Here is a 49348-nt window from a genome sequence, read left to right as displayed (position 1 = left end):
CGTGCCTGCCGCGCCCGCCGCCGTCCCTGCCGTTTCCGCAGCTGTTTCCGCTGCCATGCCTGCCCCCATGTCTGTCATTGACGTTAGCGGTCCCGGTCCTCGAACACGTCGGGAATTCCGTCCCGATCCCGGTCGAGCTTTTCCTCGGCCTCGATGGCGCGGTAGCGTCGGTTGCGCAGCCGCAGCACTACCGTGGCCAGCAGCGCCGAGGTGAGGGACGCCGAGAGGATCGCCACCTTGGCATGGTCGTTGGACGGGCTTCCGGCGTCGAAGCTGAGGTCGTTCACCAGCAGGGAGACGGTGAAGCCCACCCCGGCGAGGATCCCGACCCCCAGGACGTCCCACCAGCTGAGCCCGGGATCGAGGCTCGCCTTCGTGGTTTTCGTGACCGCCCAGGTGGTGAGCAGGATCCCCGCAGGCTTTCCCAGCACCAGGGCCGCGAGGATGCCGAGAGTCACCGGGTCGCCGAGCGCCGAGACGAAGCCCTCGGCACCGCCCACCGCAACGCCTGCCGAGAAGAAGGCGAACAGAGGGATCGCCACTCCGGTGGACAGCGGCCGGAACCGGTGTTCGAAGATCTCGGCCAGGCCCGGTTTCCCCGGCCGGGGCGGCTGCACGATGCCGTTCTTCCGGCGCAGCACCGGCACCAGGAAACCCAGCAGGACGCCGGCCACCGTGGCATGGACACCGGAGGCGTGCATCAGGGCCCAGGCGGCGATGCCCAGGGGCAGCAGGATCAGCCAGGCCGCCGGGAGGCGCCGGCCGAAGAACTTCGGGTTGCGCTGGGCCAGGAATCCGAAGAGGCCGAGCGGCAGCAGCATCCACAGCAGGTACTCGACGTGCACGTCGGTCGAGTAGAAGAAAGCGATGATGGCGATCGCGATGAGGTCGTCCACCACGGCGAGGGTGAGCAGGAAGATCCGCAGGGCGCCGGGCAGGTGGGAACTGATCACCGCGAGCACGGCAAGGGCGAACGCGATGTCCGTCGCCGTCGGGATCGCCCAGCCGCGCAGGGTCTCGGGGGAGGAGAGATTGACCGCGGTGTAGATCAGAGCCGGCACGACGACGCCGCCGGCGGCCGCCGCCACGGGGACGATGGCCCTGCTGGGCCGGCGCAGGTCGCCGGCAACGAACTCCCGTTTCAGCTCCAGGCCGGTGAGGAAGAAGAAGATGGCGAGGAGCCCGTCTGCCGCCCACTCACCGACGGTCAGCTTCAGGTGCCACGGCTCGTAGCCGAACTCGAAGTCGCGCAGCGCGAAGTAGCTTCCGGCGAAGGGCGAGTTGGCCCAGATGAGGGCGGCGACGGTGACCACGAGCAGGATGATCCCGCCGACCGTCTCCTTGCGGAGGATCTCGTGGATGCGCAGCCACTCGGGATAGCTTGAGCGCTGCAGCACGCGGTTCGCCGCAGTGCTTCCGCTGTGTTCGCTGCTCATATGCTGCTCCTCTGGCGTTGACGCTGCCGGGATGCGGTTCTCCGCTGTCCGGACGGTCGTCGAAGGCTGAAAGGTGGAAGCCGGCCCGGACCGGGCCGGCGCGACGGCACCGGCGGGCCTAGCCGGCCAGCGCCCGGACCCCGATGATCGCCGTGGCCAGGCCGAGGATCATCGAGGTCGAAATGAGCATGAAGTGAACCGTCAGGAAGCGCGTCGGCGCTCCCTTCTCATCCCGGGCGCGCGGATCCTTGAAGATGCGGCGGAGGAACGGCGGCCAGACGATGAGGGTCCAGACCCCGGCGAGGATCAGGACGAGGGCAAGTGGTGCAGGCAGGGACACGGGGAAGTCTTTCGGGGCGGGGGTGCGGAGAGTTAGTGGGTTTCCAGCCAGCGCTGGGCTTCGGCGGCCTGGATGTTCAGTGCCTTGCCGATCATGGGTTCGGCTGCGCCGGCGATCTTTCCGCCGAGGAAGGGGATCGACGAACTGACAGCGCCCTGCAGGTCGACGCGGGTCTTCTCTCCGTCGGCGACCAGGCGCTGGATGGCAGTGACGCTCAGCGGAACGCCTGCCACAGCCATCTCGACCCGCGCCTCACGGGAACCGTCGGGCGCCGGAGCGGCCCAGCGCTCGGTCTGGGTGACCGTCAGCGTCTCTCCAACGAATTTGCGTGCCATGTCCGGCAGCCGCGTCGTGGGCATGGTCCGCACGGCGGTGAGGGTGAAGGGGCCGGTGATTTCGCCGTCGACGGTGAGCGATTCGAGCGCTCCACCGACATGGCGGCTCATGTGCTGAAGGAATCCTTCGTCGGTGAAGACACGGGTCACGGCCGCGGCGTCGTAGGGCAGAGTGGTCGAGGCGTTCAGTGCCATGGTTCCTCCGGGGTTGTAGTTCGGGGTTGTGAGCCGGGGGTGTAGCTCGCTTGTGCCATCCTACGTGCCCGCCGTTGGTCGAACCTGTCCCGGGAAGCGCTGGGACCGGCCGGAGAAGCCGGTAAACTGGGGAACTGTACCCGGGATCCGCAGTGGATTCCGGCCTTTTGTGCTGTCCTGCGGCTCCAACCGGCCGCGGCCGGCGCCCGATCCCCAGCGGCGGCCGGCGGCACTCGAGGACGTCCAGCGCCGGACGATCACCATCCAACGCGTCACCGATGTGAGGAACCAGATACCCATGAGCCTCAATGGACTGCGGGCCGCACTGGCCGAGGACCCGTCCTACGCGCGGGTGCGGGCAAACGCCGTGCGCCCGGTGGGCCAGCGCAGCACCGACCTCCAGATCGGCGCCCCGGCCGGAATGCGCGCGGCGCTGCTCGCCGAACTGGTCGACGGCCTGCGCCGGGACGACGACGCCGGATCCGGCTCGGCCGTGCCGGTGGTCCTCGCGGTCACCGCCACCGGCAGGGAAACCGAGGACCTCGCGGCCGCGCTGCGCAGCTACCTTCCGGCGGCCGAGGTCGAAGAGTTCCCCAGCTGGGAGACCCTCCCGCACGAACGCCTCTCCCCGCGCTCCGACACCGTCGGGCGCCGGCTCTCCGTCCTGCGCCGCCTCGCCCACCCCGAAGGCTCCCCGGTGCGCGTCATTGCGGCGCCGATCCGCGCCGTCGTGCAGCCGCTCGTGGCGGGCCTGGGCGAGCTGCAGCCGGTCTCGGTCAAGGTCGGCGACGAGGTGGCCTTCACCGAGGTGGTGAAGTCCCTTGCCGACGCCGCCTACGCCCGGGTCGACATGGTCACCCACCGCGGGGAGTTCGCGGTGCGCGGCGGCATCATCGACGTGTTCCCGCCCACCGAGGACCGCCCGGTGCGCGTCGAGTTCTTCGGCGACGAGATCGACTCGATGCGCTGGTTCGCCGTGGCCGACCAGCGCTCCCTGAACTCCGATGAGCACCCCACGGTGCTGTACGCGCCGCCGTGCCGGGAAATCCTCATCACCCCCTCGGTGATGTCCCGTGCGGCGAAGCTGCTGCCCGAGCTGCCCGCCGCGGCCGGCATGCTCGAGAAGATCGCCGGCGGGATCGCCGTGGAAGGGATGGAGTCACTGGCTCCGGTGCTCGTTGACGCCATGGTGCCCTTCGTCGGTGAGCTTCCGGCCGGCTCGATCACCGTCGTGATCGAACCCGAGAAGGTCCGCACCCGCGCCCACGACCTGGCCGCGACCAACGAGGAGTTCCTCGCCGCGGCCTGGTCCACTGCCTCCGACGGCGGAGCCGCCCCGCTCGACCTCAGCGGCGGGCTCGGCACCGACCTGCAGGCCGCGAGCTTCCGCTCCCTCACCGAGACGCGCGCCACGGCCCTCGGGCACGACGTCGCCTGGTGGGGCATCACCTCCCTCGGCGCCGGGGAGGACCTCCTCGCCGACGTCGACAGTTTCTCCCTTCACGCCCGCGAACCGCGCGGCTACCAGGGCGACGTCGCGGAGATGATGGACTTCATCGGCGGGCGGGTGCGCGACTCCTGGCGCGTCGTCGTCGCCACCGAGGGCCCCGGCCCGGCCAAGCGCCTCGCCGAACTGTTCTCCGACTCGAACATCCCGGCCCGGCGGGTCGACTCCCTGGAGTCCGAGCCGCAGCCGGGCATCATCGAGATCACCACGGCGCGGGCCGGGCGCGGGTTCGTCCTCGACGGGCTGAAGCTGGGGCTGCTCACCGAGGCGGATCTGCTCGGGCGCACCAGCGCCCAGGGCACCCGGGACATGCGCAAGATGCCCTCGCGCCGGCGCAACGCCGTCGACCCCCTGCAGCTCAAAGAGGGCGACTTCGTGGTGCACGAGCAGCACGGCGTGGCGCGCTTCGTCGAACTGATGCAGCGCTCCACCGGCGCCGGGCCCACCCGGACCACCCGGGAGTACCTCGTCCTCGAGTACGCCCCCTCCAAGCGCGGCGCCCCCGGGGACCGGCTCTTCGTGCCCACCGACCAGCTCGACCAGGTCACCCGCTACGTCGGCGGGGACACCCCGGCGCTGAGCAAGATGGGCGGCTCGGACTGGGCCAAGACCAAGAGCTCCGCCCGGAAGGCCGTCAAGGAGATCGCCGGGGAACTGATCCGGCTGTACTCGGCGCGGATGGCCTCGCGCGGGCACTCCTTCGCCCCGGACACGCCCTGGCAGCGCGAGCTCGAGGAGGCCTTCCCCTACGTGGAGACCCCCGACCAGCTCACCACGATCAACGAGGTCAAGGCCGACATGGAGCGCGAGGTCCCGATGGACCGCCTTGTCTCCGGCGACGTCGGCTACGGCAAGACCGAAATCGCAGTCCGTGCCGCCTTCAAGGCCGTCCAGGACGGCAAGCAGGTCGCCGTGCTGGTGCCGACGACGCTGCTGGTGCAGCAGCACTTCGAGACCTTCTCCGAGCGCTTCTCCGGCTTCCCGGTCACGGTCCGGCCGATGTCCCGCTTCCAGACCGCCAAGGAGACCCGGGAGACCGCCGAGGGGCTGGCCTCCGGGGCCGTCGACGTCGTCATCGGCACGCACCGGCTGCTCTCCAAGGAGGTCGCGTTCCGCGATCTCGGGCTGGTGATCGTCGACGAGGAGCAGCGCTTCGGCGTCGAGCACAAGGAGGCGCTGAAGAAGATGCGCACCAATGTCGACGTGCTCGCCATGAGCGCCACCCCGATCCCGCGGACCCTCGAGATGTCGCTGACGGGCATCCGGGAGACCTCCACGCTGGCCACCCCGCCGGAGGAGCGGCACCCCGTGCTCACCTACGTCGGGCCGTACACGGACAAGCAGGCCTCCGCGGCGATCCGGCGGGAGCTCATGCGCGAGGGCCAGGTGTTCTTCGTCCACAACCGGGTCTCCTCCATCGACCGCACCGCCGCGCAGCTGCGCGAACTGGTGCCGGAGGCGCGGGTCGCCGTGGCGCACGGGCAGATGAGCGAGTCTCGCCTCGAGCAGATCATCGTCGACTTCTGGGAGAAGCGCTTCGACGTGCTGGTGTGCACCACCATCGTCGAGTCCGGCCTGGACATCTCCAACGCCAACACCCTGATCGTGGACCGCGCCGACAACTACGGGCTGTCGCAGCTGCACCAGCTGCGCGGGCGCGTCGGCCGCGGCCGGGAACGGGCCTACGCCTACTTCCTCTACCCCACGGAGAAGCCGCTGGGCGAGGTGGCCCTTGAACGCCTCAAGGCCGTGGCCTCCCACAACGAGCTTGGCGCGGGCATGCAGCTGGCCCTGAAGGACCTCGAGATCCGCGGGGCGGGCAACATGCTCGGCGGGGAGCAGTCGGGCCACATCCAGGGCGTCGGCTTCGACCTGTACATCCGGCTGGTCGGCGAGGCGGTGGCCAGCTTCAGGGGCGAGGCCGAGGAGAAGGCCGCCGAAATGAAGATCGAGCTGCCGGTCAATGCGCACCTGCCGCACGACTACGTGCCGGGGGAGCGGCTGCGCCTTGAGGCGTACCGCAAGCTCGCCGGAGCGGCGACGAACGAGGCCATCGACGGCGTCGTCGAGGAGCTCACCGACCGCTACGGTGAGCTGCCGCCGCCGGTGGCGAACCTCATCGCCGTCGCCCGCTTCCGCGTCTCGGCCCGGGCGGCCGGACTGACCGACGTCGCGCTGCAGGGCAACTTCATCAAGTTCGCGCCGGCCGAGCTGCCGGAGTCGAAGCAGATGCGCCTGAACCGCATGTACCCGGGTGCCTCGGTCAAGCCGGCGCTGAACGCGGTGCTCGTGCCGAAGCCGAAGACCGCCCGGATCGGCGGGCGGGACCTCGTCGACGCCGAGATCCTCGAGTGGGCCCAGAACGTCGTCGACGCAGTGTTCGCGGCCTAGGGGAGCGCTCTCCGGGGCGGCCAGCGCGCCTCGAAGCGACCGGCGCGGCCCCTCGCGACCAGCGGGCCACAAAACGACCGACGGACCCGGGATATGCGGCGCGTTCGTCGTTTTCGGGTGCGTCGGTCGTGAAGTGGTGCGGGGACGTGCGCGTCCCGGACGCAGCAGAGGCCGCCCCGGAACGGGGCGGCCTCTGAGAATACTGCGGGTGACCGGAGGCCCGGTCGGGGGCGGACCCTAGGAGTCGACGGCCGCCGAGCGCTTCTTGGCCTTGGTGCGGTTGCCGGCGGCGAGGTCGGCGCCGGTGTCCGAGCGGCCGATCACTCCCTGCGGGATGAAGAACGCAATGAAGGCCAGGCCGATGCACACGGCGAAGGGCCAGGCGTTCTCTCCGTCGGAGAAGCTGATGGCCCACAGGCCGAGGAGGAACAGCACGAACATGATCGTGAAGACCAGGATATTTTCGCCGAGGTGGCCGACGCCGGCGTGGGCCGGCTGCTTGGACTCGGGGCGGCCTGCGCGGTCGCTGTCCGCCTGCTCGCGCTGCGCCTGCTGACGGTCGGACGGGGCGCTGCCCGGATCTACCGAATGTGACATTAGTACTCCTTCGAGAGGGAAATCGTGCTGGTCGCGCTGTCCGTCAGTACCCTGAGGCGCCCTGTTCACCCTTAAGGATAGCGACTCCGGAGCTGGCGCCGATCCGGGTTGCGCCGGCGTCGATCATGGCGCGGGCGTCGGCCAGGGTGCGCACCCCGCCGGAGGCCTTCACACCGATGTCCGGGCCGACGGTGCGGCGCATCAGGGCGATGTCCTCGACGGTGGCGCCGCCGCCGTTGAACCCGGTGGAGGTCTTCACGAAGTCGGCGCCGGCCTCGACCGAGGCCCTGCAGGCGAGGACCTTCTGGTCGTCGTTCAGCTGCGAGGTCTCGAGAATGACCTTCAGGATCGCCCCGCCCTCGTGGACGGCCTCGGCCACGGCGCGGATGTCGAGCACCAGCGCCTCGTAGTTCCCGGCACGGGCCGCGGCCAGGTCGATCACCATGTCGACCTCATCGGCGCCGTCGGCCACGGCGCCCCGGGCCTCGACGACCTTCACCTCGGTGGGGGTGGCGCCGAAGGGGAAGCCGATGACCGAGCAGGTCAGCACGCCGCTGTCCTTGACGGCCGTGTGCACGGTGCTGACCCAGATCGGGTTCACGCAGACCGACTTGAAGGAGTGTTCGACGGCCTCCGCGCAGACCGCGAGGATCTGCTCGCGGCTGGCTTCGGGCTTCAGGAGGGTGTGGTCGATATAGGAGGCAAGAGAGACGTCGCTAGGCATAGGGCTATCTTTTCACGAGATGGGGAACGGGCGGCACGGCCGGAGCCGGGGAGGCGGTGTCAGAGCCCGAGGGCGGCGCCGACGTCGGCCCGGACCGCTTCGAGGCGTGCGCGGGCGGTGGCCTTTGCCTCGGCGAGCCCCTCGGCGGAGGCGACCGGCTCGATCACCTCGAGGTAGCACTTGAGCTTGGGCTCGGTGCCGCTGGGGCGGATGATCACCCGCGTCGAATCGCCGGTGAGGTAGAGCAGGCCGTCGGTCGGCGGCAGGTTCTCCGAGCCCTGGGACAGGTCGACGGCGGTGGCCACGGGCGAACCGGCGAACGACTGCGGCGGGTTCGAGCGCAGCCGGGCCATCATCTCGCCCAGCAGCGGGAGACTCGCGACCCGGACGGAGAGCTGGTCCGCGGCGTGGAGGCCGTGGGCGAGGAACGCGTCATCGAGCAGGTCGAACAGCGTGCGGCCCGCGGCCTTGGTGGCCGCGGCGAGCTCGGCGAGCAGGAGCCCGGCGGAGATGCCGTCCTTGTCGCGGACCGTCGTGGGTGCGACGCAGTAGCCGAGGGCCTCCTCGTAGCCGTAGCTGAGGCCGGGCACCCGGGCGATCCATTTGAAGCCGGTGAGGGTCTGGACGTGGGAAATGCCCGCCGCAGCCGCTACCCGGCCCAGCAGGCGGGAGGAGACGATCGAGTTGGCGAACACCGCGCCGCCCGTCGAACCCCCGGCCGTGGCACGGGCGGCCAGGTGGGCGCCGAGGAGGGTTCCGACCTCGTCGCCGCGCAGCATCCGCCAGGCGCCGGTGGCGGGATCCTTGGCGGCCAGCGCGACGCGGTCGGCGTCGGGGTCATTGGCGATCACCAGATCCGCGTCGGTCTCCTGCGCCGTCTCCAGGGCGAGGTCGAGGGCTCCCGGCTCCTCCGGGTTGGGGAAGGCGACGGTGGGGAAGTCGGGGTCCGGTTCGGCCTGGCGCTCCACCATCGTCACCTGGCCGAATCCGGCGGCCTCCAGCACCGCACGCGCCGTGCGCCCACCCACCCCGTGCAGAGGGGTGAGGACGATGTTCAGGTCCCGGTCCGTGAACGCCGGGTCGGCGAGGGCCGCCACGGCGGTGACGTAGTCCTTTTCGATGCTTTCGGGCAGGACGGTCCACCCGTCCGCGGCCAGTGGAACGGAATCGATGCTGCCGACCGCCGCGATGTGCGCGGCGATCCCGGCGTCGTGGGGTGCGACGATCTGCACCCCGCGGGCCTCCGGGGCGACCGCGCGGCCTCCGAGGTAGACCTTGTACCCGTTGTCCTGCGGCGGGTTGTGGCTGGCGGTCACCATGATGCCCACCTCGCACTCGAGGGCGCGCACGGCGTAGGCGAGGACCGGGGTGGGAAGCTCCGAGGGCATCAGGAAGGTTTCAAGGCCCGCCGCGGCGAAGATGGCTGCGGTCTCCTCGGCGAAGACGCGCGAGTTGTGGCGTGCGTCGAAACCGATGACGGCGCGCGGCACGTAGGCACCGCCGTCCCCATCCCCAGCCGAGGCCAGGTCGAGGGCGTGCGCCGCGACACCGGCGGCGGCGCGCCGGACCACGACCCGGTTCATGCGGTTCGGCCCGGCGCCGAGTGCGGCCCGCAGCCCGGCGGTGCCGAACAGCAGCGGCCCGGAGAACCGGTCGCGCAGCTCGGCTTCTGCCGCGGCATCGCCCTGCCGTACGGCGTCGAGAAGGGCCTCGAGTTCGGCGGCGGTCTGCGGATCCGGGTCGGCCTGCGCCCAGGCCGTGGCCGAGGACAGAAGGAGCTGCTGTTCGGAGGAAGTCATGGGGGAGAACCTGCCTGGGTGCGTCGGGGCGGAGGGTGCTTAGAGCTTGGCGACGATGTCGGCAAGCAGGCGGGAGATGCGCGGTCCGGCGGCCTGCCCTGCCTCGAGGACTTCGGCGTGGCTCAGCGGGACCGGGCTGATACCGGCGGCGAGGTTGGTGACCAGGGACAGCCCGAAGACCTCCATGCCTGCGTGGCGGGCGGCGATCGCTTCGAGGGCGGTGGACATGCCCACGAGGTCGGCGCCGATCCGCCTGGCGTACTGCACCTCGGCCGGGGTTTCGTAGTGCGGGCCGGTGAACTGGGCGTAGACGCCCGAGTCGAGGGTCGGGTCGACCTCAAGGGCGATCTTCCGGATCCGGGCCGAGTACAGGTCGGTGAGGTCGACGAACGTCGCTCCCTCGAGCGGGGACGTCGCAGTGAGGTTGATGTGGTCGCTGATGAGCACCGGGGTGCCCGGCGTCCACCGCTCCTGCAGTCCGCCGCACCCGTTGGTCAGCACCAGGGTCTTCGCGCCGGTGGCCGCCGCGGTGCGGACTCCGTGGACGACGGCGCGGACGCCCTTGCCCTCGTAGAAGTGGGTGCGCGCGCCAAGGACCAGGGCGCGCTTTCCTGTCGGGGTCAGCACCGAGCTGATGGTGCCCACGTGTCCGACGACGGCTGGTGCCGAGAAGCCGGGGATGTCGGAGGCGTCGACGGTCGCCGTCGTCTCCCCGATCAGGCCGGCGGCGCCGCCCCACCCGGAGCCCAGGACGAGGGCGGTGTCGTGCCGCTCCACCCCGGTCTTTTCGGCGATGTAGTCGGCGGCACTGCGGGCAAGGTCAAAAGGATCATTCGTCACCGCACAAACCTACCGCGTGGACTGGGGCCGTTCCAGCGGGCCGCCCCCGGCGGGCCAGGTGCCGCGGGTCGGCCCGGTGTGCGGAGGCGGTGAAGGCAGTTCCCGGGCCGGAAGGCGTCCTGCGGACCCGAAAGCGACGAATGGACCCGTTTTATCCGGTCCGCCCGTCGCTTTGTGGCTCGGTGGTCGCTCTGGGGCGGGCTCGCCGTCCGACGGCGCGGCGGACGCCGGGCTGCACAGCGGTGCCGGACGGACATCTCACCGTCCGATGCTCACCGGCCAAGCCCGCCAAATCGTTTGGGCCGCCGCCCGGGATGGGGGACAATAAGGTGCTGTGACCAATCAACTTGATTTCAGCTCCCTGCGTATTGCCATCCTCGGCGGCGGCCCGGGCGGATACGAGGCGGCGATGGTCGCTTCCTCCCTCGGCGCCAACGTCACGATCGTCGAACGGCAGGGGCTGGGCGGCTCGGCGGTGCTGACCGATGTGGTCCCCTCGAAGACCCTCATCGCCACCGCGGACACCATGACCCGCTTCACCGATGCGCACAGCCTCGGGGTGAACTTCACCGACACCTCTGTCGCGGCCGACCTTCACAAGGTCAACCAGCGGCTCCTGAAGCTCGCGGCGGGTCAGTCAGCCGACATCCGGGCCACCCTTGAGCGCAAGGGCGTGAAGGTCATCATCGGCACGGGGAAGCTCCTTGACAACCACCGCATCGAGGTTGTCTCCGAGGGGAAGACCTCGGTGATCGAGGCCGACGCCTTGCTGATCGCCGTCGGATCCCACCCCCGCGAGCTCTCCACCGCAGTGCCGGACGGGGAGCGGATCTTCAACTGGACCCAGGTCTATAACCTCACGGAGATCCCCGAGCACCTGATCGTCGTCGGTTCCGGCGTCACGGGCGCGGAGTTCGCCTCCGCCTACAACGGGCTGGGCTCCAAGGTCACGCTCGTCTCCAGCCGTGACCAGGTGCTTCCCGGTGAGGACGCCGACGCCGCCGCCGTCCTCGAGGACGTCTTCCTCAACCGGGGCATGACCGTTCTCTCGAAGACCCGCGCCGACAAGGTCAAGCGCACCTCGGCCGGCGTCGAGGTCCACCTCTCCGACGGCAAGGTCATCGAGGGCAGCCACTGCCTCATGGCCGTGGGCGCGGTGCCGAACACCGCCGACATCGGCCTTGAAGAGGCCGGGGTGGCCCTGACCGAGTCGGGCCACATCGTCGTGGACGGAGTCTCGCGCACGACGGCGCCGAACGTGTACGCCGCCGGTGACTGCACCGGGGTGTTCGCCCTCGCCTCGGTCGCCGCCATGCAGGGCCGGATCGCCATCGCGCACCTGCTGGGGGACACCGTCACCCCGCTCAAGCTCAAGCAGGTCGCCTCGAACATCTTCACCACGCCGGAGATTGCCACGGTCGGTGTCACCGAGGCCGACATCGCCTCGGGCAAGTACCAGGGCGACGTCGTCAAGCTGTCCCTCCACACCAACGCGCGGGCGAAGATGATGAACGTCAAGGACGGCTTCGTGAAGGTCATCTCCCGCGCCGGCTCGGGCACGGTGATCGGCGGGGTCGTCGTCGGTCCACGCGCCTCCGAGCTGATTTTCCCGCTGGCGATCGCGGTGACCAAGAAGCTCCACGTCGACGACGTCGCCAACACCTTCACCGTGTATCCCTCGCTGACCGGATCGATCTCCGAGGCCGCCCGCCGGCTCCACGTGCGCCTGTAGGGCCGCGGGGGAGGACGCCGCAGCCGGACTGCCTAGAGATCGGCACCGGAGTCCGTGTCCACGGGTTGGACACACTTCTCCACTGGGTGGACGCAAGTGGTCCAATATGTGGATTCACTGAACGGATTGGCCACCGGGATCGTTTAGGAGCCCCGGCCGGTCTGAAGCCCCGCAAGAGAAAGCCGATCTCATGTCCTCTTCGTCACCCGCTGCACTGGGCGGGGCCACCAAGCCGCTGAATCCGCGCGGCCGCGTCATCTTCGCCAGCCTCATCGGCACCACCATCGAGTTCTACGACTTCTACATCTACGCCACGGCGTCGGTGTTGGTCTTCCCGGCCCTGTTCTTCCCCAACGCCACCCCGGCGAACCAGCTCCTGAGCTCCTTCGCCGTCTTCGGCGTCGCGTTCGTCGCCCGCCCGCTCGGCTCGATCATCTTCGGTCACTACGGTGACAAGATCGGCCGCAAGGCCACGCTGGTGGCCTCCCTGCTCACCATGGGTATCGCGACCTTCCTGATCGGGCTGCTTCCGACGGCGGAAAACGCCGGCTGGATCATCCTCGCCCCGCTGCTGCTCGTCGTGCTGCGCTTCTTCCAGGGCCTCGCCCTCGGCGGCGAGTGGAGCGGTGCGGCCCTGCTGGCCACCGAGAACGCCCCTCAGGGCAAGCGTGCCGTCTTCGGCACCTTCCCGCAGCTTGGCGCCCCGATCGGCTTCATCCTCGCGAACATCCTCTTCGTCGTGCTCAACACCACCCTGACGGACGAGCAGTTCCTGAGCTGGGGCTGGCGCGTTCCGTTCCTGCTCAGCGCCGTCCTGGTGATCGTCGGGCTGTACGTGCGGCTGAAGCTCATCGAGAGCCTTTCCTTCCAGAAGGTCCGGGACGAGGGCAAGGTCGTCAAGCTTCCCCTCGGCGAGGTCTTCCGCCGGCACTGGCGGCCGCTGGTGCTGGGCACCTTCATCATGTTCGCCACGTACGTGCTGTTCTACCTGATGACCTCCTTCACCCTGACCTACGGGACCAGCCCGGCCACGGTCGAGCAGGCTCGGGCCGGCGCCGAGGCCGCGGGCAAGGAGTTCGACGCGACGGGCTTCGTGCCGGGACTCGGGATCGACCGCGGCGACTTCCTGTGGATGCTCATCCTCGGTGTCGTGTTCTTCGGGATCTTCACGCTCGTCTCCGGTCCGCTGGCGGAACGGTTCGGACGCCGCAGGATGCTCCTGGCGGTGACCGCGGGCATCGCCGTCTTCGGCTTCACCTGGGTTCCCCTCTTCGGTGCCGGCAGCACCGGTGCCATGGCGCTGCTGATCATCGGGTTCATCCTCATGGGCCTGACCTTCGGGCCGATGGCCGCCGTCCTGCCTGAACTCTTTCCGGCGAACGTGCGCTACACCGGGTCCGCCGTGGCCTACAACCTCTCAAGCGTGATCGGTGCGGCGCCGGCGTCCTTCGTGGCCATTGCGCTGTGGAAGGTCGCCGACGGTAGCACCTTCCTGGTGGGGCTCTACCTCAGCATTGCGGCGGTCCTGACCTTCGTCGCCCTGTGGATCTCCCGCGAAACCCGCGACCGGGACTACGAGAACCACATCGCCTGATCCTTATCCGAATCAACGAGCCGGCGCGGTTCCCCTCGGGGGGCGCGCCGGCGTCGTTTAACCCCCGGTGGGCCGTTTTTCGGGTGGTTTCCGAGTTTCAGCAGGTGCCGCGCGGGCGCCGGGTTGCCCGTACAATCAACTAAAGGAAGCTTACTTACGATTACTGGATGCGGGAGCGATGACGGTTTCTACACTTGCGGGCGGGCGCTACGCGCTCGGCCGGCGCGTGGGTGCCGGCGGGATGGCCGAGGTGTACCTGGGCCGGGATACCCGACTCGAACGTGACGTTGCCATCAAGGTGTTCCGACCCGGCACCGCCGACGGAATCGAACGCGGATCCGTCGAGGCGAGGCTCCTCGCAGGGCTCGACCACCCCGGGCTGGTCCGGGTGCTCGACATGGACACCGAACACGCCTCCGGCGACGGCGCCTACCTCGTGATGGAGTACATTCCGGGCCCCGACCTTGGAGCTATGCTCCGCAGCGGCCCGCTGACCCCCGCCGGAGCCCGCCACGTGGGCCTCGACCTCTCGCGGGCGCTGCACCATATCCATCACCGCGGCGTCATCCACCGGGACATCAAACCGTCGAATATCCTCACCCGCGACGCCGAGCCCGGAAGCGGTGTCTTCACCTATCTGCTGACCGACTTCGGCATCGCCCGGTTCTTCGACGGGAGCGGTATGACAGCCACCGGGCAGGTCATCGGCAGCGCCGCCTACTTCAGCCCCGAGCAGGCCCGCGGCGAGATGGTGGGAACGCCCACCGACATCTACTCCCTGGGCCTGGTCCTGATCGAGTGCCTGACCGGCGAACGGGCCTTCCCCGGGACCGGGGTCGAAAGCGCCCTGGCCCGGTTGCACCGCAGCCCTTCCATCCCGGCAAGCGCCGGCGCCGGAATGGGCGAGCTTCTGGCCGCCATGACCCTCGACGATCCCGCTGCCCGTCCCGACGCCCGTGCCGTCGCGACGGCGCTGGCCGAGCTCGACGGCGGCGCGCCGGCTGCCGCCGTGCAGGCTGCCCTGGTGCCCCTGGACCCTCCCCAGGCGATGCCCGCGGCGGGCGGTCCGGCCCCTGGCCCGGGCGCGGCGCCCAGCGAGGGGGCTGACACTCCGACGGCGCCGGTATCGCAGGTGGATGCGCCCACGGCTGCCGTGCCGGTAGCGGCGGCCCACACTGTGGCCCTGCCCGCGGCAGCACCCACGGCGGCGCCAGCCCCGACGACGCCGGCACCTGCGGCAGCACCCACGACGGCGGCACCTACGGCGGTATCGACCGCGGCAGCCGCTCCGACGAGTCCCCTCCCCGCCGGTGCCGCAACCGCCCCGCCCATCGCAGGGGATCCCGTCCGGGGCCCGGAGACCGCAGAGGTTCCCGCACCGGTGGGTGCCTCTCCGGTCCTCGATCCGGACCGGCCTTCTCCCTCCGGCGGGGACCGCGGAATCCGGCGCAGGCGCGTACCGGGCTGGCTGATCGCCGTCGCGGTGCTGCTGGCGGCGCTGGGAGTGCTTGCCGCGGTGGTGCTGAACCGGCCCGCCGGATCGGGCGCCGACCCCGAACCCCTGCCGTCGGTGCCGGGAACCACCGGCGAACGGCTTGAGGAACTCTACGAAAGCGTGAACCCATGATGCTGAGAATCCGGCGGGTCCTGTCCCGCCCGGTCCTGGTGGCCGCCGTCGCCGGGTCGCTGGCCCTGGCCGGCTGCGGGGCGCCCGGCTCGCTGGACGCGGAGGCCGCCCGGCAGCTTTCGGCCTCGGTGCGCGAAATCGCCGGCCTCGCCGCCGCGGGGAACACGCAGGCCGCCCTGGACCGCGCCGACGCCCTGCGGCAGGAGGTTGAGGCGTCGGCCGCCGATGGCGCGATGTCCGAGGACCGCGCGGCGCTGATCTCGGCGAGGATCGACGCCGTCGTCGCCTCCCTCCAGGAGGCCGGCGAGGAGCCGACCCCTTCGGCGTCGACAACGCCCCCGGCCGGCCCTGCCCCTGCGCCGGCGACCTCCGCCGCTCCGCCCGCGCCGGTGGTTCCGGCTCCCGTCGAGCCGGCGCCGGTCGAGCCCGCGCCGGTTGAACCCTCGCCAATTGAACCCTCGCCGGTCGAACCCTCCCCGGCCGCGCCGGAACCGGAGGCACCTGAGCCTGCGGAGCCCGCGCCCGAGGAACCGAAGCCCGAGGAGCCCGCGCCCGAGGAACCGAAGCCCGAGGAACCGAAGGAGGATCCGGGCAAGGACGACGAAAAGGACGAGGGCGCAGGCAAAGGCAACGACGACCCCGGCAAGGGGAAGTCGGAGGAGAAGAAGGACGGCTGACCGCCCTCCGTCTAGGAGCGGATGGCGGCGATGACCGACCCGGCCGACACCGTGTCCCCAGGGGCGGCGGAGAGGCCGGACAGGGTGCCCGACTTGTGGGCAGTGAGCGGCTGTTCCATCTTCATCGCCTCGAGGACCACGACGAGGTCGCCCTCGGCCACCTTGTCGCCGTCGGAGGCGGCAACCTTGACGATGGTGCCCTGCATGGGTGAGGTCAGGTCGTCGCCGTTGGCGACGGCCGCACCCGCCCGGGGGCGCTGGGACTTCTTGGGCTTGCCCGCTGCCGCGGGCGGCCGGCCGTTGCCCGCGCCCAGCCCCGCCGGGAGGACGACCTCGAGGCGGCGTCCGCCAACCTCGACCGTGACCCGCTGCCGGGATTCCTCGGGAGCCGGGTCGGCCCCGGTGGGAACCCACGGCTCGATCCGGTTGTCGAACTCGGTCTCGATCCACCGGGTGTGGACCGCGAAGGGTCCCTCGGCGGGGGCGAAAGCCGGATCGGCCACCACCGCGGCGTGGAAGGGAAGCACGGTGGGCATCCCGCCGACCTCCATCTCGGCGATGGCGCGCCGGGCCCGCTGCAGGGCCTGCTCCCGGGTGGCGCCGGTGACGATGAGCTTGGCCAGCATCGAGTCGAAGTTTCCTCCGATCACCTCGCCCTGCTCCACGCCGGAGTCGACGCGGACGCCGGGGCCGGTGGGCAGCTTCAGCGTCTCAACGGTGCCGGGGGAGGGAAGGAAGCCCCGGCCGGCGTCCTCGCCGTTGATGCGGAACTCGAAGGAGTGGCCGCGCACCTCGGGGTCCCCGTAGCCGAGTGCTTCACCGCGGGCGATGCGGAACTGTTCGCGCACCAGGTCGATGCCGGTGACCTCTTCGGAGACCGGGTGCTCAACCTGCAGCCGGGTGTTGACCTCGAGGAAGGAGATGGTGCCGTCCTTGCCGACGAGGAACTCGCAGGTGCCGGCGCCCTGGTAGTCGGCCTCGCGCAGGATCGCCTTGGAGGCCTCGTAGAGGCGCTGGTTCTGGTCCGGCGTCAGGAACGGCGCCGGGGCCTCCTCGACCAGCTTCTGGTTGCGGCGCTGCAGCGAGCAGTCTCGGGTGGAGACGACGACGACGTTGCCGTGCGCATCGGCCAGGCACTGGGTCTCGACGTGGCGGGGGGCATCGAGGAAGCGCTCGACGAAGCACTCGCCGCGCCCGAAGGCGGCGGTCGCCTCGCGGACCGCCGAATCGTAGAGCTCGGGGATTTCCTCGCGCTCACGGACCACCTTGATGCCGCGGCCACCGCCGCCGAAGGCGGCCTTGATGGCGATGGGCAGGCCGAATTCATCGGCGAAGTCGAGCACCTCCTGGACGGAGGCGACGGGGTCCTTCGTGCCGGGGACCAGCGGGGCACCGACCTTGTCCGCGATGTGGCGGGCCTGCACCTTGTCGCCGAGCTTGGAGATGGCGTCCGGGGACGGGCCGATCCAGGTCAGGCCGGCCTCCTGGACGCGCCGGGCGAAGTCGGCGTTCTCGGAGAGGAAGCCGTAGCCGGGGTGGATGGCGTCGGCGCCGCTGCGCCGGGCGGCGTCGAGGATGCGGTCCATCACCAGGTAGGACTCGGCCGCGGTGGTCCCGCCCAGGGCGAAGGCCTCATCGGCGAGGCGCACGTGGAGGGCCTCCCGGTCCGAATCCGCGTACACCGCGACCGAGGCGATGCCCTCGTCGCGTGCTGCCCGGATGACGCGGACGGCGATTTCGCCGCGGTTCGCGACGAGCACCTTCGTCACCGAGGTGGACACGGCGTCGGGGGTGGCGGCGGGCGGCAGGGGCGCGGGGACAGCGCCTGGCGGTGGTGTGCTCATGGGGTGGAATGCTCCTTCGGGTCTGATCGGAGCCTAGCGTCTAATTGTTGATTCCGCCCATAAACGGTGCCGTCGTTGCGTGTTGCGGGCCCTTCCTTTGTAGGGGTCCTACAAATCGCTCAGGCGCGGTCCGCGGATTCCCACAGGTCGGTCACCGGGACGCCCGCCGAGGCCAGCAGCGCGCGGAGCGTGGAGATGCTGAGCCCGACCACGGTGTGCGGATCGCCCTCGATCCGTTCGATGAAGGCACCGCCCAGCCCGTCGATGGTGAAGGAGCCGGCGCAGTGAAGGGGCTCCCCGCTGGCGACGTAGGCGTCCACCTCCTGCTCGGACATCACCCCGAAGTGGACGGTGGCGGAGTTGACCCCGCCGATGGTGGCGCCCGAACCGTTCTCCCGGTTGTCGACCAGCCAGTGACCGGTGTGAAGCACCCCCGAGGAGCCGCTCATACGCCGGATCCGGGCGCGGGCGACGTCGGGCTCGTAGGGCTTGCCGTGCGCCTCACCCTCGAATTCGAAGATGGAGTCGCACCCCACCACGAGGGCGTCCTCGGCCTCGGGCAGGGAGGCGACCGCTTCGGCCTTGGCCCGCGCGAGCAGCAGGGAGGTGTCGTAGGCGTCGAGCTCCCCGTACCCGGCCGCGACGGCGGCCTCGTCGACGTCCGAGACGAGGGTGGTGTGCCGGATGCCGGCCTCCCGAAGGAGTTTGGTGCGGGCGGGGGAGGCCGAGGCGAGGATCAGGCGCGGAGTCATTCCCCTACCCTATGCAGGCGGCGGGCCGGCCGGGAACCGGGGCGGGCGGCGGCCCGCCCCGGAGAGCTAGCTCAGCAGCGCCCGGCGGAGCGTGTCCAGCCCCACCGACCCGAGGTTGAGCGCCCGGGTGTGGAAGGCCCGCAGGTCGAAGGCTGCGCCCTCGCGTTCCTTGACCTCGTCGCGGATCTGCTCCCAGAGCCGCTGCCCCACCTTGTAGGAGGGCGCCTGCCCGGGCCAGCCCAGGTACCGGTTGAACTCGAAGTTCAGCTGGCCCTCGCTGATGGCGATGTTGCTGCGGAGGAATTCGTAGCCCTTCTCAGGGGTCCACGTTCCCGAGCCCCACCGCTGCGGCACCTCGAGTTCGAGGTGGACGCCGATGTCGAAGACCACGCGCGCCGCACGCATCCGCTGGGCGTCGAGCATCCCGAGCCGGTCGCCCGGATCGTTGAGGAAGCCGAGCTCCTGCATCAGGCGTTCGGCGTACAGCGCCCACCCCTCGCCCTGGCCGGAGACCCAGACGGCGTTGCGCCGCCAGGCGTTCAACAGCCGCCGCTGGTAGACCGCGGTGGCGACCTGGAGGTGGTGGCCCGGGACGCCCTCGTGGTAGACGGTCGTCGTCTCCTTCCAGGTGGTGAACGAGTCCTCACCCTCGGGCACTGACCACCACATGCGGCCGGGCCGGGAGAAATCGTCGCTGGGGCCGGTGTAGTAGATGCCGCCCTCGTGGGTGGGGGCGATCCGGCATTCGAGGGTGCGCATGATGTCGGGAATGTCGAAGTGCACGCCGGCCAGGGCCTGCACCGCGCCGTCGGACAGCTCCTGCATCCACTCGCGCAGCGCGTCGGTGCCGTGGAGCTGGCGGGCCGGATCGGCATCGAGGACCGAGATGGCCTCCTCGATGGAGGCACCGGGCCGGATCTCCGAGGCGACCGCCTCCTGTTCGGCGATGATGCGGTCGAGTTCCTCGACGCCCCACTGGTAGGTCTCCTCGAGGTCGACGGCGGACCCGAGGAACAGGCGCGACATCAGGGCGTAGCGTTCACGGCCGACGGCGTCCTTGGTGGGGGCACCGGGCAGCAGCTCCTCCTGCAGGAACGCGGCGAGCCCGCGGTAGGCCTGGCGGGCGGCCTCGGCTCCGCTGCGCAGCTCGGCGGCGAGCGGCCCGGTCACGGGCCCGTCGTCCGTGGCCGCGCCCGCGGCGAAGCTGTCGAAGAAGCCGCCGTCCTCGGCGTACCGGGTGACCTGCTCGATGACGATGCCGATCTGGCGGGCGGCAGCGACAAGGCCCAGCTCCCGTCCGCGGCGCAGGGAGGTGATGTAGCCCGAGAGGGCGGCCGGGACGTTCGACAGGCGGCCGGCGATGTGCGCCCAGTGCTCCTCGGTGGCCGTCGGCATGAGGTCGAAGATGGCCCGGACGTTCTGGGCGGGGCTTTCGAGGTTGTTGAGCTCCGAAAGGTTCGCCCCGGTCTCATGGATCTCCAGTTCAAGCCCGAGGCGTTCGCGCATCGCGTCGAGGGTCACGGCGTCGACGTCGTCGACCGGCTCGAGTCCGGAAAGGTCGGCCAGGGCGGAGCGGGCCGCTTCGGCGAAGGCCTCAACGCCGGCCGGGGAGTAGTCACGGAATTCGGTCTCCCGGCCGGGCACGCCGAGGACCGTGGCGAATCCGGGGTCCAACCGGGTCAGGGTGGCGGTGTAGGTCTCCGCGACGGCGTCGATGGCCGTCGGCTGGCGTGCGGCACCCTCGGAGCCGGAGCCGGAGGACGGGGTGGAAGGGGTGGAGGCAGGGGAAGTCTCGTTGGTCACAGCCCGAGCCTAGCGCCGTCCGTTGCCCCGGGCTACGGTTCGGCCGAAATATCCGGAGCAGGTCGGGCGCCTCAGCGCGGCGCCGCGCGAAAACCCCCCCTTCCCTTCCTCGGGACCCCTAGGGTGAGGGCATGAATACGGCGGCGGGGGACCCGCGGAGGAATTTTCAGGACCAGGACCAGGGACGGGAACAGGACCGGGAACAGGAACAGGACGGGGGACGGGTTCGTGCTCAGGACCGGCGCCCTGGACGGGACGACCGGCCGGGGCCGGTGTCACCGGAGGAGGCCCTGCGCCGGAGTGCCTACCAGTTGGGCGCGGCGCTGCTGGCCGGAGCGCCCGGGAAAAACGTCGTCACGAGCCCGGTCAGTGCCCTGTGCGCCCTGCTGATGCTGCGGGCCGGAGCCGGCTCAAGCACGGCCGCCGAACTCGACGCCGTCCTGGGCTTGCCGGCGGAGGGCAGCACGACGGCCCTTGAGGCCCTGCTGGCCCGGCTCGCACCGTACGACGGCGACCCCGGGGCGGCGAACGCGCAGGAGCCGCCGGCCGTCCCGGTGCTGCACCTGGCCAACGGCGTGTTCGTGGACCGGGAGACGCCCACCGGGGACGCCTTCCTCGCCACGCTGGCCCGCCACTCCAGCGCCGGCGTGTATCCCGTTGACTTTGCCGATCCCGCAACGGAGGCGGTGCTGAACCGCTGGGTGTCGGAGGCCACCGGTGGACGCATGACGGAGGCGCCCGTCGAGTACAACCCGGATACGACCCTGTCGCTGCTCAACACCGCGTACTTCGCGGCCGCCTGGGCCGAGCCCTTCGACCCGTCCGGCACCTACCCCGAGGACTTCCGGCTGCCCGACGGCACCACCGTGGCGGTCGATCGAATGCACACCCGCACTCCGGCCCGGTACGCCGCCGGCTCCCGGTGGGTGGCGGTCGACGTCCCCTACACCGAGGGGTTCGTGCTGCGGGTCGTGCTCGCCGCCGGCGACGCCGGGTCCGACGACGGGCCCGCCCTGCCTGCGTGCTCGAAGGAGGCTCTGCTTGAGGTTGCGAGGGCGATGGAGGAGGCCGGCGAGGTCTTCCTGGGGCTTGGCCTGCCGCGCTGGGAGTCCGACAGCGCCTTCGACCTGCTGCCGCTGCTGCGCAGGCTCGGCCTGCGGGAAACCCTTGGCGGTGCACCGGACCTTTCCGCAATCCAGCCCGACGCGGTCGTCTCAGCGGCGGCCCAGGCCGCCTCGATCACCGTCGGGGAGAAGGGGACGGTCGCCGCGGCGGTGACCCAGTTCGAACTGATGGCCACCTCGGTGCCGGTCGATCCGGAACTGGTGGTCGAGGTTGACCGGCCGTTCCTCTACGCAGTGCTCCACGAGGCCACCGGCCTGCCCCTGTTCCTCGGAACCGTCACGGACCCGCGCTGACCGGCAGGCCCCGGACCGCGGGCACGCGGCGGTGTGCGCTGCGCCTACCTGCCGCTGCGCCGCCAGGAGCCCGGCCCGGGCAGCGGGTGCAGGCGCAGCAGGGTCCGGCGCAGCCACGCCCGGCCCGGATGGCGCCGGTCATTCGAGTCCCCTGAGTCCGCCATCGCCAGGACGACGGCGGTCAGCGCGGCCACCTCTTCGTCAGTGGGGTTCCCTGCCACCACGCGCAGCAGCGGTTCCTCCTCCGGGGTGCCGGTGCTCACAGCGGGATGTTCCCGTGCTTCTTGGCGGGCAGGGTGGCCCGCTTGTCACGCAGCGCCCGCAGCGCCCGCACCACCTGAACCCGGGTGTCGGAGGGGGCGATGACGGCGTCGACATAGCCGAGCTGCGCCGCCTGGTACGGGTTGAGCAGCTCCTCTTCGTACTGCTGGACCACCTCGGCGCGTGCCGCCTCGACGTCGCCGCCGGCCTCCGCGACGGCCTTCAGGTGGCCGCGGTAGAGGATGTTCACCGCGCCCTGGGCGCCCATGACGCCGATCTGCGCCGTCGGCCAGGCCAGGTTGAGGTCCGCGCCGAGCTTCTTGGAGCCCATCACGATGTATGCCCCGCCGTAGGCCTTGCGGGTAATCACCGTCACCTTGGGCACGGTCGCCTCGGCGTAGGCGTAGAGGAGCTTCGCGCCGCGGCGGATGATGCCGTTGAACTCCTGGTCCTTGCCGGGCAGGAAGCCCGGAACGTCGACCAGGGTCAGGATGGGGATGTTGAACGCGTCGCAGTGGCGGACGAAACGGGCGGCCTTCTCTGAGGCGTTGATGTCGAGGGTCCCGGCGAACTGCATCGGCTGGTTGGCGACGATGCCGATGGTGTGGCCCTCCACCCGGGCGTACCCGATGAGCACGTTCGGTGCGTAGAGCGCCTGCATCTCCAGGAAGTGGCCGTCGTCGACGATCGCGGCGATCACTGCGTGCATGTCGTAGGGCTGGTTCGCGGAGTCGGGGATCAGCGTGTCGAGGGCCTCGTCCTCGAGCGTCGTCTCGAGCATCTCGGTGAACTCCCCGAGCGGGGCCTCGGCGAGGTTGTTCGAGGGCAGATAGTCGAGCAGTTCGCGCACGAAGCCGATGGCGTCCTGTTCGTCGGCCGCGAGGTAGGTCGAGGTGCCGGTGGTGGTGTTGTGCTGGCGTGCGCCGCCGAGGGTCTCCATGTCGACGTCCTCGCCGGTGACGGTCTTGATGACGTCCGGGCCCGTGATGAACATGTGGGAGGTCTTGTCCACCATCACCACGTAGTCGGTCAGGGCCGGCGAGTAGGCGGCCCCGCCCGCGCACGGTCCGAGGATCAGGGAAATCTGGGGGACGACGCCGGAGGCATGGACGTTGTTGCGGAAGATGTCGGCGAACATGGCCAGGGAGGCCACGCCCTCCTGGATGCGGGCCCCGCCGCCGTCGTTGATGCCCACCACCGGGCAGCCGTTGCGCAGCGCGAACTCCTGGACCTTCACGATCTTCTCGCCGTTGACCTGGCTGAGGGAGCCGCCGAAGACGGTGAAGTCCTGGCTGTAGATCCCGATGAGGCGCCCGTCGACGGTGGCGTAGCCGGAGACCACGCCGTCCCCGAGGGGCCGCTTCTTGTCCATGCCGAACGCGTTGGAGCGGTGGACGGCCAGGGCGTCGAACTCGACGAAGGACCCGGGGTCGACGAGGAGGTCGATGCGTTCGCGGGCCGTGTTCTTGCCGCGGGCGTGCTGGCGTTCAACGGCTTCGGGGCCCGAAGGCAGCAGCGACTGGCTCTGCCGGCGCCGGAAATCGGCGAGCTTGCCGGCGGTCGTCTTGAGGTCGGGTTCCACGTCTTGCTTCATTGAATCTCCGAGTGCAGGGGGTAGGGCGGGCGTCTGGCGCGGCCGCCTCCGGAGGGCTCCTTGTGAGGAATCCTCCAAAAAAACGAACGACCGTCCCAGTCTAGTGAGCCAAGGGGCCCCTCCGACTGTAGGACTCCTACAGGTTCCGGCGCGAACACTTAGTCCGACTCCTCGGGTTACCGGTCGGTAACATTCGGTGCGTCGCAGCCGGCGCCGCGCCCCCGCCTGCGTATTCTTGCCGCATGACCGCCAGCAACGCAGCAGAGAACGCAGCAGCGACACCATCAAAAAATCCAGTCCCGACGACGGCCGCCGACCCGCCGGAGGCACCCCTGCGCGGGCGCACTCTCCTGATTTCGGGCGGGAGCCGGGGCATCGGCCTGGCGATCGCGCTGCGCGCTGCCCGCGACGGAGCGAACATCGTGCTCCTGGCCAAGACCGGCGAGCCGCACCCGAAGCTCGAGGGCACGGTCTCCAGCGCCGCACGCCTCATCGAGGAGGCCGGCGGAACGGCTCTGCCCCTCGTCGGTGACGTCCGCCGCGACGAGGACGTGCGTGGCGCTGTCGACGCCGCGCTCGAGCGCTTCGGCCGGATCGACGCCGTCATCAACAATGCCTCCGCGATCGACCTGTCCCGCACCCCCGAGGTCGACATGAAGCGCTACGACCTGATGGCCGACGTCAACGTCCGCGGCACGTTTCTGCTCAGCAAGCTCTCGCTCGACGCGCTGCGCCGCTCCGACAACCCGCACATCCTGACGCTGTCCCCGCCGCTGAACCTCGACCCGAAGTGGGCCGGTGCGCACCTCGCCTACACTCTGGCCAAGTACGGGATGAGCCTGACCACGCTCGGCCTGGCGGAGGAGCTGCGCGGGGAGGGCATTGCCGTGAACTCCCTGTGGCCGAAGACCCTGATCGACACCGCGGCCATCCGCAATATGGCAGGCGGCGGCACCCTGGTGCAGGCCGCCCGCAGCCCGGAGATCGTCGCCGACGCGGCACACGCGGTGCTCTCGCGCAGCTCACGCAGCTGCACCGGCAACTTCTTCACCGACGAGGAGGTGCTCCGGGAGGAGGGAGTGAGCGACTTTCGCCCGTACAGCCTGGGCGCGCCGGAGGACCGGCTCGTCCAGGACATTTTCCTGTGAGCCGGTGGGCGCTGCCCGGCTGGGTAGAATCGGAGGCATGACCAACCGCTACTCAAACCTGGAGCGACCCGGTTTGGACGCGGCGGCGCTGTCGGTGGCCCTGTGCGCGCCGGCCGGACCGTATGCGCGCGTGGAGCTGGTTCAGGAGACCGGCTCAACCAACGACGATCTGGCCGGGCTGGCCGAGCTGGAACCCGGGCAGTGGCCCGACCTTTCGGTGCTGACGGCGGAGATGCAGCGGGCCGGGCGCGGACGGCTCGGCCGCAACTGGGTGGCCCCGGAGCGGTCCTCCCTGATCGTGAGCCTGCTGCTGCGGCCCGTGAATGCCGGCGGCCGGCCCCTCCCCACGGAGAGCTACTCCTGGCTGTCGCTGCTTGCCGCCCTGGCGCTGGCCGAGAGCGTCGAGGACCGCACCGAGGTGAGTCCGCAGCTGAAGTGGCCCAACGACGTCATCGTCGATTCCCGCAAGCTGGCCGGGGTGCTCGCCCGGTTCGTTCCCGGAGCGGACGGCTCGCCGCCGGCCCTGGTGGTGGGGGTCGGGCTCAATGTCAGCCTCACCGATTCGGAGCTGCCGGTGCCCACCGCCACCTCCCTGCTCCTTGAGTACGCGGGCACCACGGACCGCAATATCCTCCTGAAGTCCTTCCTGCGCACCTTCGCCGCCCGCTACTCGGCCTTCTGCGCCGTCGACGGCGACGCCTCCGCCACCCTCGCCGACGGGAGCACCCTCGCCGGCGCGGTCTCCGCGCGCATGCACACCCTCGGGCGGAGCGTCCGGGCGGAACTTCCCGGCGGCCGCGAACTGACCGGCCACGCGCTGGCGCTCGATGAGCACGGCGGGCTCGTAATGCGCGACGACGACGGCGGGCGGCACACCGTCTCCGTCGGCGACGTCGTGCACCTGCGGCCCGCGGGTCAGGACGCCGGATGACGTCGTCAGCTCGGGCCGGACGGCCGCCGCGCGGCCCGGGCGGCAACGTCCCTGCCGCCGCGCCGACCCCCGGTGTGCGCACCGCCCCGGGGCCGTCGCGATGAAGGTGAAACTCGCCCCCGGCGAGCAGGTCCTGACCCGGACGCGGGCCACCCCGCGGAGCCTGATCTGGCCGTCGATCGGCGCCCTGGCCGTGCTTACCGCCGGCGGCTACGCCCTGGGCTGGCTCAGCCGCGCCGCGGTGCCGCCCGAGCTGCAGCAGTGGCAGCCCCTGCTGGTCACAGTGGCGGCCGTCGGCGGCGCCCTGCTGCTGCTGAGGATGTTCCTCCGTCCGCTGCTGCGCTGGCTGGCCGGCCGCTATATCCTCACGAATCAACGGCTCATCCACCGCCGCGGGATGACTCGGCGGAGCCTGTACGAGGTGCCGCTGGCCGCCGTCCACCAGGTGGGGGTGACCCAGTCGCTGGTGCAGCGGCCTTTCGGCAGCGGCACGCTCACCCTGGACCTGGGGTTCGGCCGCTCGGTCAGTTACCGCGATGTGCCGTGCGCGGCCGTGTTCAGGGACCACGTCGCCGAAGCGATCGGACAGCTCCCGCAGTCGGCACTGTTCAACGGCCGTGCCATGATGGGTCAGCCCGGACCGGACCAGTGGCCGGACCAGTGGCCGGATCAGGGGCAGCCCGCGCACCCGGAAGCGCGGCAGGACGGCCCCGGCGGGGCCTGGAGGGGGGCGGTATGACCACCGCAAGCCGCCCCGACGCCGACGCCGACGCCGCCGTGCCCCGGCCCAAGGCCGTGTGGCAGCCGCAGGAACTGCCGGGATCGAACGGGCACCCCGGCGAACGCCCCGACCCTTTGCCCGACCCCGCACCGGCACCCGCCCCTGCCCCCGCGCCCGCTTCCGCCGCCGACCCGCACCGCGAAGCGATCCGGGCGCTGGAGATCGAACTCCTCGGGGCGGAACGCACCCTGCGCCGGCGCGAGGTGGCCGCCCGCGCCGGGGTCTCCCTGCTGTCGGCCCGCAAGCTCTGGCGCGCCATGGGCTTCCCCAATATCGGGGACGAGGATGTCGCGTTCACCGAGAAGGACAAGGAAGCGCTGACGACCATCATCGAACTGGTCCGGCAGGAACAGCTCACCGAGGACGCCGCCATCTCCATCACCCGGGCGGTCGGCCAGATGACCGACCGCATGGTGGTGTGGCAGATCGAGGCCATCGTCGAGGAGATGGTGGTCCAGCGCGGCATCCCCGACGCGGTGGCCCGCAAGGCGCTGGTCTCGGAGCTCCCCGACCTGATCGAGCCCCTCGAGAAGATGCTGGTGTACGCGTGGCGGCGCCAGATGAACGCCGCCGTCCAGCGCCTGGCCCTCCGGGCAGAGTCTGGCCTGCGGGCGAGCGAGGAGGGCCGGGACGGCGACGAGGACGACGCGCCCCTGCCGCTGGCGCGCGCCGTCGGCTTCGCGGACCTGGTGTCCTACACCAGCCTGTCCCGGCAGATGAACGAGCGGACCCTCGCCCAGCTGGTGCAGCGGTTCGAGAACAAGTGCGCCGAAATCATCTCGGTCGGTGGCGGCCGGCTGGTGAAGACCATCGGCGATGAAGTCCTCTACATCGCCGAATCGCCCGAGGCCGGCGCGGAGATCTCCCTGGCCCTGGCCAAGGCCTTCACCGAGGACGACCTCCTGCCGTCGGCCCGGGTCTCGATGGTCTGGGGGAGGATCCTGTCCCGGCTCGGGGATATCTACGGCCCGACGGTGAACCTCGCCGCGCGCCTGACCGCCCTGGCCGAGCCCGGCACGGTGCTGATCGACGCCACCACCGCCGCCACGCTCAGCGGCAATGAGAAGTTCGTCCTGATTCCGCAGCAGGCACGCACCGTGCGCGGTTTCGGGGAGGTCCACCCGGTGACCCTGGCCCGGGGGACCGGCAGCGGGCTGGTGCTCGACTGAGCGCCCGCCCGACCACGCAACGGCGCCCGGCACAGCCTCCGCTGGTGGCCCACCGCACTCCAGTGCAGAATGGACAGATGACCGACCAGCTGAACATCTTCGCCGGCAGGCACCCGCGCCCCGCTCCCCGCACCGGTCGGCTGCTGCCCGGGGCGGCTCGATGAGCGGTTCGATCGAGGTTCCCGCGGACGCGGGCCAGGGCCTGCGCGTGGTGTGCGGGTACGCCACGCACACCGGGCTGCGCCGCGACAACAACGAGGACTCGTTGATCGCGGCGGACCCGATCTTCGCCGTGGCCGACGGCATGGGCGGCCACGAGGCGGGGGAGGTGGCCAGCGGCCTGTGCGTGCAGACCCTCGGCATGAGCGCGGTGGCCGGCACCCGGCTGCCCCGGTTCACCGCGGAGGACCTCGACGAGCTGGTGCAGGAGGCCGACGCCCGCATCCGCCAGGAGACCAGCGGACGCGCCGGGACCACCCTCAGCGGCGTGGTGCTCGTCGAGGCGGCCGGCGCCCCCCACTGGCTGTTCTTCAATGTCGGAGACTCCCGCACCTACCGCCTGAGCCAGGGACAGTTCGGCCAGATCACCGTCGACCACTCCGAGGTCCAGGAGCTTGTCGACACCGGGCAGATCACCGAGGAGCAGGCGCGCACCCACCCGCGCCGGCATGTGGTCACCCGCGCCCTGGGCACGGGCGACGACGCCGAGCCGGACTTCTGGCTGCTGCCGGTGGAGGAGGGGGACCGGATCCTTGTGTGCTCCGACGGGCTCAGCGGTGAACTCACCGACGAGGAGATCTGCGGGATCCTCGCCACCGTAGCGGACCCCCAGGAGGCGGCCGACACCCTCATCGAGGCCACCCTGCGCTCCGGTGCGCGGGACAACGTCTCGGTCATCGTCATCGACGCCACGGGAGTCCCGGCGGCGCCCTGAGCCGTGCTAGAACGCCCGGCGGCCTTAGGGCAAGATGGGACGGTGACCTCAGGAACAGAAGACGCCCTCAGCACCACCGGCCTCAAAGACGGCACCGGCACTCCCAGCGAAGACCTCCGTGAGGAATACCGGAACCTTGCCGACGCCATCCGCGCCCACCGGTATGCGTACTACCAGGAGAACGCGCCGACCGTCTCCGACGCCGAGTTCGACGAACTGTTCCGCCGGCTCGAAACCATCGAGGCACTGCACCCGGAGCTGGTCTCCAACGACTCCCCGACCCAGGAGGTCGGCGGGGACGTCTCCTCGGCCTTCGCGCCCGTGGAGCACCTCCAGCGCATGTACAGCATCGAGGACGTCTTCTCCCTCGAGGAGCTCACCGTCTGGCTCCGCCGCGCCCTGGCCGGCATCGAGCAGCGCAGCCCGGGCAGCAGCGTCCGCTGGCTCACCGAGCTGAAAATCGACGGCCTCGCCGTCAACCTGCTCTACCGCAACGGGGAACTCGTGCGCGCCGCCACCCGCGGGGACGGCGTCACCGGCGAGGACATCACCCACAATGTGCTCACCATCGCCTCCATCCCGCGGCAGCTCGCCGGGGACGACGTGCCCGAAGAGGTCGAGGTCCGCGGCGAGGTGTTCATCCCCTCCAAGGACTTCGCCGCCCTCAACGAGCGCATGGTCGCCGCAGGCAAGGCACCCTTCGCCAACCCGCGGAACGCCGCCGCCGGATCCCTGCGGCAGAAGGACCCGGCCCTGACGGCCGAGCGCCCGCTCGACGCCTACATGCACGGCATCGGTGCGCGCACCGGCCTCACCGCCGAAGCGCAGTCCGAGACCTACGAGCAGCTGCGCCGCTGGGGCCTGCCGGTCTCGCCCTATTCCGAGGTGCTCGACGACGAGGAAGCCATCGTCGGGTTCATCGAACGCTACGGCGACAAGCGGCACTCGCTGCGCCACGAGATTGACGGCATCGTGGTGAAGGTCGACAGCTTCGCCCTGCAGCGGGCACTCGGACACACCTCGCGGGTGCCCCGCTGGTGTGTCGCCTACAAGTACCCGCCCGAGGAGGTCAACACCAAGCTGCTCGACATCCTCGTCAACGTCGGCCGGACCGGGCGGGTGACGCCCTTCGGACTGATGGAGCCGGTCAAGGTGGCCGGCTCCACGGTCAGCATGGCCACCCTCCACAACCAGGAGGTGGTCAAGGCCAAGGGCGTGAAGATCGGCGACATCGTGGTCCTGCGCAAGGCCGGCGACGTCATCCCCGAAATCGTCGGGCCCGTCGTCGCCCTGCGCGACCAGCAGGACCCCCCGGTGCGCGACTTCGTCATGCCCACCGAATGCCCCTCCTGCGGAACGCCACTGCAGCCGGCAAAGGAGGGTGACGTGGACATCCGCTGCCCCAACGCCCGCGCCTGCCCCTCCCAGCTGCGCGAGCGCGTCTTCCACCTCGCCGGCCGGGGAGCGTTCGACATCGAGGCCCTCGGCTGGGAGGCGGCCATCGCCCTGACCCGGCCCGCCGAGCCGGCGGTGCCGCCGATCACCACCGAGGCACAGATCTTCAACCTGACCCCGGAGATGCTCGCCGATGTGAAGATCGAGCGGGACAAGAAGGTCAAGGGGGAGGTGGTGGGACGCGAACTCGTCCCCTACTTCTACTCCAAGGGAACGGCGAAGAAACCCTCCGAGCCCAGCGCCACCACCCGCAAGCTGTTCGTGGAGCTCGAAAAGGCGAAGAAGCAGCCGCTGTGGCGGGTCCTCGTGGCCCTGTCCATCCGGCACGTCGGACCCACCGCCTCGCGGGCGCTCGCCACGGCCTTCGGGTCGATGGACCGCATCCGCGCCGCGAGCGAGGAGGAGCTGGCCCACGTCGACGGCGTCGGCCCGACCATCGCCGCCGCGCTGAAGGAGTGGTTCGAGGAGGACTGGCACCGCGAGATCGTCGATTCCTGGGCCGCGGCCGGGGTGCGGATGGAGGACGAGCAGGACGAGTCGGTGCCGCGCACCCTCGAAGGCCTCACCGTCGTCGTCACCGGTTCCCTGGAGCGGTACAACCGGGACGAGGCGAAGGAAGCGATCATCACGCGCGGCGGCAAGGCCTCGGGGTCGGTGTCGAAGAACACGAGCTATGTGGTCGCCGGGGAGAACGCCGGCACCAAGCTCGATAAGGCCGAACAGCTGGGCGTTCCGGTGCTGGACGAGGAGGGCTTCGACCGGCTCCTGGCCGGCGGTCCCGCGGGCCTGGCCGACGACGGCGGTGCGGGTGCGGGTGCAGCGGATGCGGATGGCCAGGAAGCAGGAGCTTCGGAGTCAGAAGGTTCGGATACAGAAGGTCCGGACGTGGGTGATCCGGCCGCCGACGCCGGGCACGTGCCCCTGGAGCCGGCCGAGGACTGACCGTCGAGTTGGCAGCACACCACCCCTAGGCTCCGGAGAAGCGTGGTGTGCTGCAGTTTCGGCGGCGGAGAGCGGGGCGGGTGCCCGCCCTCAGCCGAGCAGCCGGGCAGCGAGCGCCTCGGCGCTGGCCCGCGAGGTGCCGTGGGTGTACACGGCCGGGAGGTCCTGTCCGCCGGCCGGCACGGTTCCGGTGTGGACCCATGCCGCCCCGGGCAGCAGGGCGTGAACCGCCCGGGCGGCCGCGAGCTGGGCGCCGCCGGGGGAGAGGTCGTCGGTCAGTATCACCACCCGGCTCTCCGGCATCAGGGCGAGCGAGCCGATTCGATCCGCCGTGCCGGCCGGGTCCGGAAGGGCCGACCGCCGGACGGCGGCGCGCCGGGCGAGGGCTGCGGAGAACACGTCGCTGAGCGGACCCGCGGCGATATTGGCTCGTCCGCGGCCGTCCAGGAGCTGGACCGGGTCCGCCGTCGTACCGTTCGGGGACCAGGACGGCAGGACGCCGGTGACAGCGCGCCCTGCGGCCTCCACCCAGTCCCGCCCGGAGGGCGCCGGAGCGCCGGTCGAATCCGGTGCCCCGGCGCGGGCCTGCCGCGCTGCCTCCGCGAAGCGCCGGATGCGCCGGTAGGCCGCCTCGAAGTGGGCGGGTGTCAGGGTGCCGTCGTCGAGGGCGGCCAGGAGCGCGTCGCGCACCTCCCGGTAGTCGTCCTCGTCGGAGGTGCTGCCCGCCTTGGGGCCGAGGTTCGACGGATTGCCGACGCACAGCAGATCGGCCCCGGCCTTCAGCGCCAGCACCGCGCCCTGACCTGATCCGACCCCGGTGCGCACTGCAGCCATGTCGAGGGCGTCGGTGACCAGGAGCCCATCGTGGCCGAGTTCCCGGAGCAGGGCGACGGCGGCGGGGTTGAGGGTCGCGGGCAGTTCGCCGAGCTCCGGGATCACGATGTGGGCGCTCATCACCGCAGCCACGTCCTGCTCCACCGCGGCGGCGAACGGCGGCAGGTGGTCCCGGCGCATCTCCTCGAGGCTCAGTTCCACCCGCGGCAGTTCGAGGTGGGAGTCGGTGCTGGTGTCGCCGTGGCCGGGGAAGTGCTTGGCACAGGCCCCGACGCCCGCTGACTGCAGGCCGCGCACCAACGCCGCCGTGTGCGCGGAGACGCGGGCGGTGTCCGCCCCGAAGGACCGCACCCCGATGATGGGGTTGAGCGGATTGGTGTTCACATCCGCGACCGGAGCCAGCACCAGGTTCACTCCGGCGGCGCGGGCGAGGACGCCGATGTCGCGGCCGGCGTCCTCGGTGAGCCGGAGATCGTCCAGGACGCCGAGGACGCCGGCGCCGGGGATGCTGGAACCGGCGGCGGACTGGAGGCGGGTCACGTTCCCGCCCTCCTCGTCGATGCCGATGACCGCGCGGGGGTTGGCGGCAAGGACCGCCTCCGAGAGCCGGCCCACCGCACCCGGAGTGTCCGGGTCGATGTTCTGGCTGAAGTAGACGACGCCGCCCAGTCCGTTCTGGAGCGCCTCCTGGAGCCAGCCGGGCAGGGAAGTGCCCAGGAATCCGGGAAGGATGACGCTGTTGACCAGGCGGAGGCGGGCGGCGTTCACCCCTTCACCGCCCCTGAGACCAGTCCGCCGCTGAGCCGGCGCTGCACGAGGATGAAGAAGATCATCACCGGCAGGGTGATCAGGGTGGAACCGGCCATCACGTAGCCCCACTCGTTGGAGTTCTCCCCGAAGAACTGCTGGAGGCCCACGGCGACCGTGTAGGTGGCGGGGCTGTCCATGAAGGTCAGGGCGAAGATGAATTCGTTCCACGCGATGATGAAGGCGAACACGCTGGTGGCCACCAGCCCGGGCGCCACCAGGGGCAGCAGCACCGACCAGAACATGCGGCCCCAGCTCGCACCGTCGATGTAGGCGGCCTCCTCGAGTTCGACGGGCACCGCCGCCACGAAGCCGCGGAGCATCCAGATGGCGAAGGGGAGGGAGAACGCGACGTAGACGATGATCAGGCCCAGGAAGGAGTTGAGCAGCTGCAGGTCCCGCACCTGGATGAACAGCGGGATCACCAGGGCCTCAAGCGGCACCATCTGGATGATCAGGATCAGCATGAGGATTCCGGTGCGGAACCGGAACCGGAACCGTGCGACGGCGACGGCGGCGAAGAGGGCGAGGATCCCGGAGAGCACCACCGTTGACACCGCCACGATGGCGGAGTTGCGCAGGAAGGTCCCGAAGCCTGCCTCGGAGAGGACGTAGCTGAAGTTCTCAAGCGTCGGCTCGGCGGGGAACAGCGACTGGGCCCCGCCCGTGGCGCGCCCGTCGAAGGCGCTGCTGATCATCCAGTAGGTCGGGAAGAGGGTGAACAGCAGCAGTGCCGCGACGGCGACTGCCTTCCAGGCGAGGGTCACCCGTGCCCGGCGGCTGCGGGGCCGGCGGGCCGGAATGCGCACGGCGTCCGGAACGGAGGGTGCTGAGGGTGCCGAAGGTGCTTTCACTTTTCCTCCTTGAACAGCGTGCGGACGTAGACGACGCTGATGGCCAGCAGCAGCACGGTGAGCAGCACGGCGATGGCCGAGCCGAACCCGTACCGGTTCTGGGCGAACGACTCCACGTAGGACCACACGCCGAGGTTGAACACGGAGCGGTTCGAGCCCGATCCGCCGGGCTGGAGGTAGATCTGCGCGAACACCTTGAAGTCCCAGATGGTGGAGAGGATCACCACGACCGCGAAGACGGGCCGAAGGGTGGGGAAGGTGATCGAGAAGAAGCGGCGGACGGCGCCGGCGCCGTCGACGGTTGCCGCTTCGAGCATCTCCTTGGAGACCCCGAGCAGGCCGGCCAGCACGGTGATCGCCACGAACGGGAAGCCGTGGTGGATGATGTTGACCAGGACGACGGCGTAGAAGGACCAGCGGTCGGTGAACCAGTTGTGCGGCTCATCGAGCAGGCCCGTGCCCTGAAGGAACTGGCTGACGATGCCGCGGTCGGCGTCGAAGATCCAGATCCACACATAGGTGCCGGTCACGGCGGGCATCGCCCAGGCCACCATGACGGCGCTGCTGACGATGGTGCGCCAGAGGCGGTCGAGGCTGGCCAGCAGCAGTGCCACCAGGGTGCCGAGGATCACGGTTCCGCCCACGGCGGCCACCGCGAAGCCCACGGTGTTGGGAAGGACGACGGTCCAGAGAGCCGGGTCCGCGAAGACCTCGGCGTAGTTGGCGAGGCCGATGTAGTTCGAGCGTCCGCTGACGATCTCGCGCAGCCCGTAGTCCTGGAAGGAGATGAGCACGACGCGGGCGAGCGGCCACAGCAGCAGCACGGCGAGCACTGCGAGGGCCGGGGCCAGGAGCAGCCACGGCCGGGCAGTGGCCATGCGCAGCCTGCCGGGCCGGCGGCGCTGGGGCGGGGTCGGGCCGGTGGCCGCACGCGGTGCCGGGCGTGCGGCTCCAGCCTTGGTGGGGGTGGTCAAAGAACTACTTTCCGTTCAGCAGTTCTTCGATTTCGGTGGCGGCGTCTTCGGTCGCCTGGTCGACGCCCTTGTCACCCGAGAGGATTGACTGGATCATCGCCGGGACCGTCTTCTTCGCCTCGACGGCGCCCCAGCCCGGAGCGACGGGAACCGAGGTTCCGGCTTCGACCATCTGGGTGGCGAACGGCTTGACCAGCGGGTCGTCGGACTTGGCCGCTTCCTCGAGCAGGGAGGCCTGGCCGGGGAAGTAGTTGGTCTGTTCGGCCCACTCGGCCGCCGTCTCCCCGGTGGTCATCATCTCGACGAACTTCCAGGCGAGTTCCTGCTTCTTGGATCCCTCGAACACGCTGAGGTGCGAGCCGCCCAGGAAAGAGGGGCTGTAGCCGGACTCGGGGCCGGGGATCGGGAAGGCGCCGATCTTGCCCTCGAGGTCGGGGTTCTGCTCGAGGATCGCCGGCATCGCCCAGGACCCCATGGTGGCCATTGAGAGGTTGCCCTTGACGAAGTTGTCGAGCACGTCCTTCTCGTTCCAGGTGGTGGCCCCGGCGGAGGACAGGCCGTCCTTCACGGCGAGGTCGGTGTAGAACTTCACGCCCTCGCGGGCTTCGGGGGAGTCAAGGCCCGAGGACCAGGTGTCGCCCTCCTGCTCGGCGAGCTCGGCACCCGCGCCCCAGATGAAGGGGTAGGCCAGGTAGGCGGAGTCCCCGGGAACGGCGAACGGCGTCATGTCGGGCTCGGCCTCCTTCAGGGCAAGGCCGGCCTCGCGCAGCCCGTCCCAGGAGGTGGGCGGGGTCAGGCCGTGCTTTTCAAAGATGTCCTTGCGGTACACGACGGAGCGGACCCCGGCGTACCAGGGCATGCCGTAGAGGCTGTCCTCGAGGGTGCCGGCCTCGACCAGGCCTTCGACGAGGTCGTCCTTCAGCCCGGCCTTCTCGATCTGCTCGTCGAGCGGGGCCAGCGCGCCGGCCTCGGCAAATTCTGCGGTCCACGTGCTTCCGGTTTCGGCGACGTCCGGCGTCGTGTTCCCGGCGATGGACGTGACAAACTTGTCGTGGGCCTCGGCCCACTGAACGAACTGCACGTCGAGGGTGGCGCCGGTCTCTTCCTTGAACTCGGATTTCACGCCCTTGAAGAAGCTTTCGGCGTCGGGGTTCGTCCCCTCCATGATCCAGACGCTGAGCGTCTCGCCCTCGGCGTCGGAACCTCCACCGTTTCCACATGCTGTCAGCGCCAGTGCTGCCACTGCAGTCACGGCCATTGAACGCTTGAGCTTTCTCACTTGCTGTCCCCTCCATCGCGGCGAAGGCGGCGGCATCGGAATGTGCCACGGCCCATAGAGTGAAAGTAATCTCCATCACGATCTAAGTCAACGTAACTGATTTCCAGACACGCCGGGGAGGTCCGCTGCCACCCGGGGGAGTCCCGGACCTGGAGCCCGCCGAAGACCCTCCCCGGCCGCGGGGAATTCGTGCCCGAAAACACACCGCGGACCGGCGTGGTGCAGTGGCGCCGGGCGTAAAATTGACTTTTTATTCTCGATGAAGGACACCGTGGAAACCGCACGCACCGACGCCTCCCGCCCCGCCGACACCCTTTCGATCCGGCCGGTCCTGCCCAGCGACTACGACGAGGTGGCGCGCATCACCCGCACCGCCTACCTCGAGGCCGGCTACTTCGCCGACGAGGACCACCCCTACATGGCGGTGCTCTCGGACGTCGCCCACCGGGCCGAGCACGCCGAGATCTGGGTCGCAGAGCGCGACGGCCGGGTGGTGGGCTCGGTGGCGCTGACCTTCGAAGGGCAGCGGTACACCGACATCGCCATCGCCGGGGAGCTCGAGTTCCGCATGCTCGCCGTCGACCCCGCCGTGCAGCGCGGCGGCATCGGCCGGGCCATGGTCGAGGCGATCATCGCCCACGCACGGACCCTGCCCGGCATCAACGCCGTCAGCCTCACCAGCGGCTCCAACATGGTGCGCGCGCACCGGCTCTACGAGTCCATGGGTTTCTACCGCGTTCCCGAGCGCGACTGGCTCGTGCCCAACGAAGACATCCTGCTCTGGGTCTTCCGCCTGGAGCTCTAGGGCCGGTGTTCGAAGGGCCCTCCGGGCGGGTTCCGCGGTGCCCGCCCGGGCCCTGTCCGCCCGTAGACTAGAGGCAGACACCCATCCACTTCCAGGGGAGATCCATGGCTGAGATTAACCGTGAGGACGTCGCGCATCTGGCGCGGCTGGCGCACATCGACATGAGTTCCGAGGAACTCGACCGCATGGCCGGCGAGCTGGCCGTCATCGTGGATTCGATCAAGAGCGTCAGCGAGGTGGCCGGCGACGACGTCCCCGCCACCAGCCACCCGATTCCGCTGAGCAACGTCTACCGCGACGACGTCGTGGGGGAGACTCTCAGCAACGAGGAGGCCCTCGCCGGCGCCCCCGACAACGCCGACGGACGCTTTCGGGTCCCTGCAATCCTGGACGGGGAGTAACCCAATGAGTGAAATCATCCGCCTGAGCGCCGCCGCGCTCGCACAGAAGCTGCAGTCGCGCGAGGTCTCGGCCGTCGACGCCACCCAGGCCCACCTTGACCGGATCGCCGCCGTGGACGGCTCGATCAACGCGTTCCTCCACGTCAACACCCAGGAGGCGCTGCTCGTCGCCGCCGAGGTCGACAAGGCGCGCGCCGACGGCGACACCCTGCACCCGCTGGCCGGCGTGCCGATCGCCGTGAAGGACCTCATCGTCACCAAGGGCCAGCCCACCACGGCCGGCTCGAAGATCCTCGAGGGCTGGCACAGCCCCTACGACGCCACGGTGATCCGCCGGCTGCGCGAGGCGCGGATGCCGATCCTGGGCAAGACCAACCTCGACGAGTTCGCCATGGGCTCCTCCACCGAGCACTCCGCGTACGGGCCCACCCGCAACCCCTGGGACCTCGACCGGATCCCCGGCGGCTCCGGTGGAGGCTCCGCCGCCGCCGTCGCCGCCTTCGAGGCGCCGCTGGCCCTGGGCACCGACACCGGCGGCTCCATCCGCCAGCCCGGCGCCGTCACCGGCACGGTCGGCGTCAAGCCGACCTACGGCGGCGTCTCGCGCTACGGCGCGATCGCCATGGCGTCCTCGCTTGACCAGATCGGCCCGGTCTCACGCACCGTACTCGACTCCGCGCTGCTCCACGAGGTCATCGGCGGCCACGACCCGCACGACTCCACCTCCCTCACCGATCCCGTCGGCGCCCTCGTCGAGGCCGCCCGGCGCGGCGAGGTGAAGGGACTGCGGGTCGGCGTCATCAAGGAACTCTCGGGCGAGGGCTACCAGACCGGCGTCCTGAACCGCTTCGCGGAATCCCTTGACCTGCTCCGCAGCGCCGGCGCCGAGATCGTCGAGGTCTCCTGCCCGAACTTCAAGTACGCCCTGGGCGCCTACTACCTGATCATGCCCTCGGAGGCCTCGAGCAACCTCGCCAAGTACGACGGCGTGCGCTTCGGCCTGCGCGTGGTGCCCGAGGGTGCCCCGACGATCGAGCGCGTCATGGGCGCCACCCGCGCCGCCGGCTTCGGCGACGAGGTCAAGCGCCGCATCATCCTGGGCACCTACGCCCTGAGCGCCGGCTACTACGACGCCTACTACGGTTCAGCCCAGAAGGTGCGCACCCTGATCCAGCGCGACTTCAATGCCGCCTTCACCCAGGCCGATGTCCTGATCTCCCCGACGGCGCCCACCACGGCGTTCCGCCTGGGTGAAAAGCTCGACGATCCGCTGGCGATGTACCTCAACGACGTCGCCACCATCCCCGCGAACATGGCCGGCATCCCGGGGCTGTCCCTGCCCAACGGGCTCGCCGACGAGGACAACCTGCCGGTCGGCATCCAGCTGCTGGCCCCTGCGCGCCAGGATGCGCGGCTCTACCGGGTCGGCGCCGTGCTCGAATCACTGCTTGAAGACAAGTGGGGCGGACCGCTGCTGGCGCAGGCCCCCGAGATTGCGGGAGTGAAGTAAATGACTGCTGTACACGACGAGGTCCTGTCCTTCGACGAGGCCATGGAGAAGTACGACCCGGCGCTCGGCTTCGAGGTGCATGTCGAGCTGAACACCAAGACCAAGATGTTCTCCTCGGCCCCCAACGGTTTCGGGGACACCCCGAACACCAACATCACCCCGGTGGACCTCGGCCTGCCCGGGGTGCTTCCGGTGGTCAACCGGGTCGCCGTTGAATCCTCGATCAAGATCGGGCTTGCCCTGGGCTGCAAGATCGCCGAGCGCAGCCACTTCGCCCGGAAGAACTACTTCTACCCGGACACCCCGAAGAACTTTCAGACCTCCCAGTACGACGAGCCGATCGCCTACGACGGCGCCATCGACATCGAACTGGCCGACGGCACCGTGTTCACCGTGGAGATCGAACGCGCCCACATGGAGGAGGACGCCGGGAAGCTCACCCACATGGGCGGGGCCACCGGCCGCATCCAGGGCGCCGAGTTCTCCCTCGTCGACTACAACCGGGCCGGCGTGCCGCTGGTGGAGATCGTCACCAAGCCCATCCTGGGCGCGGGCCGGCGCGCACCGGAGCTGGCGAAGGCCTACGTTGCGGCCATCCGGGAGATCGTGAAGAACCTCGGGGTCTCCGACGCCCGGATGGAGCGCGGGAACGTCCGCTGCGACGCGAACGTCTCCCTCATGCCCAAGGGCAGCACCACCCTGGGCACCCGCACCGAGACCAAGAACGTCAACTCCCTGCGGTCGGTCGAGCACGCGGTGACGTACGAGATCCAGCGGCACGCCGCGGTCCTGGACTCCGGTGCGGCGATCGTGCAGGAGACCCGCCACTGGCATGAGGACACCCGCTCCACCACCGCCGGCCGGCCCAAGTCCGACGCCGACGACTACCGCTACTTCCCGGAGCCGGACCTGGTTCCCGTCGTCACCAACGACGCCTGGATCGAGAAGCTGCGCTCGGAGCTGCCCGAACCGCCCGCCGAGCGCCGCAAGCGCCTCCAGGCCGACTGGGGCTACTCCGACGCCGAGTTCCGCGACGTCGTCAACGCCGGCGTGATGTCCTCGGTCGAGGACACCGTCGCCGCCGGTGTCAGCCCGGCCGTCGCCCGCAAGTGGTGGATGGGCGAGATTTCCCGCCGCGCCAAGATCGCCGACGTCGAGCCCGCCGAACTGGGCGTCACCCCCGAGCTGATCGTCGAACTGAACGCGCTGATCGAATCGGGCAAGATCAACGACAAGCTCTCCCGCGAGGTGCTCGACGGCGTCCTGGCAGGCGAAGGCACCCCCGCCCAGGTTGTTGAGGCGCGCGGACTCGCCGTTGTCTCGGACGACGGCCCGCTGCTCGAGGCCATCGACGGCGCACTGGCGGCGCAGCCGGACGTCGCGGAGAAGATCCGCGGCGGCAAGGTCCAGGCCGTCGGAGCGATCGTCGGCGGCGTCATGAAGGCCACCCGCGGACAGGCCGACGCCGGCCGGGTGCGCGAGCTGATCCTGCAGCGCCTCGGTGTCGAAGGCTGACGCAGCGTCCTGCGTGCTCCACGACTGCCCACCGACAGCACTCTGTCGGTGGGCAGTTCTGCGTTCCGGGTCGGGTACCGGGTGTTTCGCCATGGATCGGTCTTCCGCGTGCCGGCAACGCGCCTCCCGACGAACCGTTCTGCCCACCGACCAGGCGTGATGGGTGGGCATATCCGGACATGCCCACTGACCGAGGCTGGTCGGCGGGCAGTTGTGGATCCGCCCCGCCCGCCTCCGGGGCCCGGCGGGCACTGATAATCTTGCGGTGGTTGTCACAACAGCCACCCGAGTTGCACCAGCCCGCCGCCGGCAGATCCAGCCGGCCGTGCGGAATTGGCGCGGAAGGAAGATGGAGTGAAGGCGCTTTACAAGTCCGGTGCGCATCCCGGATTCGAACTGGTCGACCGTCCCGAGCCGGCGGTGGGCCTCGGAGAAGTGAAAATCCGGGTCATGACCACCGGGATCTGCGGAACCGACCTCCACATCGAGTCCTGGGACTCCTGGGCGCAGGGCATGATCAACGCCCCCCTGATCCCCGGCCACGAGTTCTACGGCGAGGTGGTCGAACTCGGCGGCGGCGTCCGCGACGTGAAGATCGGCGACCGGGTCTCCGGCGAAGGCCACGTCGTCTGCGGAATCTGCCGGAACTGCCGCGCCGGGCGGCGCCAGATGTGCATCCGCACCTCGAGCGTCGGCGTCCAGCGCGACGGCGCCTTCGCCGAATACGTCGTCCTTCCCGAAACCAACGTCTGGGTGCACCACGACGAGATCACCCCTGAACTCGGCGCCGTCTTCGACCCCTTCGGCAACGCCGTCCACACCGCCCTGAGCTTCCCGCTGGTCGGGGAGGACGTCCTCATCACCGGCGCCGGACCCATCGGCCTGATGGCCGTCGCGGTGGCCCGCCACGCCGGCGCCCGGAAGATCGCGGTCACCGACATCGCCGCGCCCCGCCTGGAACTCGCCCGGGCTGTCGGGGCCGACATCGCCATCGACGTCAGCCGTATGCGTATCCTCGAGGCGCAGCAGGAGCTGGGCATGAAGGAAGGCTTCGACATCGGCATGGAGATGTCGGGCCACCCCTCGGCCCTGCCCGAGATGATCGACAATATGACCCACGGAGGGCGCATCGCCATGCTCGGCCTGCCGTCGTCGCCGATCTCCATTGACTGGGGCAAGGTGGTCACCCACATGCTCACCCTCAAGGGCATCTACGGGCGCGAGATGTTCGAGACCTGGTACGCCATGAGCGCCATGCTGCAGTCAAACCCCGCACTGCGCGACGCCGTCGCGAGCGTCGTCACCGACACCCTGCCGGCCGCCGAATGGCAGGCCGGATTCGACACCGCCCGCCGCGGAGCCAGCGGCAAAGTGGTCCTCGACTGGACCTCCCTCTAAGCTCCGGCGCCTCCGGGACCCTCGCGGTCCCTGCCGGCTCCAGCCGTTCCAACTCCAGCCGTCCCATCCTTCAAGGAGCAGCGACATGTACACCTCCATCCGCGACCAGCTCACCGGCGAGCTTGAGGAGATCCGCAGCGCGGGGCTGTTCAAGCACGAGCGCACCATCTCCTCGCCCCAGTCAAGCCACATTCGGGCCGGGCTGCGCACCGGAGGGTCAGCCGAGGTCCTGAACTTCTGCGCCAACAACTACCTGGGCCTTGCGGACCACCCGCAGATCATCGAGGCCGCGAAGACCGCCCTGGACGAGCGCGGCTTCGGCATGGCCTCGGTGCGCTTCATCTGCGGCACCCAGGACCTCCACCTTGAGCTGGAGCGGCGGGTGTCGCAGTTCCTCGGAACCGACGACACCATCCTCTTCTCCTCCTGCTTCGACGCCAATGGGGGAGTGTTCGAATCCCTGCTCTCGGCGGAGGACGCCGTCATCTCCGATGCGTTGAACCACGCCTCGATCATCGACGGCATCCGCCTGAGCAAGGCCCAGCGCTTCCGGTACGCCAACCGGGACATGGCCGACCTCGAGGCGAAGCTCAAGGAGGCCTCCTCGGCACGGCGCCGCCTGATCGTCACCGACGGGATCTTCTCGATGGACGGCTACCTCGCCCCGCTCGAGGCCATCTGCGACCTTGCCGATAAGTACGACGCGATGGTCATGGTCGATGACTCGCACGCCGTCGGTTTCATGGGCCCGACCGGTGCCGGCACCCCCGAACACGCCGGTGTCGGGGACCGCGTCGACATCTACACCGGAACGTTCGGCAAGGCCCTGGGCGGGGCGTCGGGCGGCTATGTCGCCGCCCGCCGCGAGATCGTTGAGGTGCTCCGCCAGCGCGCCCGGCCCTACCTGTTCTCGAACTCCCTGGCACCCTCGATCGTCGCCGCGACCCTGACCGCGCTGGACCTGGTCCAGAACAGCGCCGAGCTGCGCGCCACCCTCGTCGACAACGCGGCCCACTTCCGCCGCCGGATGACCGAGGAGGGCTTCGAGCTGCTCGAGGGCGAGCACGCGATCATCCCGGTGATGTTCGGAGACGCGGTCCTGGCGGCGAAGACCGCCGACGCCATGCTGGCCCACGGGGTCTTCGTTACCGCGTTCAGCTACCCGGTGGTGCCCAAGGGCGCCGCGCGCATCCGCGTCCAGCTCTCCGCCGCGCACAGCAGCGAGGACATCGAGGCCTGCGTCCGGGCGTTCGTCGCGGCCCGCTCCGAGACCGCAGCCGGCTAGCGGCCCGGGGGGCGGCGCGTTCCTGCCGAAACCCCGGAGTTCCCGGCGGGTCCGGCCGGAGGAGGACCCGCCGCCGGCGGGCGGTACGTTCCTCCCGGAGCCGGGGCGCCCGCCGGGCGCTGACGCCGGACGCGCCGGGTGGACCTCTGGTGCCCGGCGCGCAGCGGATGTGCCTACGATGGCGCCATGAACCTTAGCTGCGATGTCCTCATTGTCGGTGGCGGCATCGCCGGCCTGTCGCTGGCCTCGGAACTCGCGTCCCGCGGCGGCCCGACCGTGGCCCTCGTCGAGGCCGAACCGACCCTCGGCTACCACACCTCGTCGCGGTCCGCCCGGCAGCTGAATCCCAGCTACGGGCCGCCGGTGGTGCGCCGGCTCACCGCCCGCACCCTCGGCCTGCTCGCCGGCGTGCAGGAGCGGACCCGCCTCGTGCTCACCACGCCGCGGAGCTACCTGCTGATCGGCAGCGAGGCCGACGTCGCCGCCAGGGCTGCAGGCCCAATGCGCCGGGTGACCCACGCCGAGGCCCTTCGGCTGTGCCCGCAGCTGCTTCCGGACACCTTCGAGGCGGCCGGGCTCGACACCACCTGCGTCGGCACCGACACCGACGCCCTGCTTGAATACCACCGGTCGGCGGCCGTGGCAGCCGGGGTGGCGATCCGAACCGACGCCCGGGTCACGGCCGCGGAGCGCAGCGGAGGCCGGTGGCGCGTGCGGGCAGGGGAGCAGGAGATCAACGCCGGCGTGGTGGTCAACGCCGCCGGCGCCTGGGCGGACCGGCTCGCGGAGCTGTGCGGGGCGGCACCCCGGAACCTGGTGCCCTACCGGCGCACCGCCGCCGTCGTCCGGGTGGAGTCGCAGCCGGTCCCGGGCACGCCGATGGTCGCTTCGGCCGATGACTCCTTCTACTTCCGCCGTGACGAAGCGGGTGTCTTGATCTCGCCGTGCGAAAGCGTCCCCAGTGCCGCGGAGGACGCCCGCCCCAACCCCGGGGACGTCGAGGCGCTGATTCTCCGGCTCAACACACTCACCACCCTCGGCATCACCGGAGTCGTCCGGTCCTGGACCGGGCTGCGGACCTCCCCGCCCAGCGGGATTCCCGTCGTCGGGTTCGATCCGGACGCCGAAGGCTTCTTCTGGCTGGCGGGCCAGGGCGGCTACGGCTTCCAGACGTCCTCGGCTCTTGCCGAGCTCGCAGCGGCGCAGCTGAGCGGACAGGAGCCGGGGGACACGCAGGCCGCGTCCGAACTCGCCCCCGCCGTCGCAGCCTCCGACGGATGATCTACCTCGGCCCGGACCGAAATGTCACGCCGCAGTCCGCGGCCGGCAGCCGCGTTCGAGGGTCGGCAACGGCACCGCGGGACAGGCATAGGATGGTCGGATGAACGTTGATGAAGTCCCACTGCCCGGGATCGGGGTCCGCAGGGACATTGAAACCTCGTCAGGACGCCGGATCGGCATCGTCGCGCACCGCGAGGGGAGCCTTGACCTCATTATCTCGGCGGCCAACGACCCCGACGCCTGCGTCGCATCGATCCCGCTGACCCCCGATGAGGCCGCAACGATCGGGAACCTGCTGGGCGCACGGCACCTCGTGGCCCGGCTGACCGAGGAACACCGCGACCTGCCCGGGGTCACCACCCGACAGTTCCTGGTGGAGCGCGGCTCGCCCTTCGACGGGCGTTCCCTCGGCGAGACGCGCATGCGCTCGCGGTCGGGCGCGTCGGTGGTGGCGGTGCTTAGCTCCGGCGAGGTCCAGGCCTCACCGACTCCGGATTTCGTCCTCGCCGCCGGCGACCTCCTGGTCGTTGTCGGCACCTCCGAAGGTCTGGACACCGCCGCGAAGATCCTGCGGCACGGCTGATCGGGTGCACAACACCGCAATATCGCTGATCGAACTCGGCGCTGTCCTGCTCTGCCTTGGCGCCCTCGGCCGGCTGGCCGGTCGCTTCGGACTGTCGCCGATCCCGCTGTACCTGGTTGGAGGGCTCTTCTTCGGCCAGGGCGGCTTCCTCGCCCTCGAGGGCCTCGAACGCTTCAGCGAGGTGGCCAGTGAGATCGGGGTTGTGCTCCTGCTGCTGATGCTGGGCCTTGAATATTCCGCGAAGGAACTCGTCACCGGGATGCGGCAGTCCTGGATGGCCGGCGTGCTCGATATCGTCCTGAACTCCGTCCCCGGGGCAGCCGTCGCTCTCCTGCTGGGGTGGGGTCCTGTGGGCGCCCTGGTGATGGCCGGAGTCACCTATATCTCCTCGTCGGGCATCGCCGCGAAGGTGATCTCCGACCTCGGGCGCCTTGGCAACCGGGAAACCCCGACGGTGCTGGCGATCCTCGTGTTCGAGGACCTCGCCATGGCCATCTACCTGCCGGTGCTGACGGCGGTGCTCGCCGGGCTCAGCTTCGCCGGAGGCCTCCAGGCCGTGGGCATCTCCCTCGTCGTGGTGACCCTCGTCCTCGTCGTCGCCCTGCGCTGGGGCAATGTGGTCTCGGCGATCGTCGACAGCAAGGACCGCGAGGTGTTCCTGCTGACGCTCATCGGGGCCGCGCTGCTGGTCGCCGGGCTCGCCTCGACCCTCCAGGTCTCGGCTGCCGTCGGCGCCTTCCTGCTGGGCATCGCAATCTCCGGCGCGACGGCGGAAAACGCCTCCCGCGTGCTCGAGCCGCTGCGCGACCTTTTCGCCGCAATCTTCTTCGTGGTCTTCGGCCTGAACACCGATCCGGCGTCGATCCCGCCGGTCCTGGGCTGGGCCGTGGTGCTGGCGCTGGTCACGGCGGCCACGAAGATTGCCACCGGCTGGTGGGCTGCGGCCCGCCAGGGCATCAAGCCCCGCGGCCGGGCGCGGGCCGGGTCCGCGCTGGTGGCCCGCGGCGAGTTTTCGATCGTCATTGCCGGGCTTGCTGTTGCTTCGGGTGCTGTGGTCCCGGAGATCGCGGCGCTGGCGACGACGTACGTGCTGATCATGGCGATCCTCGGACCGATCCTGGCCCGGATCGCCGAGCCCGTGATGGACCTGCTGCTGCGCCGCACGGGTCCGAAGACCGGCCGTGCCGATGGGATCCCGGCGGGCCGCTGACCCGGCCGCTGACCTGATCCGCCGGCCCGGCAGCCGGGTCCGCTCTTAGTCGAGGATCTTGCCGATCGGCTCCCGTTTCTCGGCCTGGAACCGGTCCTCGGCCCGGCCGTAGGCCCAGTAGCCCGAGAGGGAAACCTGGGCGCGTTCGAGCCCGCGCTGGGCGAACAGGACATCGCGCAGCGCCTTCATGGCCCCCCGCTCGCCGTGGACGAACGCTTCGACCCGGCCCTCGGGCCACTGCGCGGCGGCGACGGCGTCGGCGAGCAGCGTCGTTGTCCCGGCCGGCCGGCCGCGCCGGAACAGCCAGCGGAGCTCAACGCCGGCCGGGGTTTGGAGCGGGAGGATGTCCGCCTCGTCGTCCACTTCGAGCCAGGCGATACCGGTGGCGGTTTCTTGGAGCGCCTCGAGGCCTGCGGCGATGGCGGGAAGAGCCGCCTCGTCGCCGGCGAAGAGGTACCAGTCGGCGTCGGGCTTCGGCGTCCAGGCCCCCGATGGACCCATCAGCACGAGCGGATCCCCGGGCCGGGCGCCGGCGGCCCACGGGCCGGCGATTCCCTCATCGCCGTGGACCACGAAGTCGATGGCGAGCAGCTGCCGCTCCCGGTCCATCCAGCGCACTGTGTAGGTCCGCTTGATGGGCAGGTCCCCGGGCGGAAGCTGCTCAGCGAGGGCCTCGAGGTCGTAGGGCGGAACGAGCCCGAGCTCCGGCCGTGCGAAGAGCAGCTTGACGTACCGGTCCGTGTGCTCGTTCTCAAGGAGCTTGGGGAAGGCCTCGCCGCCGGCGACGACACGGACCAGGTGCGGGCTGAGCCGGATCGTCTCGAGGACACTGAGCACCACCTGGGGGCGGGGCTTTCGAATGGCGGGTGCGCTCATGGGGGTACGGCTCGCTTCCGGAAGAGGTTGGTTAGCCAACCCTAACAAATCCCCGTGCGCGGCCGTTCCCCGGCCTAGAGCAGTCGGGCCCCGAGCGTTTCCTCGGCGGCGGCAATCAACGAGCCGTTGTCGACAAGCACCCGTGCGGCCTCGATCTCCGGTGCGAGGTACCGGTCGGTGCCCGGGCCCTCGATGTCCCGGCGCAGCACCCGGCGCACCGCGGTGATGGCCTCCGAGCTGCGTGCCGTGGCCAGGCCGCCGTCCCGCAGGTCGAGGGCACGGGCCGCGGTGAGGATCTCGATGGCGAGGACCCGGGTGAGCCCGTCGAGGGAGCGGCGCAGCTTCAGCCCCGCCGCCCAGCCCATGGAGACGTGGTCCTCCTGCATGGCGGAGGACGGGATGGAGTCGACCGAGGCAGGGTTGGCGAGCCGCTTGAGTTCCGAGACGATCCCGGCGGAGGTGTACTGGGCGATCATGTGCCCCGAATCGACCCCCGGATCGTCGGCCAGGAAGGGGTTGAGGCCGTGGTTGCGTGCCTTGTCGAGGAAACGGTCGGTGCGGCGTTCACTCATCGAGGCGATGTCGGCGACGGCGATGGCGAGAAAGTCGAGTACGTAGCCGACGGGGGCGCCGTGGAAGTTGCCGTTGGATTCGATCCTGCCGTCGGGGGTGATCACCGGGTTGTCGATGGCCGAACCGAGTTCGATGTCAGCCACCGAGTTGCCGTGGGCGAGGGTGGCCCGGGCCGCTCCGTGGACCTGCGGGGCGCAGCGCAGCGAGTAGGCGTCCTGGACCCGGGTGAAGCGGTGGCGTCCGGTTTCGGCGGTCAGCTCCGCGGCGATGAGCGCGGAATCCTTGAGGAGGGTGCGGATGTTCGCGGCGGAGTCGCGCTGTCCGGGGTGCGGGCGCAGCTCGTGCAGGTCGGCGGCGAAGACTGCGTCGGTGCACAGGAGCCCCTCGACACTCATGGCGGCGGCGAGGTCGGCTGTCTTCAGCAGCCGGTGCAGGTCGGCCGAGGCGAGCACCAGCATGCCGAGCATGCCGTCGGTGCCGTTGATCAGCGCCAGTCCCTCCTTTTCGCGCAGCTCGACCGGAGCGATGCCGGCGGCCGCGAGGGCATCCGCGGCGGAGGCGGTGGAACCGTCGGAGGTGCGCACGGCGCCCTCGCCCATGAGGGCAAGTGCCACGTGGGAGAGCGGGGCGAGGTCTCCGGAGCACCCGAGGGAGCCGTACTCCCCGATCACCGGGGTGATGCCGGCATTGAGCATCGCCGCGTAGGTCTCGGCGACCACCGGCCGGACGCCGGTGCGGCCCGTGGCCATGGTCGAGAGCCGCCCGAGCATCAGCCCGCGCACCACCTCACGGTCCACCTCCGTCCCCGAGGAGGCCGCGTGGCTGCGGATCAGGCTGCGCTGGAGCTGGGTGCGCTGGGCGGGCGGGATGTGCTTCGTGGCCAGGGCGCCGAAGCCGGTCGAGACCCCGTAGTGGGGGGTGGTGTCCCCGGCGAGCTGATCCACAACGCGGCGGGAGGCGGCCATCGCCTCGAGGGCGCCGCCGTCGAGCTCCACCTGCGCGCCGTGGCGGGCGATCGCCACGACCTCGGCCGGAGTGAGGGGGCCGGTGCCGATCCGGATGGGTCCGCCGCCGATGCCGGCGGCGGCGGAGCCGGGTGCCGGGACGGCCGGAAGGGTGCCGGTGGTGCCCGGGGCTGTGTGCTCTGCAGTCATGGGGAGCCTCGCTTCGCATGGCCTCCGGGGTTTACCGGACTATTGCCATTGAGTGAAAATGGAGTTTCAATAAGTGAAATACAAATCCGACCAACGCGCAAGGGGATACGAGTGGCAGATACCTCAACCCGCTCAGTGGAGCGGGCGTTGCTGCTCCTGGGTGCGGTGTGCGAGCGGGGCACGGTGTCCCTGGCCGAGGCCGCGAGGGACGCAGGGCTCTCGGCCTCGACGGCGCTGCGGCTCCTGCGCACCCTCGAATCCACGGGCTTCGTGCGCCGGGACGGCGCCGGCGGCTACCGGGCGGGGCTGCGGGTCGTCCAGCTGGGTGCCCAGGCGCTCAGCTCCGAATCCCTCGTCTCCCTCGCCGAGGGGGCCCTTGACCGGCTCGTCGGCCTGACCGGGGAATCGGCCTACCTCAGCGTCCCCTCCCACGACGGCCACGGGGTCTACCTCGCCGTGCGCGAAGGCACGCACTCGGTGCGCCACGCCAGCTGGGTCGGCCGCAGCATCCCCCTTGAGGGGACGGCGGTCGGCGCTGTCCTTTCGGGGACGACACCCTCCACGGGGTACGTCGTGGTGCGCGACGGCGTCGAAGCCGACGTCACCGCCATCGCGGCCCCCGTCCGCGCCGGAGGGCGTATCGCCGCGGCGCTCAGCGTCGTCGTGCCCAGCTACCGCATTCGAGAAGACGAATCAGCAGGGATCGGGATGCACGTGGCCCGCGAGGCCGCCGCCATCCTCCCCGTCACCTCAGCAACCCCTGAAGGAGAATCAGCATGAGCACACCCGAGGCCACCGCCCCGACTCCCCGCGCCACCACCTCCGATCCGTCCCGGAGCATCCGCGCCGCACGCGGCACGGTCCGGACGGCCAAGAGCTGGCAGACCGAGGCCCCGCTGCGGATGCTGATGAACAACCTCGACCCCGAGGTCGCCGAACGCCCCGAGGACCTCGTGGTGTACGGCGGGACGGGCCGGGCCGCCCGCAGCTGGGAGGCCTACGACGCCATCGTGCGCTCCCTCGAGGACCTCGAGGACGACGAAACGCTGCTGGTGCAGTCAGGCAAGCCCGTCGGCATTTTCCGCACCAACCCGTGGGCTCCGCGGGTGCTGCTGGCCAACTCGAACCTCGTGGGGGACTGGGCCACCTGGCCGGAGTTCCGCCGGCTCGAGGCGGAGGGGCT

The 49348-nt window shown here is 70.4% G+C and carries 40 protein-coding genes and 1 pseudogene; 23 read left to right on the top strand and 18 right to left on the bottom strand.

All coding sequences use genetic code 11. The features are described from left to right. Positions 1–83: 83 nt before the first annotated feature. The 3 genes from nhaA to QZX79_RS04635 form a co-directional block, all read right to left on the bottom strand. Positions 84–1436: a Na+/H+ antiporter NhaA gene (gene nhaA, locus QZX79_RS04645; RefSeq protein ID WP_294565313.1), complete on the bottom strand. Its 1353-nt coding sequence runs from the start codon at positions 1434–1436 to the stop codon at positions 84–86. Between the two features lie 118 nt (positions 1437–1554). Beyond that, complete coding sequence (locus QZX79_RS04640) at positions 1555–1776, bottom strand: SCO4848 family membrane protein (RefSeq protein WP_294565311.1); 222 nt, start codon at positions 1774–1776, stop codon at positions 1555–1557. Between the two features lie 32 nt (positions 1777–1808). After that, positions 1809–2306, bottom strand: coding sequence for a DUF2505 domain-containing protein (locus tag QZX79_RS04635; RefSeq protein WP_120166840.1), 498 nt, complete (start codon positions 2304–2306; stop codon positions 1809–1811). A gap of 298 nt (positions 2307–2604) precedes the next feature. Between QZX79_RS04635 and mfd the strand changes: the two genes are divergently transcribed. Further along, on the top strand, positions 2605–6204 hold the full coding sequence (mfd, locus tag QZX79_RS04630) for a transcription-repair coupling factor (RefSeq protein WP_294565307.1): 3600 nt from the start codon (positions 2605–2607) through the stop codon (positions 6202–6204). Between the two features lie 237 nt (positions 6205–6441). Here mfd and QZX79_RS04625 read toward each other — a convergent pair whose 3' ends face one another. From QZX79_RS04625 to QZX79_RS04610, 4 genes are read right to left on the bottom strand one after another with little or no spacing between them, the layout of a single operon-like run. Beyond that, the gene (locus QZX79_RS04625) at positions 6442–6801 is read right to left on the bottom strand and encodes a hypothetical protein (protein WP_294565305.1); all 360 of its coding nucleotides are present in this window, start codon (positions 6799–6801) and stop codon (positions 6442–6444) included. A 43-nt stretch (positions 6802–6844) separates the two neighbouring features. After that, positions 6845–7525 (bottom strand): deoxyribose-phosphate aldolase, encoded by a 681-nt coding sequence (deoC, locus tag QZX79_RS04620; RefSeq protein WP_294565302.1) that lies wholly within the window; start codon positions 7523–7525, stop codon positions 6845–6847. A gap of 59 nt (positions 7526–7584) precedes the next feature. Beyond that, positions 7585–9324, bottom strand: coding sequence for a phospho-sugar mutase (locus tag QZX79_RS04615; protein WP_294565300.1), 1740 nt, complete (start codon positions 9322–9324; stop codon positions 7585–7587). A gap of 39 nt (positions 9325–9363) precedes the next feature. Continuing rightward, a complete protein-coding gene (locus QZX79_RS04610) occupies positions 9364–10164 on the bottom strand; it encodes a purine-nucleoside phosphorylase (protein ID WP_294565299.1) in 801 nt (266 codons plus the stop codon). 334 nt (positions 10165–10498) lie between these two features. Between QZX79_RS04610 and QZX79_RS04605 the strand changes: the two genes are divergently transcribed. The 4 genes from QZX79_RS04605 (at position 10499) to QZX79_RS04590 (ending at position 15794) form a co-directional block, all read left to right on the top strand. Next, on the top strand, positions 10499–11896 hold the full coding sequence (locus QZX79_RS04605; RefSeq protein WP_294565296.1) for an NAD(P)H-quinone dehydrogenase: 1398 nt from the start codon (positions 10499–10501) through the stop codon (positions 11894–11896). A 190-nt stretch (positions 11897–12086) separates the two neighbouring features. After that, positions 12087–13490: an MFS transporter gene (locus tag QZX79_RS04600; RefSeq protein WP_294565293.1), complete on the top strand. Its 1404-nt coding sequence runs from the start codon at positions 12087–12089 to the stop codon at positions 13488–13490. Between the two features lie 178 nt (positions 13491–13668). Next, positions 13669–15117 carry a serine/threonine-protein kinase gene (locus QZX79_RS04595; protein WP_294565291.1) on the top strand — a complete coding sequence of 483 codons (1449 nt, stop codon included), beginning with the start codon at positions 13669–13671 and terminating at the stop codon, positions 15115–15117. Continuing rightward, a complete protein-coding gene (locus tag QZX79_RS04590) occupies positions 15114–15794 on the top strand; it encodes a hypothetical protein (RefSeq protein WP_294565288.1) in 681 nt (226 codons plus the stop codon). Before QZX79_RS04595 ends, QZX79_RS04590 begins: the two co-directional genes overlap by 4 nt. A gap of 11 nt (positions 15795–15805) precedes the next feature. Here QZX79_RS04590 and QZX79_RS04585 read toward each other — a convergent pair whose 3' ends face one another. From QZX79_RS04585 to QZX79_RS04575, 3 genes are all read right to left on the bottom strand, one after another. Continuing rightward, on the bottom strand, positions 15806–17638 hold the full coding sequence (locus tag QZX79_RS04585; protein ID WP_294565286.1) for a biotin carboxylase N-terminal domain-containing protein: 1833 nt from the start codon (positions 17636–17638) through the stop codon (positions 15806–15808). Between the two features lie 119 nt (positions 17639–17757). After that, complete coding sequence (locus QZX79_RS04580) at positions 17758–18390, bottom strand: nucleoside triphosphate pyrophosphatase (RefSeq protein WP_294565283.1); 633 nt, start codon at positions 18388–18390, stop codon at positions 17758–17760. A 66-nt stretch (positions 18391–18456) separates the two neighbouring features. Beyond that, positions 18457–20106 carry a DUF885 domain-containing protein gene (locus QZX79_RS04575; RefSeq protein WP_294565319.1) on the bottom strand — a complete coding sequence of 550 codons (1650 nt, stop codon included), beginning with the start codon at positions 20104–20106 and terminating at the stop codon, positions 18457–18459. A 359-nt stretch (positions 20107–20465) separates the two neighbouring features. Here QZX79_RS04575 and QZX79_RS04570 point away from each other — a divergent pair, with 359 nt between their 5' ends. Next, positions 20466–21611: a serpin family protein gene (locus QZX79_RS04570; RefSeq protein WP_294565281.1), complete on the top strand. Its 1146-nt coding sequence runs from the start codon at positions 20466–20468 to the stop codon at positions 21609–21611. Between the two features lie 44 nt (positions 21612–21655). Here QZX79_RS04570 and QZX79_RS04565 read toward each other — a convergent pair whose 3' ends face one another. Both QZX79_RS04565 and QZX79_RS04560 read right to left on the bottom strand, forming a co-directional pair. After that, complete coding sequence (locus QZX79_RS04565) at positions 21656–21874, bottom strand: acyl-CoA carboxylase subunit epsilon (protein WP_120166815.1); 219 nt, start codon at positions 21872–21874, stop codon at positions 21656–21658. Continuing rightward, on the bottom strand, positions 21871–23454 hold the full coding sequence (locus tag QZX79_RS04560; protein WP_294565317.1) for an acyl-CoA carboxylase subunit beta: 1584 nt from the start codon (positions 23452–23454) through the stop codon (positions 21871–21873). The genes QZX79_RS04565 and QZX79_RS04560 overlap by 4 nt, the downstream gene beginning before the upstream one ends. A gap of 254 nt (positions 23455–23708) precedes the next feature. Between QZX79_RS04560 and QZX79_RS04555 the strand changes: the two genes are divergently transcribed. The 6 genes from QZX79_RS04555 to ligA all read left to right on the top strand — a co-directional run bounded on the left by QZX79_RS04555 (position 23709) and on the right by ligA (position 30826). Continuing rightward, the gene (locus QZX79_RS04555) at positions 23709–24614 is read left to right on the top strand and encodes an NAD(P)-dependent oxidoreductase (RefSeq protein WP_294565277.1); all 906 of its coding nucleotides are present in this window, start codon (positions 23709–23711) and stop codon (positions 24612–24614) included. 37 nt (positions 24615–24651) lie between these two features. After that, complete coding sequence (locus QZX79_RS04550; RefSeq protein ID WP_294565275.1) at positions 24652–25545, top strand: biotin--[acetyl-CoA-carboxylase] ligase; 894 nt, start codon at positions 24652–24654, stop codon at positions 25543–25545. A 100-nt stretch (positions 25546–25645) separates the two neighbouring features. After that, positions 25646–26284, top strand: coding sequence for a PH domain-containing protein (locus tag QZX79_RS04545; RefSeq protein WP_294565272.1), 639 nt, complete (start codon positions 25646–25648; stop codon positions 26282–26284). Next, positions 26281–27495, top strand: coding sequence for an adenylate/guanylate cyclase domain-containing protein (locus QZX79_RS04540; protein ID WP_294565268.1), 1215 nt, complete (start codon positions 26281–26283; stop codon positions 27493–27495). Before QZX79_RS04545 ends, QZX79_RS04540 begins: the two co-directional genes overlap by 4 nt. Before the next feature lie 160 nt (positions 27496–27655). Beyond that, positions 27656–28429, top strand: a complete 774-nt coding sequence (locus QZX79_RS04535; protein ID WP_294565266.1) for a PP2C family serine/threonine-protein phosphatase — start codon at positions 27656–27658, stop codon at positions 28427–28429. Positions 28430–28471: 42 nt separating this feature from the next. Further along, positions 28472–30826 (top strand): NAD-dependent DNA ligase LigA, encoded by a 2355-nt coding sequence (ligA, locus tag QZX79_RS04530; protein WP_294565263.1) that lies wholly within the window; start codon positions 28472–28474, stop codon positions 30824–30826. 90 nt (positions 30827–30916) lie between these two features. On the opposite strand, the gene QZX79_RS04525 is transcribed toward ligA, so the two are convergent. The 4 genes from QZX79_RS04525 to QZX79_RS04510 form a co-directional block, all read right to left on the bottom strand. Then, on the bottom strand, positions 30917–32428 hold the full coding sequence (locus tag QZX79_RS04525; RefSeq protein ID WP_294565260.1) for a glycoside hydrolase family 3 protein: 1512 nt from the start codon (positions 32426–32428) through the stop codon (positions 30917–30919). Next, the gene (locus tag QZX79_RS04520) at positions 32425–33234 is read right to left on the bottom strand and encodes a carbohydrate ABC transporter permease (RefSeq protein WP_294565315.1); all 810 of its coding nucleotides are present in this window, start codon (positions 33232–33234) and stop codon (positions 32425–32427) included. The genes QZX79_RS04525 and QZX79_RS04520 overlap by 4 nt, the downstream gene beginning before the upstream one ends. Before the next feature lie 83 nt (positions 33235–33317). Then, on the bottom strand, positions 33318–34199 hold the full coding sequence (locus QZX79_RS04515) for a carbohydrate ABC transporter permease (protein ID WP_294565314.1): 882 nt from the start codon (positions 34197–34199) through the stop codon (positions 33318–33320). Positions 34200–34299: 100 nt separating this feature from the next. Continuing rightward, entirely contained in the window at positions 34300–35574 is a 1275-nt protein-coding gene (locus QZX79_RS04510) for a sugar ABC transporter substrate-binding protein (RefSeq protein ID WP_294565257.1), read from the bottom strand. Between the two features lie 271 nt (positions 35575–35845). On the opposite strand from QZX79_RS04510, the gene QZX79_RS04505 reads away from it, so the two are divergent. From QZX79_RS04505 to QZX79_RS04465, 9 genes are all read left to right on the top strand, one after another. Further along, positions 35846–36379, top strand: a complete 534-nt coding sequence (locus QZX79_RS04505) for a GNAT family N-acetyltransferase (protein ID WP_294565256.1) — start codon at positions 35846–35848, stop codon at positions 36377–36379. A 104-nt stretch (positions 36380–36483) separates the two neighbouring features. Then, the gene (gene gatC / locus QZX79_RS04500) at positions 36484–36780 is read left to right on the top strand and encodes an Asp-tRNA(Asn)/Glu-tRNA(Gln) amidotransferase subunit GatC (protein WP_120166793.1); all 297 of its coding nucleotides are present in this window, start codon (positions 36484–36486) and stop codon (positions 36778–36780) included. Between the two features lie 4 nt (positions 36781–36784). Then, complete coding sequence (gene gatA / locus QZX79_RS04495) at positions 36785–38290, top strand: Asp-tRNA(Asn)/Glu-tRNA(Gln) amidotransferase subunit GatA (protein ID WP_294565251.1); 1506 nt, start codon at positions 36785–36787, stop codon at positions 38288–38290. Beyond that, entirely contained in the window at positions 38291–39805 is a 1515-nt protein-coding gene (gene gatB, locus QZX79_RS04490; RefSeq protein WP_294565250.1) for an Asp-tRNA(Asn)/Glu-tRNA(Gln) amidotransferase subunit GatB, read from the top strand. A 354-nt stretch (positions 39806–40159) separates the two neighbouring features. Beyond that, positions 40160–41203 (top strand): L-threonine 3-dehydrogenase, encoded by a 1044-nt coding sequence (tdh, locus tag QZX79_RS04485; protein ID WP_294565247.1) that lies wholly within the window; start codon positions 40160–40162, stop codon positions 41201–41203. Positions 41204–41288: 85 nt separating this feature from the next. Continuing rightward, positions 41289–42488, top strand: coding sequence for a glycine C-acetyltransferase (locus tag QZX79_RS04480; RefSeq protein ID WP_294565245.1), 1200 nt, complete (start codon positions 41289–41291; stop codon positions 42486–42488). A 186-nt stretch (positions 42489–42674) separates the two neighbouring features. Beyond that, positions 42675–43769 (top strand): FAD-binding oxidoreductase, encoded by a 1095-nt coding sequence (locus tag QZX79_RS04475; RefSeq protein WP_294565243.1) that lies wholly within the window; start codon positions 42675–42677, stop codon positions 43767–43769. Positions 43770–43869: 100 nt separating this feature from the next. Then, positions 43870–44352, top strand: coding sequence for a cation:proton antiporter regulatory subunit (locus QZX79_RS04470; RefSeq protein WP_159615855.1), 483 nt, complete (start codon positions 43870–43872; stop codon positions 44350–44352). A gap of 4 nt (positions 44353–44356) precedes the next feature. Next, complete coding sequence (locus QZX79_RS04465; RefSeq protein ID WP_294565240.1) at positions 44357–45562, top strand: cation:proton antiporter; 1206 nt, start codon at positions 44357–44359, stop codon at positions 45560–45562. Positions 45563–45607: 45 nt separating this feature from the next. On the opposite strand, the gene QZX79_RS04460 is transcribed toward QZX79_RS04465, so the two are convergent. Both QZX79_RS04460 and hutH read right to left on the bottom strand, forming a co-directional pair. Further along, positions 45608–46438, bottom strand: coding sequence for a siderophore-interacting protein (locus QZX79_RS04460; RefSeq protein ID WP_294565238.1), 831 nt, complete (start codon positions 46436–46438; stop codon positions 45608–45610). 74 nt (positions 46439–46512) lie between these two features. Beyond that, complete coding sequence (gene hutH / locus QZX79_RS04455; RefSeq protein ID WP_294565235.1) at positions 46513–48165, bottom strand: histidine ammonia-lyase; 1653 nt, start codon at positions 48163–48165, stop codon at positions 46513–46515. Between the two features lie 111 nt (positions 48166–48276). Here hutH and QZX79_RS04450 point away from each other — a divergent pair, with 111 nt between their 5' ends. Beyond that, on the top strand, positions 48277–48945 hold the full coding sequence (locus QZX79_RS04450) for an IclR family transcriptional regulator (RefSeq protein ID WP_294565234.1): 669 nt from the start codon (positions 48277–48279) through the stop codon (positions 48943–48945). Beyond that, positions 48942–49348 (top strand): annotated as a pseudogene (locus tag QZX79_RS04445) (urocanate hydratase); the annotation flags it as partial. The gene QZX79_RS04450 and the pseudogene QZX79_RS04445, both read left to right, overlap by 4 nt.

The organism is uncultured Arthrobacter sp. (assembly GCF_902805515.1).
Taxonomy (GTDB): domain Bacteria; phylum Actinomycetota; class Actinomycetes; order Actinomycetales; family Micrococcaceae; genus Arthrobacter_D.
Note: the sequence above shows the minus strand (reverse complement) of the source record. Positions and strands in the feature narration are given on the sequence as shown.

Bases quoted from the DNA above. Each gene is read 5' to 3' on its own strand.
- gatC (WP_120166793.1), top strand. From the start codon at position 36,484: ATGGCTGAGATTAACCGTGAGGACGTCGCGCATCTGGCGCGGCTGGCG.
- QZX79_RS04545 (WP_294565272.1), top strand. From the start codon at position 25,646: ATGAAGGTGAAACTCGCCCCCGGCGAGCAGGTCCTGACCCGGACGCGG.
- QZX79_RS04600 (WP_294565293.1), top strand. From the start codon at position 12,087: ATGTCCTCTTCGTCACCCGCTGCACTGGGCGGGGCCACCAAGCCGCTG.
- nhaA (WP_294565313.1), bottom strand. From the start codon at position 1,436: ATGAGCAGCGAACACAGCGGAAGCACTGCGGCGAACCGCGTGCTGCAG.
- QZX79_RS04615 (WP_294565300.1), bottom strand. From the start codon at position 9,324: ATGACTTCCTCCGAACAGCAGCTCCTTCTGTCCTCGGCCACGGCCTGG.
- QZX79_RS04635 (WP_120166840.1), bottom strand. From the start codon at position 2,306: ATGGCACTGAACGCCTCGACCACTCTGCCCTACGACGCCGCGGCCGTG.
- QZX79_RS04585 (WP_294565286.1), bottom strand. From the start codon at position 17,638: ATGAGCACACCACCGCCAGGCGCTGTCCCCGCGCCCCTGCCGCCCGCC.
- QZX79_RS04625 (WP_294565305.1), bottom strand. From the start codon at position 6,801: ATGTCACATTCGGTAGATCCGGGCAGCGCCCCGTCCGACCGTCAGCAG.
- QZX79_RS04460 (WP_294565238.1), bottom strand. From the start codon at position 46,438: ATGAGCGCACCCGCCATTCGAAAGCCCCGCCCCCAGGTGGTGCTCAGT.
- QZX79_RS04550 (WP_294565275.1), top strand. From the start codon at position 24,652: ATGACCAACCGCTACTCAAACCTGGAGCGACCCGGTTTGGACGCGGCG.
- QZX79_RS04540 (WP_294565268.1), top strand. From the start codon at position 26,281: ATGACCACCGCAAGCCGCCCCGACGCCGACGCCGACGCCGCCGTGCCC.
- deoC (WP_294565302.1), bottom strand. From the start codon at position 7,525: ATGCCTAGCGACGTCTCTCTTGCCTCCTATATCGACCACACCCTCCTG.
- mfd (WP_294565307.1), top strand. From the start codon at position 2,605: ATGAGCCTCAATGGACTGCGGGCCGCACTGGCCGAGGACCCGTCCTAC.
- QZX79_RS04590 (WP_294565288.1), top strand. From the start codon at position 15,114: ATGATGCTGAGAATCCGGCGGGTCCTGTCCCGCCCGGTCCTGGTGGCC.
- QZX79_RS04555 (WP_294565277.1), top strand. From the start codon at position 23,709: ATGACCGCCAGCAACGCAGCAGAGAACGCAGCAGCGACACCATCAAAA.
- gatB (WP_294565250.1), top strand. From the start codon at position 38,291: ATGACTGCTGTACACGACGAGGTCCTGTCCTTCGACGAGGCCATGGAG.
- gatA (WP_294565251.1), top strand. From the start codon at position 36,785: ATGAGTGAAATCATCCGCCTGAGCGCCGCCGCGCTCGCACAGAAGCTG.
- QZX79_RS04470 (WP_159615855.1), top strand. From the start codon at position 43,870: ATGAACGTTGATGAAGTCCCACTGCCCGGGATCGGGGTCCGCAGGGAC.
- hutH (WP_294565235.1), bottom strand. From the start codon at position 48,165: ATGACTGCAGAGCACACAGCCCCGGGCACCACCGGCACCCTTCCGGCC.
- QZX79_RS04535 (WP_294565266.1), top strand. From the start codon at position 27,656: ATGAGCGGTTCGATCGAGGTTCCCGCGGACGCGGGCCAGGGCCTGCGC.
- QZX79_RS04580 (WP_294565283.1), bottom strand. From the start codon at position 18,390: ATGACTCCGCGCCTGATCCTCGCCTCGGCCTCCCCCGCCCGCACCAAA.
- QZX79_RS04480 (WP_294565245.1), top strand. From the start codon at position 41,289: ATGTACACCTCCATCCGCGACCAGCTCACCGGCGAGCTTGAGGAGATC.
- QZX79_RS04595 (WP_294565291.1), top strand. From the start codon at position 13,669: ATGACGGTTTCTACACTTGCGGGCGGGCGCTACGCGCTCGGCCGGCGC.
- QZX79_RS04515 (WP_294565314.1), bottom strand. From the start codon at position 34,199: ATGGCCACTGCCCGGCCGTGGCTGCTCCTGGCCCCGGCCCTCGCAGTG.
- QZX79_RS04475 (WP_294565243.1), top strand. From the start codon at position 42,675: ATGAACCTTAGCTGCGATGTCCTCATTGTCGGTGGCGGCATCGCCGGC.